37 protein-coding genes and 1 tRNA gene (2 of these 38 cut by a window edge) are annotated in these 57671 nt (G+C 42.6%); 17 read left to right on the top strand and 21 right to left on the bottom strand.

Features of this window, described 5'->3' with window-relative positions; genetic code table 11:
- From topA to DCK90_RS14475, 7 genes are all read left to right on the top strand, one after another.
- Nucleotides 1-1724, top strand: partial view of a type I DNA topoisomerase gene (topA, locus tag DCK90_RS14505; protein ID WP_108246923.1) — the 3' portion only. 757 nt of this gene lie to the left of the window's left edge; the window shows 1724 of its 2481 coding nt (coding positions 758-2481); its start codon lies off the left edge, out of view; the stop codon is at nt 1722-1724.
- A gap of 2 nt (nt 1725-1726) precedes the next feature.
- Nucleotides 1727-2884 carry a formimidoylglutamase gene (locus DCK90_RS14500; protein WP_108246922.1) on the top strand — a complete coding sequence of 386 codons (1158 nt, stop codon included), beginning with the start codon at nt 1727-1729 and terminating at the stop codon, nt 2882-2884.
- Between the two features lie 122 nt (nt 2885-3006).
- Nucleotides 3007-4386: a T9SS ring complex lipoprotein PorK/GldK gene (porK, locus tag DCK90_RS14495; RefSeq protein ID WP_108246921.1), complete on the top strand. Its 1380-nt coding sequence runs from the start codon at nt 3007-3009 to the stop codon at nt 4384-4386.
- An 85-nt stretch (nt 4387-4471) separates the two neighbouring features.
- Entirely contained in the window at nt 4472-5128 is a 657-nt protein-coding gene (gene porL, locus DCK90_RS14490; RefSeq protein WP_108246920.1) for a type IX secretion system motor protein PorL/GldL, read from the top strand.
- 63 nt (nt 5129-5191) lie between these two features.
- Nucleotides 5192-6763, top strand: a complete 1572-nt coding sequence (gene porM, locus DCK90_RS14485) for a type IX secretion system motor protein PorM/GldM (RefSeq protein ID WP_108246919.1) — start codon at nt 5192-5194, stop codon at nt 6761-6763.
- Nucleotides 6764-6789: 26 nt separating this feature from the next.
- Nucleotides 6790-7692 (top strand): type IX secretion system ring subunit PorN/GldN, encoded by a 903-nt coding sequence (porN, locus tag DCK90_RS14480; RefSeq protein ID WP_108246918.1) that lies wholly within the window; start codon nt 6790-6792, stop codon nt 7690-7692.
- Between the two features lie 118 nt (nt 7693-7810).
- Nucleotides 7811-8866 carry an NAD(P)/FAD-dependent oxidoreductase gene (locus tag DCK90_RS14475; protein WP_108246917.1) on the top strand — a complete coding sequence of 352 codons (1056 nt, stop codon included), beginning with the start codon at nt 7811-7813 and terminating at the stop codon, nt 8864-8866.
- 2 nt (nt 8867-8868) lie between these two features.
- Here the strand turns inward: DCK90_RS14475 and DCK90_RS14470 are convergent, their stop codons facing one another.
- A complete protein-coding gene (locus tag DCK90_RS14470; RefSeq protein ID WP_108246916.1) occupies nt 8869-9264 on the bottom strand; it encodes a DUF983 domain-containing protein in 396 nt (131 codons plus the stop codon).
- A 65-nt stretch (nt 9265-9329) separates the two neighbouring features.
- Between DCK90_RS14470 and DCK90_RS14465 the strand changes: the two genes are divergently transcribed.
- The 6 genes from DCK90_RS14465 (at nt 9330) to DCK90_RS14440 (ending at nt 18346) form a co-directional block, all read left to right on the top strand.
- Complete coding sequence (locus tag DCK90_RS14465) at nt 9330-11243, top strand: ABC-F family ATP-binding cassette domain-containing protein (protein ID WP_108246915.1); 1914 nt, start codon at nt 9330-9332, stop codon at nt 11241-11243.
- Between the two features lie 135 nt (nt 11244-11378).
- The gene (locus DCK90_RS14460; protein ID WP_108246914.1) at nt 11379-12266 is read left to right on the top strand and encodes a leucine-rich repeat domain-containing protein; all 888 of its coding nucleotides are present in this window, start codon (nt 11379-11381) and stop codon (nt 12264-12266) included.
- A gap of 147 nt (nt 12267-12413) precedes the next feature.
- On the top strand, nt 12414-13535 hold the full coding sequence (locus DCK90_RS14455; protein WP_108246913.1) for an efflux RND transporter periplasmic adaptor subunit: 1122 nt from the start codon (nt 12414-12416) through the stop codon (nt 13533-13535).
- A 12-nt stretch (nt 13536-13547) separates the two neighbouring features.
- A complete protein-coding gene (locus tag DCK90_RS14450; protein WP_108246912.1) occupies nt 13548-16835 on the top strand; it encodes an efflux RND transporter permease subunit in 3288 nt (1095 codons plus the stop codon).
- Nucleotides 16835-18160 (top strand): TolC family protein, encoded by a 1326-nt coding sequence (locus DCK90_RS14445; RefSeq protein ID WP_108246911.1) that lies wholly within the window; start codon nt 16835-16837, stop codon nt 18158-18160. Before DCK90_RS14450 ends, DCK90_RS14445 begins: the two co-directional genes overlap by 1 nt.
- A 3-nt stretch (nt 18161-18163) precedes the next feature.
- On the top strand, nt 18164-18346 hold the full coding sequence (locus DCK90_RS14440) for a CPXCG motif-containing cysteine-rich protein (protein ID WP_108246910.1): 183 nt from the start codon (nt 18164-18166) through the stop codon (nt 18344-18346).
- Nucleotides 18347-18466: 120 nt separating this feature from the next.
- Here the strand turns inward: DCK90_RS14440 and DCK90_RS14435 are convergent, their stop codons facing one another.
- The 14 genes from DCK90_RS14435 to DCK90_RS14370 all read right to left on the bottom strand — a co-directional run bounded on the left by DCK90_RS14435 (nt 18467) and on the right by DCK90_RS14370 (nt 41094).
- Entirely contained in the window at nt 18467-19612 is a 1146-nt protein-coding gene (locus DCK90_RS14435) for a glycoside hydrolase family 16 protein (RefSeq protein ID WP_234414768.1), read from the bottom strand.
- A gap of 107 nt (nt 19613-19719) precedes the next feature.
- Nucleotides 19720-21855: a hypothetical protein gene (locus DCK90_RS14430; protein WP_108246909.1), complete on the bottom strand. Its 2136-nt coding sequence runs from the start codon at nt 21853-21855 to the stop codon at nt 19720-19722.
- A 37-nt stretch (nt 21856-21892) separates the two neighbouring features.
- Nucleotides 21893-23506 (bottom strand): RagB/SusD family nutrient uptake outer membrane protein, encoded by a 1614-nt coding sequence (locus DCK90_RS14425; RefSeq protein WP_108246908.1) that lies wholly within the window; start codon nt 23504-23506, stop codon nt 21893-21895.
- 10 nt (nt 23507-23516) lie between these two features.
- A complete protein-coding gene (locus tag DCK90_RS14420; protein ID WP_108246907.1) occupies nt 23517-26495 on the bottom strand; it encodes a SusC/RagA family TonB-linked outer membrane protein in 2979 nt (992 codons plus the stop codon).
- 275 nt (nt 26496-26770) lie between these two features.
- Nucleotides 26771-29566 (bottom strand): helix-turn-helix and ligand-binding sensor domain-containing protein, encoded by a 2796-nt coding sequence (locus tag DCK90_RS14415; RefSeq protein ID WP_108246906.1) that lies wholly within the window; start codon nt 29564-29566, stop codon nt 26771-26773.
- Between the two features lie 137 nt (nt 29567-29703).
- Complete coding sequence (locus DCK90_RS14410; RefSeq protein WP_394339720.1) at nt 29704-30561, bottom strand: HAEPLYID family protein; 858 nt, start codon at nt 30559-30561, stop codon at nt 29704-29706.
- Nucleotides 30562-30641: 80 nt separating this feature from the next.
- On the bottom strand, nt 30642-30977 hold the full coding sequence (locus DCK90_RS14405; protein WP_234414767.1) for a hypothetical protein: 336 nt from the start codon (nt 30975-30977) through the stop codon (nt 30642-30644).
- 60 nt (nt 30978-31037) lie between these two features.
- The gene (locus tag DCK90_RS14400; RefSeq protein WP_108246904.1) at nt 31038-32234 is read right to left on the bottom strand and encodes an MFS transporter; all 1197 of its coding nucleotides are present in this window, start codon (nt 32232-32234) and stop codon (nt 31038-31040) included.
- A 346-nt stretch (nt 32235-32580) separates the two neighbouring features.
- Entirely contained in the window at nt 32581-33381 is an 801-nt protein-coding gene (locus tag DCK90_RS14395) for a hypothetical protein (protein ID WP_108246903.1), read from the bottom strand.
- Nucleotides 33382-33403: 22 nt separating this feature from the next.
- On the bottom strand, nt 33404-35119 hold the full coding sequence (locus tag DCK90_RS14390; protein WP_108246902.1) for a SusD/RagB family nutrient-binding outer membrane lipoprotein: 1716 nt from the start codon (nt 35117-35119) through the stop codon (nt 33404-33406).
- A gap of 27 nt (nt 35120-35146) precedes the next feature.
- Nucleotides 35147-38389: a SusC/RagA family TonB-linked outer membrane protein gene (locus DCK90_RS14385; RefSeq protein WP_108246901.1), complete on the bottom strand. Its 3243-nt coding sequence runs from the start codon at nt 38387-38389 to the stop codon at nt 35147-35149.
- 372 nt (nt 38390-38761) lie between these two features.
- Complete coding sequence (locus DCK90_RS14380; protein WP_108246900.1) at nt 38762-39244, bottom strand: helix-turn-helix domain-containing protein; 483 nt, start codon at nt 39242-39244, stop codon at nt 38762-38764.
- A gap of 73 nt (nt 39245-39317) precedes the next feature.
- Nucleotides 39318-40838 carry a helix-turn-helix domain-containing protein gene (locus tag DCK90_RS14375; protein WP_108246899.1) on the bottom strand — a complete coding sequence of 507 codons (1521 nt, stop codon included), beginning with the start codon at nt 40836-40838 and terminating at the stop codon, nt 39318-39320.
- A gap of 183 nt (nt 40839-41021) precedes the next feature.
- Nucleotides 41022-41094 (bottom strand) — tRNA-Met (locus DCK90_RS14370).
- A gap of 114 nt (nt 41095-41208) precedes the next feature.
- Here DCK90_RS14370 and DCK90_RS14365 point away from each other — a divergent pair.
- The gene (locus tag DCK90_RS14365; protein ID WP_108246898.1) at nt 41209-42573 is read left to right on the top strand and encodes an alanine/glycine:cation symporter family protein; all 1365 of its coding nucleotides are present in this window, start codon (nt 41209-41211) and stop codon (nt 42571-42573) included.
- The gene (gene era, locus DCK90_RS14360; RefSeq protein WP_108246971.1) at nt 42563-43444 is read left to right on the top strand and encodes a GTPase Era; all 882 of its coding nucleotides are present in this window, start codon (nt 42563-42565) and stop codon (nt 43442-43444) included. The genes DCK90_RS14365 and era overlap by 11 nt, the downstream gene beginning before the upstream one ends.
- Here era and DCK90_RS14355 read toward each other — a convergent pair.
- Nucleotides 43441-43956: a GTP-binding protein gene (locus DCK90_RS14355; RefSeq protein ID WP_108246897.1), complete on the bottom strand. Its 516-nt coding sequence runs from the start codon at nt 43954-43956 to the stop codon at nt 43441-43443. The genes era and DCK90_RS14355 overlap by 4 nt on opposite strands.
- Nucleotides 43957-44032: 76 nt before the next feature.
- Here DCK90_RS14355 and der point away from each other — a divergent pair, with 76 nt between their 5' ends.
- Nucleotides 44033-45334 carry a ribosome biogenesis GTPase Der gene (gene der / locus DCK90_RS14350; RefSeq protein ID WP_108246896.1) on the top strand — a complete coding sequence of 434 codons (1302 nt, stop codon included), beginning with the start codon at nt 44033-44035 and terminating at the stop codon, nt 45332-45334.
- Here the strand turns inward: der and pbpC are convergent, their stop codons facing one another.
- On the bottom strand, nt 45335-47707 hold the full coding sequence (gene pbpC / locus DCK90_RS14345) for a penicillin-binding protein 1C (protein WP_108246895.1): 2373 nt from the start codon (nt 47705-47707) through the stop codon (nt 45335-45337). It lies immediately after the preceding gene.
- 6 nt (nt 47708-47713) lie between these two features.
- Nucleotides 47714-53272 carry an alpha-2-macroglobulin family protein gene (locus DCK90_RS14340; protein ID WP_108246894.1) on the bottom strand — a complete coding sequence of 1853 codons (5559 nt, stop codon included), beginning with the start codon at nt 53270-53272 and terminating at the stop codon, nt 47714-47716.
- Between the two features lie 229 nt (nt 53273-53501).
- On the opposite strand from DCK90_RS14340, the gene DCK90_RS14335 reads away from it, so the two are divergent.
- Nucleotides 53502-56288, top strand: coding sequence for an outer membrane beta-barrel protein (locus DCK90_RS14335; RefSeq protein WP_199912696.1), 2787 nt, complete (start codon nt 53502-53504; stop codon nt 56286-56288).
- A gap of 13 nt (nt 56289-56301) precedes the next feature.
- Here DCK90_RS14335 and DCK90_RS14330 read toward each other — a convergent pair whose 3' ends face one another.
- The 3 genes in view from DCK90_RS14330 to DCK90_RS14320 are tightly spaced (at most 3 nt apart) and all read right to left on the bottom strand, a layout consistent with a single transcriptional unit that may run on beyond the window.
- The gene (locus DCK90_RS14330; protein ID WP_108246893.1) at nt 56302-57090 is read right to left on the bottom strand and encodes a TPM domain-containing protein; all 789 of its coding nucleotides are present in this window, start codon (nt 57088-57090) and stop codon (nt 56302-56304) included.
- Nucleotides 57071-57508 carry a TPM domain-containing protein gene (locus DCK90_RS14325; protein ID WP_108246892.1) on the bottom strand — a complete coding sequence of 146 codons (438 nt, stop codon included), beginning with the start codon at nt 57506-57508 and terminating at the stop codon, nt 57071-57073. Before DCK90_RS14325 ends, DCK90_RS14330 begins: the two co-directional genes overlap by 20 nt.
- 3 nt (nt 57509-57511) lie before the next feature.
- Nucleotides 57512-57671: the 3' portion of a LemA family protein gene (locus DCK90_RS14320; protein ID WP_108246891.1), read on the bottom strand. The gene runs 440 nt beyond the window's last position; only the last 160 of its 600 coding nucleotides appear in the window; its start codon lies beyond the right edge, outside the window — the gene reads right to left on this strand; its stop codon occupies nt 57512-57514.

Here is a 57671-nt window from a genome sequence, read left to right as displayed (position 1 = left end):
CCTTGCAACAGGAAGCTTCTAGAAAACTGTACTTTTCGGTTAGCCGCACCATGCAGGTGGCACAGCGTTTATATGAAGCAGGTCTTATTACTTATATGAGAACGGATAGTGTCAACCTTTCCAACGAAGCATTGGCTGCGGCAAAAGATGCTATTCTGGATAACTACGGTGAAAAATATAGTCAAACCAGAAACTTTACAGGCAAATCCAAAGGGGCACAAGAGGCTCACGAGGCCATCCGCCCTACCGATATGAAACTGCAATCGCCCCAATTGGAGCGAGATCAGGCCAAATTATATGAATTGATATGGAAACGTACCCTGGCATCCCAAATGAGCGATGCCCAGTTGGAACGTACCAATGTTAAGATAAAAGCCAGTACCCACGGTGAGGAATTCTCTGCGAACGGTGAAGTGGTAAAATTTGATGGTTTCTTAAAGGTTTATCTTGAAGGGACTGATGATGAGGATAGTGAAGAGCAAGAAGGAATGCTGCCGGCCATGAAAGTGGGGGAGCCTCTTCAAAATGTGTTTATTTCGGCAACCGAAAGATTTTCAAGGCCCCCTTACCGCTATTCGGAAGCTTCTTTGGTAAAGAAATTGGAAGAGCTGGGCATCGGAAGACCATCTACCTACGCACCTACCATATCTACCATTCAGAACAGGGGCTATGTGGAAAAAGGTACCGTAGAAGGCTCAGAACGTAAATATGTACAGTTGGTATTGGAAGATGGAAAAGTCTCCGATAGCCAGTTGAGCGAAATGGTCGGCTCCGAAAAGGGAAAGATCGTACCTACCGATATAGGGATGATCGTAAACGACTTTTTGGTGACTCACTTTACACAAATTTTGGATTACAACTTTACCGCTCAGGTAGAAGAGGATTTTGATGAAATCGCTTCAGGAGATGAAGATTGGCAGGAAATGATGAAGAATTTCTATAAAGATTTTCATCCGAATGTATTGGAAGTGGAGGAAAATGCCGAGCGTGCCAGTGGCGAGCGTGTTTTGGGAACAGACCCAAAATCAGGAAGACAAGTCTCCGTGCGATTGGGCCGTTTTGGACCGATGGTTCAGATCGGGACCGTGGATGATGAAGAAAAACCGGAGTTTGCCAGCTTGCTGCCAGATCAGTCCATAGGTACCATTACTTTTGAAGAAGCCATGACCCTTTTTGAGCTTCCACGAAAGTTAGGTGTTTACGAAGGAGAAGAAGTAGAAGCTAATGTAGGTAGATACGGTCCTTATGTTCGATTTGGCAAAAAGTTTATATCACTGGATAAGGGCGAAAGCGCTTTTGATGTTGATATGGACCGTGCCATTGAGCTTATCAAGGAAAAGCAAAAGGCGGATGCGCCCATTGGCACATATGAAGGAAAGGATGTTACCAAGGGAGTGGGTAGGTTTGGACCATTTATCAAGTGGGACGGTATGTTCATCAACGTGAACAAGAAATATGATTTTGATAATCTATCCGACGGAGATATTGCTGAACTAATTGAGGCTAAAAAGAAAAAAGAGGCCGAGAAACTTATTCAAGAGTGGCCAGAGGAAAAGATACGAATAGAAAAAGCCCGTTGGGGAAGACATAATATTATAAAAGGTAGAGTGAAAGTGGAACTTTCCAAGGATGTGGATGCCACAAAAATCACCTTGGAAGAAGCGCAGGCCCTATTGGAAAAAAAATCACCAAAGAAAAAAGCCAAGACAAAAGCTAAGAAATAACTATGGCGTTCGACTTTCTGGTTCCGGTCAAGGACAAGGTATTGGCACATTCCGAATTGTTGCCAGAACAAGCATTGGGCAAGAACGTTCACATGCATACCGAAAAGGATGGGCTACCTGTATTCGCTCAAGCTGATGTCGCCATTTTTGGCGTCTTGGAATCCAGAAACGCTTTCGAGAAAAAGCCCGAAAAATTGGATCTTGACGAGGTCCGTATCCAGCTTTACCGTCTTATGATGGGTAACTGGAACTCCACTATTATAGATATTGGCGACGTAGAGGAAGGAAATACCGTCGAGGATACTTATTTTGTGGTAAAAGAAATTGTTGCAGGTCTGCTCGAGGAAAACATAATCCCGATTGTGTTGGGGCTTACCCAGGATATTACCTTTCCTACCTACCGTGCTTTTGATAAAATAAAGAATATGGTGAATCTCGTCTCCATCGATAGCCGGTTCGACTTTGGTGAGGATGACGAGTTGATTTCATCACATTCCTACATGAGTAAAATCATAACTGATAAGCCCAACAACCTTTTCAATTTTTCCAACATTGGCTACCAGAGCTACTTTAATGCCCAAGAGGAAAAGGATTTGATGGAGCGTCTATTTTTTGATGCTTACCGATTGGGAGAGATAGTTGCCAACATAGAATTAGCGGAACCGGTATTGCGCAGTAGTGATATCGTAAGCCTGGATTTAAGGGCGATTCGGGCAAGCGAAATGGGCGGCTCCAGAAATTTTTCCCCCAACGGATTTACCGGAAGGGAGATATGTGCCATTGCCCGTTACGCCGGGATAAGCGATAAAGTAACCTTGTTCGGTATTTACGAGGGAGAGAATTCATACCAAGCCTTTCAGATGATCGCACAGATCATTTGGTACTTTATAGAAGGGTTGAGTTTTAGAATAAAAGAATACCCAAGCTCTAAGAGCGAAGACTTCACAAAGTTTACCGTGCCTACGGACACCGAGGAATTGGTCTTCTTCAAAAGCCATGTTACAGAAAGATGGTGGGTAGAAGTGCCAACAATTTTAGCTGAACATACTAAAACAAATTCGGTGGCGTTATTACCATGCACCGAAGAGGACTATCTGGATGCTTGCAACCAGAACATTCCCGAAAGGTGGTTCAAAGCCTACAGAAAAGGGCTGAACTAATTAAATTAAATTTTGACCATTAATTGTTTGCTGCACAATAATTCATTCAAAAATCAGTTTTGAAAATAATGAACCTGTGTAGAACAGTTAAAAATCTTGAATCGAATAATTTAACCTAAAGTATGAGAAAGCTATTCTTTTCATCTATAGCACTTGTTTTTTTGCTTACCAGTTGTGGCTCTAAATCAAGATCAAAAGGTGAACTAGTTGGGGTCAGTGGTAAAAAATGGCATCCAGAAAAACCCTATGGCATGGAACTGATTCCCCGCGGCGCCTTTGTTATGGGTAAAGCCGAAGAGGATCAGGCAAAAGTATTGAACGCTCCCACAAGAACGGTTACCGTACGCTCCTTTTATATGGACGATACGGAAATCACCAATAGTGAGTACCGACAGTTCGTGGAGTGGGTCAAGGATTCCATAGTAAGAACAAGATTGGCCATTTTGGCCGACGAGCTGGGAATAAGCCCAGAGGATGAAGGTATCGGGGAGTATGCTTTTAAGGATACGGACACTACCGAACTTTCCGTTTATGATAAGTATATGCTTGATAACTACGCGGGTCTGGGAGCAACAGGCTACGAAGGAAGGGCATTGAACAAAGATGTGGACTTGGTATGGGACACATCCGAATATCCAGATGAGTACTATGCTGAGGTAATGGATTCCATTTACCTTCCTGAAGAGGAGAGCTACAACGGGTTGAGAAGTGTGGATGTAACCAAATTAAAGTACAAGTACAGCTGGATGGATATCGAAGCTGCTGCCAGGGCAAGAACCGGTAACAGAAAAGATTTCATCAAGCATGAAGAATTGGAGATCTATCCTGATACCACGGTATGGATTCGAGATTTTGAATACAGCTACAACGAGCCAATGCACAACGATTACTTTTGGCACGATGCTTACAGTGATTATCCTGTAGTAGGTGTTAACTGGATGCAGGCAAAAGCTTTCTGTAACTGGAGAACCAAGTTCAAGAACGATGACCAAAAAAGTCGTGGCAAGCAATTTGTGAATCAGTTCAGATTGCCTACCGAAGCTGAGTGGGAATACGCTGCAAGAGGAGGAATCGAAGGCGGAACATATCCTTGGGGCGGTCCGTATGTGATCAGTGATACAGGATGTTTTATGGCCAACTTTAAACCACAACGTGGAGATTATGCAGCCGATGCCGCTCTGTATACTGTAGAAGCTAAATCTTTTGAGCCAAACGAGTACAACCTTTACAATATGGCAGGTAATGTTTCCGAATGGACAAACTCAAGTTTTGACCAAGGTGCATACGAATACTTGTCGACCATGAACCCGAATATCGGCTCACAGGACAATCAACGTAAAGTAATCCGCGGAGGTTCTTGGAAAGATGTTGCCTACTTCCTTCAAGTAAGTACCAGGGATTACGAATACCAAGATTCAGCAAGAAGTTACATTGGATTCAGAACCGTTCAAGATTACATGGGAGAAGAAGATTCGACCAACGGTAGCAGAAGCGGACTATAATAAAACAACGAGAGAACATTATATAAACAAGTAAGAGTAGTAACCAAATACTTATTTTTTATATAACTTAATTAAAACTAGAATTATGGCGCAGTCAAAATCAACAAAAAAGCTGTTTAACATGGCCTACGGGCTTGGAGCATCGGTAGTAATTATTGGTGCATTGTTCAAGATCCTTCACTGGGAGTTTGGACCACTTACAGGTGGACTTCTTCTTGCTGTTGGTCTTATTACCGAAGCATTGATCTTTGCTATCTCTGCATTTGAACCAGTAGACGATGAGTACGATTGGTCTTTGGTTTATCCAGAATTAGCTGGTGGTCAGCAATCTGCTTCCAGAAAACAAGAAGCTAAAGATGCTCAAGAAGCTGAAGGTCTTCTTTCCAAGAAATTGGACAACCTACTAAAAGAAGCCAAAATCGATTCTGATCTTTTTGCCAACTTGGGCGAAAGCATCAAGAGTTTTGAAGGTGCCGCTAAGAATATCACTCCTACAACAGATGCTATCCAACACACTAAGAAGTATTCTGAGGAATTGTCTCACGCAGCAGCTCAAATGGAATCTTTGAACAGCTTGTACAAAGTACAATTGGAAAGTGCTAGCAGACAAGCTTCCATCAACGAGGAAGTTGTACAAAATGCAGGTGCTTTGAAAGACCAAATGCAATCATTGGCCACTAACCTTTCTTCTTTGAACGGAGTTTACGGTGGTATGCTTACAGCCATGGGCGGAAGAAACTAATTAGAGTTTGATCAACATAAAACAAACCAAATCAAATTAATTATTAAATCTAATTAGAAAAACATGGCAGGAGGAAAACAAACACCACGTCAGAAGATGATCAACCTCATGTACTTGATCTTCATCGCGATGTTGGCCCTTAATATGAGCAAGGAAGTACTTGCGGCATTCGGACTTATGAACGAAAAGTTGGAAACTTCCAACACGAGTATGGATTCCAATAACGCTAGCTTCTTTGCTAGCTTGGAAACCAAAGCTTCCGAAAATGCTGAAGAGTACGGAGCGCTTTACGAAGATGCTCAAAAAGTAAAAGAGCTTTCCGATAGCTACTACAGCTATTTGGAAGGATTGAAAAAAGAAATGACCGCAGATTTGGAGGACCCAAAAGATTATGTGGTTATGGACAAATCCGACTACTTGGACCAAAAATTCTTTCAAGGTGACAATTTAGGCCCAGAAGGAAAAAAGTTCATGGAATACATCAACAACTACCGTGATGGTGTGATCAATGCATTGCCAGAAGGTAAGTTCGAATCTTTGAAATCTGCAGTAAAAGCTCGTTTTGCTACAGGTGATGAAGATGGTAAAGTTGAGAAAAGAGACGGAACCCGTCAAGATTGGATCAACTATCACTACGAAGGATTCCCATTGGTGGCTTCTTTGACCAAGATGACCCAATTGCAAGCTGACATCAAAACTACTGAGCAAGAGGTGTTGAAAACCCTTTTGGAAGGTGAGTTGACCGAAGCTGTATCCTTGACCAACTTTGCAAGTTCATTGTCTGCTCCTAAAACAGCCTACTACGCAGGTGAAAAGTACGATGGAAAAATCATTGTTAGCAAAACTGACAAGACCTCTACTCCTGTTAAAGCTGAGTTGACTTTGGACGGAAGACCAATGACAGAAGGTAAAGATTACGAATTGGAAGCTGGCGGTATCAAAATGTTGATCAGTGCCGGTACTCCAGGTGATCACACCATCAAAGGAACAATGACCTTTATGCAGGACGGTGAAGAAGTTCCAGTGGAAGTAAACAACACTTTTGCTACGATCTCTATGCCTAATGCAGCGGTTATCTCTGCTGATAAAATGAACGTAGTGTACCGTGGTGTTGCCAACCCAATGACAATCTCTATCCCTGGAATTCCAGATAACAAGGTGTCTGCAAATGCTCCTGGTTTGAGTAGAAGAAGCGGAAGCCAATATGTTATGAACCCAGGTACAGGTAGATCTGTGACGATTACCGCTTCTGGTACATTGCCAGATGGTAAAGGAATCAGCACAAAGTCCGAGTTCCGTATCAAGGATATCCCAAGACCGAGCGGTACCGTTCGAGGTGAGTCTGGTAGCGTTAAGATGCCAAGAAACAACCTGGAAATTTCCACTGTTAGTGCTATGTTGGAAGACTTTGATTTTGACTTGAACCTTGCTGTAAGCCAGTTTAAGTTCAAAGTTCCTGGTCAACCTACTGTAGTTGTAAATGGAAACAAATTGGATGCCAGAGCCAAATCTGCACTTAAGAGAGCAGATAGAGGTGAATCTGTCCAGATATTCGATATCCAAGCTTACATCACAAACAACAAGAGCTACAAGTTGAAAAAAGTATCTCCTGTAGTGGTTGAGCTTACAAACTAAGAAGTATAAAAAGTATACAAGTGATCATGAATTGGAAAAACGCATTATTAATAGGATTGTTGGGCATATTGCCAGTATCAATCATGGCGCAGGCAAACATTTTGAATGCCAAGCTGCCCGAAGATATCGGTAAAAAAACCCAAGCTCAAATAGAGCAAGATGCCGATGAGCCTTTAGCATACGGTTATGTGGACGATAGGGATATCCTTTGGTCCAAGACCGTCTGGGAAATCATCGATCTTGACGAGCGAGTTAACTTTCCATTGTATTATCCGACCGATACCATAGGTATTGGTGCCGATAGAAGGTCTTTATACCACGTTTTGATGAAAAACATCAGAAACGGTAACCTTACCGAGGTATATGCAGACTCTTACTTTACAGAGAAGAGAAAGTTGGAAGACCTTTCGGCAACCTTGCGTAAAGTGGATACCACTGATCTTGGATATGAACAATTGAATGCCGGTGAGCAAATATCCCCTGAGTTTATCAACAGAAGGGATTTGACAGCCGCTGATATTGAGGAGTTCAGAATCAAAGGAATGTGGTATTTCGATAAGCGCCAAGGTGAGCTTAAGTATCGTTTATTGGGAATTGCCCCAGTTGCTCCTGACGTAAACTTCATAGACGATGAATCTATGGGAACGGGGGAGAACAAAGTAGAGTTATTCTGGGTTTGGTATCCAGCGGCACGTAAAATTTTGCACGATGCCAAGGTGTACAACCAGCAAAACTCGGCAAGGCCCATTTCTTTTGATATGCTGTTGAACGCACGTCGATTCAACGGTGTCATCTATAAAGAAGAAAACGTTCACGAAGATCGTGAGATAAACGATTACATTTTTGATAATGCACTGTTCCAGCTCTTGGAAGCCCAAAGAATCAAAGAGGGTATACGAGATAGGGAACAAGATATGTGGGCGTATTAATCGTTCATAGAATATTTCCAATTCAATAAAGCAAAACGCCGCACTCAGTGCGGCGTTTTTTTTGGTTTAAAGTCAAATGAAAATGTCAAGGATTCGCTCAGTTCGCTAATTTTGTGGTATGGTTGATTATATTGTAGTAGGTCTAGGTTTGGCGGGAATCTCTTTTTGTGAAGTTCTGGAAGAAAACGAAAAAACCTTTAAGGTGATTACCGATGAATCCCAACAGGCGTCCCAAGTGGCGGGTGGATTGTACAACCCAGTTATTTTGAAGCGGTTTACCATGGCGTGGAAAGCCAAAATGCAATTGGAAGTAGCAAAACCGTTTTATCAAAATTTAGAAAAAAAATTAGGGATCACTATCGATAATGATCTTCCTGTGCTCCGGAAATTTGCCTCTATTGAAGAGCAGAACCTATGGTTTGAAGCTTCTGACCGTCCAAATCTGGATTATTTTCTATCCACTAAATTGCTCCCCAATAACAATCCCGCCATTGACGCTCCGTATGGTTTCGGAGAAGTAAAATATACAGGTAGAATTGATACTGCCGCTTTGGTGAGGTCGTACAGAAGTTATCTCAAGAATAGAGATTTGCTTTTAGAGGAATCGCTGGATTTTAATGCGATATCAACTACCGATGAAACCGTATCGTACAAGAATGAAACGGCAAAAAATCTCGTGTTCGCTTGTGGTTTTGGCCTCAAGCAAGACCCCTATTTTGGATATCTGCCTTTAAATGGGACCAAAGGGGAATTATTGATGATCCATGCTCCGGAATATAGAGAGAACAACGTTATAAAATCATCCGTTTTCACCATTCCGATGGGTCAAGACAGGTATTTGGTCGGCGCTACCTACAAGTGGAAGGACAAGACCAATATGCCCACGGAGGAGTCCAAAAATGAGCTTTTGGAAAAGTTGAAGACCTTTTTAAAGTGTGATTTTGAGGTTGTGGATCATGTAGCGGGTATTAGACCAACGGTTGTGGATCGTAGACCATTGGTGGGAAGACATCCAGAACACAAAAACCTTTATGTGTTAAACGGATTTGGTTCAAGGGGAGTAATGATCGGGCCGTACGCTTCCAAACAACTTTTCGATTATATAGAAACAAAATCCGAGCTCGACCCAGAAATGAATGTTCAACGATTTACTAAAAAATACTACTCAAATTAGCTTTATGCGGTTTCGTGCTTTTTAGCAGAGGTAGCATCGTACTTTACAAAAAGATTGATCCAGATGTTTCTGGAGAGTCTGATAATAACCGGCATAAAAACCACCAAAGTGCCCACTATGGCAATAAAAGTCGTAGGTAATGAAGCGTCCAGGAACAAGAATGAGATTACAAAGGCGGCTACGGCAAAGGCAATGCCCACACCATAGCTGACATACATGGCTCCATAAAAAAAAGAAGGCTCTATCTTATATCTTAAGCCACAATGCGAACACCTTTCTTTCATGCTAAAAATTTTGGAAAGTACATAGGGATTGGACTTTTCATACATGCTCTCCTCTTGGCATCTTGGACAGTTTCCTGTTAAAATGCTGTACATTTTGGTTCCTTTTTTTAACATTTGCACGGCTTTTGTACAAAAGTACACATTCGCCAATTAATGTTTTGTAATCAAGGTCACATAAAATGCTAAATGTTCATAATCTATCCGTAGCCTTTGGAGGGGAATACCTGTTCGAGGAAATATCTTTTCGTCTCAATGGGGGCGACAGGGTAGGGCTTATCGGAAAGAACGGTGCCGGAAAATCAACAATGCTCAAACTCTTGGCCAAGGAAATGTCTTTGGACGAAGGTGCTATAGCAACCGAGAAAAACGTCAAGATTGGGTTTCTAAAACAGGACATCGATTTTGAGGAAGGTAGAACCGTGTTGGAAGAATCCTACCAGGCATTTTCCGAGATCAAGGAGATGGAGTTGAAGCTGGACGAGATCAATACGGCTTTGGCAGAACGTACAGATTATGAAAGCGATGGTTATCACCAATTAATGGTGGATCTGAACGATGTTACCCATCGATATGAAATTTTGGGAGGGTATAATTACCAAGGCGATACCGAAAAGGTTCTTCTTGGACTAGGTTTTAAGCGAGAAGATTTCAACAAGCTCACCGATACATTTTCCGGTGGGTGGCGGATGCGAATCGAACTTGCCAAACTGTTGCTCCAGAGTAACGATGTGCTCTTGCTCGATGAGCCTACCAACCACTTGGACATCGAGTCCATCATATGGCTGGAACAATTTTTAAGGAACTTTACAGGAGCAGTGGTAATCGTTTCCCACGATAAAATGTTTCTGGATAATGTCACCAACCGTACCATCGAGATTTCTTTGGGAAGGATATATGATTACAGTAAACCCTATTCACAATTTTTGGTGCACCGAAAAGAGATCAAGGAACAACAATTGAGTGCCCAAAAAAATCAGGAAAAACAAATTCAGCAGACCGAAAGGTTGATAGAAAAGTTCAGGGCCAAGTCCAGTAAGGCTTCCATGGCACAATCCTTGATCAAGAAGTTGGATAAAATGGAGCGGATCGAGGTAGATGAAGAGGATAACAGTGTAATGAACCTGCGTTTCCCTGTGTCCATAAATCCTGGGAAGGTGATTGCCGAATTGGATGGTGTTTCAAAAAGGTACGGTTCTAAAAGAGTATTAGAGGATATCGACCTTTTGGTGGAAAGGGGAAGCAAAACAGCTTTCGTTGGCCAAAACGGACAGGGTAAGACCACTTTGGCCAAGATTATGGTCGGTGAGCTCGATTATCAGGGAAACCTAAAAATCGGACATAATGTGCAGCTAGGGTATTTTGCCCAGAACCAAGCCGAGTATCTGGATGGCAGCAAAACCATTTTGGATACTATGATCGATGCGGCCAACGAGAGCAACCGGAGTAAGGTCAGGGATATTTTAGGCTCATTTTTGTTCAGGGGCGATGATGTGGACAAGTATGTAAAAGTATTGTCAGGAGGTGAAAGAAACCGCTTGGCATTGGCAAAGATGTTATTGCAGCCCTTTAACGTGCTAGTGATGGACGAACCTACCAACCACTTGGATATTAAATCCAAAAATGTGCTGAAACAAGCTTTGCAAAGTTTTGAAGGTACACTGATATTGGTGTCCCACGACCGTGATTTTCTTCAGGGATTGACGGATAGAGTTTACGAATTCAAGGAAGGGGGAATCAAGGAATATTTAGGCGATATTGATTTTTACTTGGAACAGCGTAAAATGGATGATTTCCGAAGTGTTGAAAAAGGAGATCAAAAGAAAGAGGAAAAGCCCCAAGAAAAAATAAAGGAAAGTGATTACCACATCCAGAAAAAGCAAAAATCACTGAAGAATCGACTCAGTGGTGTAGAAAAGAAAATATCGCAATTGGAAAAAGAAATTGCAGATATTGACCACAACCTTCTTATGGACTATGATACTACCATTGCCAAACCAAACTTTTTTGACAAGTATGAAGGAAAAAAGAAAGAATTGGAAGGTCTTATGGAAGACTGGGAAACCCTATCCCATGAACTAGAAGCATTGGATTAAGAGAAATTACCGTTTTCTTACAACGTTTTTTTGTGAATTCACAACATATAGCTGTGAGTTTATCGATAAAACTTGTAAGATGTTTCTCATTTCTATTACTTTGTAAGTAAATTTCCTACAACTAAATAAGAAATAATGCTTCGTATTACGATTTTTCTCTTTTGTTTGATGTCCTCAGCTGGTATATCGTTGGCCAATGGACAGGTTTCCCCCAAAGAAAAATCTGCATTGGTAGACCTTTACAACAGTACCAATGGCAAGGAATGGAACTCTTCTTGGGATTTGGATGCCCCTGTCAACACCTGGAAAGGTGTAGAAATCAGTCAGGGACATGTGGTTGGGCTTACCTTATTTATGAACAATTTAAATGGTACGTTGCCCGAAAGTTTGGGCGACCTTAAGCATATTTCCACGTTAAACTTGGCGTTTAACCAGATTACGGGTGTACTTCCCAAAGATTTGGTCAAATTGGAGAAGCTCAAAATGTTGCGTTTAGAGATGAATAGAATCAAAGGTGAAATTCCTGAAGGGATAGGCCATCTTAAACAGTTGGAAATTTTTTCTATGTTCAATAATTTTTTAACGGGAACTATACCTGAAAGCTTTGGAGAGCTTAAAAATTTGAAAGAGCTTAATTTATCCAGCAACAATCTAAAAGGAGATATACCCAAATCTATAGGTAATCTTTCAAACTTGGAGGCTTTGGGTCTTTTTGAGAACAAATTGGAAGGACAGATACCTGCGGAAATTGGGAATTTGGTCCAACTGAAAGAGCTGGTTTTGTCCAACAACCAACTGGGTGGGGAGATTCCAGCCGAATTCGGACAATTGGCGAGTTTAAAGATATTGCAACTTCAAAACAACAGGTTCAATTCCTTTAATGTGTTGCACAACATGGATTCCAAGCAGTTTCTGGTTTTTGATTCTGACGATAAGACTTTGGCTCCAAAGTTCAATGAAATTAAAATAGACCGTACTCGAATGGCAGATACCAAATTCGAGGACGTAAACGAAAACGAGTAGTTAGTATTACTTTAGTTTGTTTGGTTTGGGGATACAGGCGTGTATCCCCATTTTTTTTGTGACAAAATTTTCGATAGATTTTATGAAATATTTAACCATTGTAAAAAATGTAGGGGATAGATTTGCACCGACTAAACCAACTAGCGCATGCGAAAGCTAATAATATCGGCTGTTCTTGGAGGTGTAATTATTTTTGCCTCCCTATATTTTGCTGGCTTAATCGCCGATAGCAAAGACAATAGAAGACCGCCATCACAAAAAATAGTAAAGACAGTTTTTGTGGATACGGTTCAGAATACCACCGTACCGATAAAGGTTCCCGCAAATGGAAATCTTCAGGCCAAAAAGAGAGTCGAACTCTATTCCGAGGTACAAGGTGTTTTTAGGCCGGGAAGTAAATTGTTCCGAACAGGACAGGAATATGCCGCTGGCCAAACACTTATCAGAATAGATGCCAGCGAGTATTATGCCACTGTACAATCCGCCAAAAGTAATCTGTACAATTTGCTTACTTCCATAATGCCAGACCTTAGACTTGATTATCCAGAAATCTATCCCAAATGGCAGCAATATCTTAATGGATTCGATTTGGAGAAGACCACACCGGAACTTCCTCAGTTGGATTCCGAAAAAGAAAAGTTCTTTATAACTGGAAGGGAAATCATCACAACATACTACAATGTCAAGAATTTGGAACAGCGTTTGTCCAAGTATACCATAACAGCTCCATTCACCGGCGTATTGACCGAGGCTTTGGTCACTGAGGGGACTTTGGTTAGGTCGGGACAAAAACTAGGCGAGTTTATTGATACTGGATTATATGAATTGGGAGTATCCGTAAGCAAAACCTACGGAGATTTCTTAAGAGTGGGCCGTAAGGTAGAACTCAGTAATTTAGAAAAGACCCAGACCTACATGGGCGAGGTCACACGGGTAAATAGTAGGGTAGACCAAAATTCCCAGACCATAATGGTGTACATAGAGGTCAAAGGAGATAATTTGAAAGAAGGTCAATATCTTGAGGCCAATCTCGAGGCCAAGGAAGAGCCCAATGCCATTGAGATCAATAGATCACTTTTATTGGAAAACAACCAAATTTTTGTGGTACGTGATTCCATTTTGGATTTAATGGATGTTGACCCGGTATTTTTTACGGACAAGACCGTTGTGCTCAAAAATGTTCCTGACGGTCAAGTGATCGTTGCCAAACCGATGACGGGTGCCTATGCCGGTATGTTGGTGCGCACTTTTGACGAAAGCAAATCTTAAAAAAACCCCGCCATGAGAAATCTCATCTCGTATTTTATTAAATACCACATGGCAGTAAATGTCTTTATTTTGGCATTTTTTGTCTTTGGGGTTGTAGGGATTCTTTCCTTGAAATCATCATTTTTTCCACTCAACGAAGCTCGGAACATTACCATAACTATTGCTTATCCAGGCGCCTCGCCACAAGAAATAGAGGAAGGAATTGTTCTAAAAATAGAGGATAACCTCAAAGGACTCGAAGGAGTAGAACGGGTAACATCTACTTCAAGGGAGAACAGTGGTACCATCAATGTAGAGATTGAAAAGGAACGGAATGTTGATTTTATGCTATTGGAGGTTAAAAATGCGGTGGATCGTGTGCCGACCTTCCCAACGGGAATGGAACCTTTGATTGTGGCCAAGCAAGAACCTGTAAGGCCGACCATCAGTTTTGCCGTAAGCGGAAAAGATATTCCATTGGCAACATTAAAACAAATTGCCCGTCAGATTGAGAACAATCTTAGAGCGATTGACGGTATTTCACAGATACAAATAGATGGCTATCCTGACGAGGAAATAGAGATTGCAGTAGACGAGAACAGTCTTTTGGCGTACAATCTGTCCTTTGCCGATGTCGCCCAAGCCGTTTCCAACGCCAATATCCTTGTAACGGGAGGAAATATCAAAACAGTAACAGAAGAATATCTGATAAGAGCCAATAACCGCTCGTATTATGGGGATGAGCTATCCAATATCGTAGTTCGGGGAGATGTGGAAGGAAGGGCAGTGCGTTTAAAGGATGTCGCCATTATCCGCGATCGGTTCTCCGAAACCCCCAACGCCTCCTATTTCAATGGCGAGCTTGCAGTAAATGTTACGATTACAAGTACAAATACGGAGGATTTGATGGGTTCTGCTGAAAACGTTCGGCAATATATCGGCGATTTCAACGAAAAATATACCAATGTTCGGCTTGATGTAATCGATGACCGTTCAACAACATTGACCCAACGGACCGAACTCTTGACCGAGAACGCCATTGTAGGAATGATTTTGGTATTGGTATTCCTGTCCCTCTTTTTGAATACAAGATTGGCATTCTGGGTGGCCTTTGGTCTTCCCATTGCATTCTTGGGAATGTTTGTTTTTGCCCCCATGTTCAATGTAACCATCAATGTGCTATCCCTTTTCGGGATGATTATTGTAATCGGTATTCTGGTGGATGATGGAATCGTGATCGCAGAGAATATCTATCAGCATTACGAGGATGGAAAATCACCCGTGCAGGCCGCTTTGGATGGGACTATGGAGGTGATACCGCCAATTATTTCGGCCATCATCACTACCATATTGGCATTTTCTATTTTCTTGTTCCTTGATAGTAGAATTGGCGAATTCTTTAGTGAGGTCTCTGTTATAGTGATTCTCACTTTAGTGGTTTCCTTGGTAGAAGCGTTGATTATATTGCCCGCTCACTTGGCACATTCAAAAGCCTTGCACCCACAAAGTGATAAACCCAAAACAGGCATTGCCAAGGTGTTTGCCGAACTACGGGTCATCAACAAAATAGGAGATAGGATAATGAATTATATGCGGGATAAGTGGTATAGCCCGGCACTCCATTTTATGCTGAACTACAAGTTTTTGACCTTTGCACTGTTCTTTATGGCTTTGGCTTTAACACTTGGTTCCATTGGAGGAGGAATTATCCGAACTGCATTTTTTCCAAGAATTGCCAGTGACCAAGTATCTATAAATCTTACAATGCCCAACGGCACCAACGAGAAAGTGACTGATTCCATTATCAGTCTAATACAGGATAAAGCACATATCGTAAACCAAGAATTGACTGATGAATATTTACAGGGCATGGATAAAATGCTTTTTGTGAACATGATTAAAAACCTTGGACCCGGTTCATCCACGGCAACATTGGAAATCAACCTGTTGCCTGGAGAGGAAAGACCGGATGGGATACGTGCCGACATGGTAACCACAAGGCTTCGTGAGCTCGTAGGTCCGGTAATTGGAGTGGAAAGCTTGATTTATGGCTCAGGAGGTAACTTTGGAGGGAACCCTGTATCAGTTTCGCTATTGGGTAACAATATTGAAGAGCTTAAGGCGGCCAAAATGGAGCTTAAGCAAGCTATGGAGGCCAATTCCAACCTAAAGGACGTAACGGACAATGATCCGGCCGGAATCAAAGAGATACGTTTGGAACTCAAGGAAAATGCCTATTTGCTTGGATTGGACCTTCGTACGGTAATGAATCAGGTTCGTGGTGGATTCTTCGGGGCGCAAGCACAGCGTTTCCAGAGAGGGCAGGATGAAATTAGGGTATGGGTGCGTTACGATAGGGAGAACAGGTCGTCAATTTCTGATTTGGACGAGATGCGAATCCTGGCCCCAAGCGGTGACCGGATTCCATTAAAAGAAATAGCTACGTATACCATTGAAAGAGGAGATGTGGCCATCAACCATTTGGAAGGTAGAAGGGAAATTCAGGTATCTTCCGATTTAACGGATCCCGAGACCACTAGTGGAACAGATGCCATGTTGTGGATACGTAACGAGGTATTGCCCGATATTCTGGCAAAATATCCAACCATAAGCCCATCTTATGAAGGCCAGAACAGGGAGGCCAATAAACTTATCGGTTCACTTGGATTTGTAGGTCCAATTGTATTGTTCCTGATTTTTATAACCATAGCCTTCACCTTTAGAAGTATTAGTCAACCTTTATTGTTGATTTTTATGGTACCCTTCAGTTTAACAGCGGTGGCATGGGGACATTGGTTGCACGGTTTCCCGATCAACATTCTTTCCATGTTGGGAATTATCGCACTCATTGGTATCATGGTAAACGATGGATTGGTGCTCATTGGCAAGTTCAACATCAATCTAAGAAATGGAATGAAGTTCGATGATGCCATTTATGAAGCTGGTCGTTCACGTTTTAGGGCCATTTTCTTGACATCGGTTACTACTATTGCCGGTTTGGCACCCTTACTTTTGGAAAAGAGCCGTCAAGCACAGTTCTTAAAACCAATGGCCATTTCCATTGCGTATGGAATCGCTTTTGCCACTATTTTGACGTTGCTCATGCTTCCTTTACTGCTTTCCTTTGGAAACAGTGTCAAAGTTATGGCAAAACGTTTGTGGACCGGTGAAGAAGTTACACCGGAGGAAGTGGAGCGAGCCATTCGCGAACAGCATGAAGAAGAAATGCAGTTAGGTAATCTAAGCCTTAACGGAACTGACAGTAGCAATATGCCACAAAACGGAGAAGAAACCCCAAACGTTGCAGAAGAGACCAGATAATGAAAAGTTTTTTTTATAGACTACCCCTGATATTAATATTTCTTGGCTTATCCGTAAATGCTCAGGATGAAGTGCTTACCAAGCAGGAGGCAATCAACCTAATTTTGGAAAACAATCTGGATATTAAGGTCGCTAGAAATACCAAGTTAATTGATGAGAACAACGCAGATATTCTAAATTCGGGTTACTTGCCTTCGGTTACTGGGAATGCCAGCGGCAGTATAGATAAGCAAAACTCGGAAGGTGTTTTGGCCAACGGAGATACAAGAAGAGCGGAAGGAGCAGAGACGAGAAGATACAGTGCTGCAGTGAACGTAAACTATACGTTGTTCGACGGTCTTGGCAGATATTACAATTACAAAAGTTTTCAGGAAAGGTCGGAACAATCCGAATTGGAGGTCAGACAGACCATCGAAAATACCATTTTACAATTGTTCACCGTGTATTACGAAGCAGCCCGCCTTACCGAGAATACGGCTACCTTGGAACAGGCTCTGGAGATTTCCAAGGATAGGCTCAAAAGGGCGCAGTACCAATTCGAATTTGGGCAGAATACGGGTTTGGATGTGTTGAACGCCGAGGTGGACATTAATACGGATAGCATCAATTTGTTGAATTCCAGACAGCAATTGCGAAATACAATGAGGGATCTGAACCTTATTCTTAACCGTGATCTATCGGCTACGTTTTCTGCCGATACTACCGTGACTTTTGTTCCTGGTCTTCAAATGGAAAATATGTACAATGAGGCCCAAATGAACAACGTTAGGCTTCAAATAGTGGAAAAGGACATAAACATGGGTCTCAATGACATCAGAATAGCCAAAAGTGGCTACTTGCCCACCATTGGACTTACCGGAACGTATGGTTGGAACGAGTCCAACAACAACAGTCCATTGGCCTTTGCTTTGCAAAACACGTCTACAGGGGTAACAGGTACCGTGAACCTTACTTGGAACTTGTTTGATGGAGGAACTACCATAACTGGGATAAAAAATGCCAAAATTGCCTACCAGAATCAAGAGATTGCGAAGAAACAGATTCAGTTGGAGGTAGAAAGGGATATCCGTAACGCATGGGACAGTTATACCAATGCGCTTTATGTTTTACAGGTCCAGGAGAAAAACTTACAGACCAACCAGAACAACTTTAACCGTACCGATGAAAGATATAAACTTGGTCAGGTGACTTCCATAGAATTTCGCCAAGCCCAGCTGAATTTGTTAAATGCTGAGTTGGCCAAGAGCCAAGCCAAATACAATGCAAAATTGGCGGAACTTCAAATGCTTCAAGTTAGTGGTCAACTGCTCAATGTAGAATTTTAAGCCATGTACGAGCATTTTTTTCAATGTCCGTACTGTTGGGAAGAAATTTCCTTTTTGTTGGATAGCTCTGTGCCGCAACAAACCTATGTCGAGGATTGCGAAGTATGTTGTAATCCCATCGAGGCTACGGCAAAGTTTAACAATCAGGAATTGACTTATTTTGAACCGAAGGAAATTGGACAATAAAAAAGCCGAAGTATAAACTCCGGCTTTGGGTTGGTTGGAATAAGTTAATAGCTTTTACTTTTCCAAAATCTTGAAATCGCAATGCTCAGCAATCTAACTCCTTTGCACTGGAATTTGTGTTTACTGATATATTCTTACATAATCAATTTCAAAGATATCTTCGGTAAAATTTGCAGGTACATCCCCACCCAAATTTCCACCTATCGCAATATTTAGGAGCAAATAGTGCTCGTGATTAAATGGTTTGTTACTACCATTCTGAAATTCATATACCAAGTTATCATCCACATAGGTTTTAATACTTTCGCTGTCCCACTCCATGGAGTATAAATGAAACTCTGAATCTGCATTTTCAACGGCTATTTCACCTCCTTCATCGCTGTACACCTCTGTGTTCAAATCTCCCCAATGATAATGTGAAATGGTACTGTTTTTATCCCATCCGGTTTGTTCCATAATGTCGATTTCCCCGCAAAGAGGCCACCCTACATTGCCGTATTGATCTCCAAAATAGTTTCCGGTTTCATTCGAGTTTGCACCTAATGTCCAAATGGCCGGCCATGTACCCGCTGTTTTAGGAAGTTTGGCCCGGACCTCTATGCGTCCGTAAGTAAAGGCGAACTTGGCGTTCAATCTGGCCGAGGTATATTCTTTTGTACTTCCGTTATAGGAGTATTGCTCTTTGATGGCCTTTATTTTTAAGGTTCCATCGTTCACATATGAATTCTCTTCCCTATCGGTATAGTGCTGTAATTCGTCATTATGCCAGCTGCCATTGTTTGGTGGAATAACTTGATAATGCCATTTTTGGTCATCCGGTCTACCTTCGTTTTCAAATTCATCAGAAAAAACCAAAGTAGCATAGGCTTCGTCAGACCTGTAAACATCTACGCTGTAACTTTCGTTAACGAACGCCCCGGACCCGGAGTAGGCCCATACGGTAATATTGTGATTATTTGTTCCATCTTGAAGGAAGGTATGTTCGATATTTCCAGATTCGCTGTCGATTTGGTCCCCTGTTCCAAAACGGAACGCATACCTGACCGCATTATTGGCCGAAGCGGTTATCTGCACCGTTCCTGAACCATCGCCATTAGGATTGTTGTCGTTTGACCCAACAACAGAAATGTCCACGCTGAGGTTAGTAGGAATATCGTTGGAGTCTGAATCCCCCGAACTACAAGAAATTGTCAGTAGGAGGGACAGTATGGAAATATTGAAAATGCTCATTTTAACTATTTGGTGAATGTACAATTTGTTTTTCATAGAAAACCTTAGTTGGATTTTGCTCCTTTCTATTGTATGAAAGGAGCTCATCCGTTTGCTTAATTAACTAACTCAAATCAATTTATGATCTGTTTTTCATTATATGATTAGTGGAAATAGATATTGTCTAAGAAAATGGTTCCATTTCCATCAAATTTCAACTGAATTACATCGGTTAAATCAACTACACCGGAGAACTCTGTCAAAGGAATGTCTACACTTACCCATTCTCCTGCAGTTACTTCGAATGCATATGGAGTTTCTAACGGCCCTGTACTTATCAAAGATAAATTAAGGGCCGATGAATCCGGCGTCCAATAATCTACATGGATCATCGTCATACCAGAAACATCCAGTGAAGATGAGAATTGTGTTCCCTGATAGTTGAGACCTGCATACTTTAAGGTATTGTTCCCATCTATGTCTTCTTGTGTAACCACGGTTGCCTGCCCCCAATTCGGATTAAATTCGGTATCGGCAACATCGGTATAGGTATCACTGAATATAGATAATACATCTGCCTGTGCCAAGGTTGGGGTCGGTGCCCCAGTTACAGGTTCTGTGGGAGGTGGTGAAAAGAAATAAATGTTATCTAAAAAGATGGTTCCATTTCCATCAAATTTCAATTGGATTACGTCTGATAAATCCACTACTCCGGAGAACTCGGTTAAAGGAATGTCTACACTTACCCATTCACCAGTGGTGATTTCAATGGAATATGGTGTTTCAACAGGTCCAGAGCTAACTAATGATAGGTTGAGGTCAGAAGAATCAGGTGTCCAATAATCCAGATGAATCATCGTCATTCCAGAAACATCCAATGCATTTTCGAATTGAGTTCCTTGGTAGTTTAGGCCATCATATTTTAAGGTATTGTTGCCAGCTATATCTTCCTGTGTAACTACAGTAGCTTGCCCCCAATTTGGATTGAAATCGGTACCGGAAATATCGGTATACTCATCACTGAATACCGAAATCACAAAGTTTTCTGGAACCGAAGGTGCCGGAGCACCTGAGAAAGGGGTGTCGGAAACTCCTGCTTCGTTATAAAATAAAACGTTGTCCACATAAACAGTGTTTGCTCCACTAGGGGCACCCACGAATATCAGCTGGGCAATATGTTCTGTTGTTGTTAGTCCGGTAAAATCAGATAGTGGAATATCCAAGGTCACCCATTCTTCTTGTGCGGGTGCTTCAAATGTCAATTCGTGCTCTACATCATCACCTCCCTCGAAAGCACCATCGGCTCCAAAGTCCACTAATTTGATTTTGAACTCCGTTGCATCACCAGTCCAGATATCCGTTCTAAAATGGGTCATCCCAGAAGCATCGATTGGACTTGATGTGGTTTCTATCCCAACAAAGTTAAGTTCGCTATACTTTTTAACTGCATTCCCATCAATTTCGATGTCCTCTAATGTAGCATTGGACCAATCGGTTCTCCAAGTGTCCACAGCAACGTTGGTGTACACATCGCTGAATAATGAAATTACTTCTATTGGGTCGATAGTTGGGTCGGGAGCGGGAATGGTTGGTTCACCCGTTTCAACAGGCTCTTCCACTTCACCACCTTCGCTCATAAAGATGTCGTCAAAATAGTGCGTGGTCTCGGCGCTCTTTTCTCCGTTGAAGTCAAAGAACAGAATCATTCTATCAAATTTATCGGAATCACTTGGTGAGAAAACGAATGATAATTCTTCCCATTCGTTGGCCACTGTTGTAGTAGCTTGCACTTCTTTTGCAATGGAGTTATCGGTCTTGTCTTCAAACTTCATTAATACGATTTGGTCTGCAGCGGGCGAGTACACTTTAATTTTTACGGTCTGCATTTCGTTGAAATCCACTTTGCTGGCCAAATCAAAAAAGAACCCTGCCCATGGTTCAATATCGGCTGTTTGTGTGTATTCTACCACGGTTTCCGAGGTGTTGATGCCGGATGGGTCTGGATTTTCCACGTATTCAAGGGTAAAGGAACCATCTTTTTCCCCAAAGAAAGTTACTTCAGGTCCTCCGCACTCAAAATCCATACCTTCGGACAATTCGGGAACAATGGTAGAAAAGGTACAGTCTTCACCTGGTTCGGGCTCTGGTTCCGGCGTTGGTGGAACATAGGCGGAAGGAGGCGGAATGTCATCCTCCGTTTCGCAAGAAATGATTGTGCCCAAAACTCCAATCACCATTAGGACAACCAATAAGGGTAGTCTGGAACTAGATTTGTTCATGTTATTATTATGCTTTTTCATCTTTCAATGTTATAAGTTAATGCTAGTTTGTGCCGGTTTAGTTATACCCATCATTCTGTGGGTAGTTGGGTCCCAAAAGGTCCATTTGTTGCTGTGGAATGGGCCAATTTTGCATGTACTCCCTAAGAATGTCTTTTGGATTCCCCTCTGGGTAAGACTCGTTCATATTGTCGTTGTTCATATGGTCCAAAAGGTAATCGTACAACAATCCGGTACGTTTTAGTGTGAACCATCGTTGCCCTTCGAAAGCAAGTTCGCGTGCCCGTTCTTCCAATATGGTTTCTAGGTCAATGCTGTTCACTGGACCGGTATTTGCCCTTGTTCTTACGGCGTTGAGGTATTCCAATGCCTTGGCGGAATTGTTCAGCATCATATGTGCTTCGGCACCGATTAAATAAGTCTCTGCCAAACGATAGATCATAATGTTCTTAAAATGATTTCTGTCTGTAGGCTCCACAGTCTCATCAAGGAACTTGATGATTCCTGGGTTTTGCCTTCTGTAGTAGAGCATAAACTCGTTTTGGTCGTCCTCGCTGTTCTCGTACAGGTCTAATGGGTCGCCCAATTCACTTCCGGCAGGTACTGCGGTCTCGTCGTTGTAGAGATATTCGAAAATATAGTAGGTGCCATTTTTTCTGGTATCGTTCGGGTCTTCATTGAGAAGGTCGATGGTGTACTGGTTCAAGGAAATAAACCCAGCACCTGCACCGCCATTTTCAACAGATTGAATCAGACCGGGTGCATCCGCATAGCTGGCAACCATGTTCCAGTTCATGATATGGGGGTCTCCACCTCCAATGGTCTGCCTTTCAAAATTGATGGCAAAAAGGGTTTCGGAATGATTAAGCTCTCCTGCAAATACTTCTGCCGTGGTCTCCGTCAAACTATGGCTGCCACTTGTTATGATGGCATCGGTTTGGGCGGCTGCTTCGGTCCAGTCGTTCTCCCACATGGCCACTTTGGCTCTCAAATGTCTTGCAGCGCCTTGGGCCCAACGTCCAAATTGAGGGGTAGCGTAGTCCAAGTTTGCGATGGCGAAGTCCAAATCGGAATGTAGAAGTGAAAAGATTTCTTCTTCGGAGGATTTGTCCTGGGGTACATCAAACGCATTCTGGGGCGTAGTGGGCTCCGTGGTAATAAAAATGTTGTTGAAAAGTCGGTACAAAGTGAAGTAGGCGTGGGCACGCATACATTTGGCCTCTGCAAGAATTTGGTTTCGTCTACTTTCTTCAATATCCTCCAAATTTTCCGCGCCTTGGATGACGGCATTGGCTCTCTCAACTATTTTATAGTAGTTCACCCAATAGGCATTGATTCCTGATGTGGTACCGTAATCGCCCAAACTGGCTCCCCAAAGCAAACGACTGTAGAGGGAGACCTCTCCGGTGATACCCACGCCCAAATCGCTTTTTGCCTGTGGAATTAGAGGGTATGTTCCATTCAAGCTTAAATCTTGGTAAAGATTTCTGTTGAGGGTGTATAGGCCTACAACGGCATTTTCCAAGCCCTCGGGTGTTGTGTAAAGAAAGTCTACCGAGGTATCGGACAACAGCTCGTCCTCCAATTCTTTTTCGCATGATGCGAATGTGGCAACGACAAGGAATATTGCCATTGCTTTTTTAGATATTAAATGTTGAAATATATTTTTCATGACAATTTTTTTAGAATCCTAATTTTACACCTAGGGTTATGTTTCTGGTCTCAGGGAAAGCCGATCTATTCGGGTCGTCTGCATCCAACGGTGTTTGTTCCGGGCTATACGATTTAAAATCGGTAAGGGTGAACAGGTTGGTTCCGGTTAAGTATACCTTGGCACTTTGCAATCCAATCTTGGAGAAAGTATCCCTGGGGATGTTGTAGCCCAATGTAAGCGTACGTAATCTCACGTAGGATGCATCTCTAACAGCAAAAGGGAACAGGTGCAAGTGCGTATCTGGTTTTGGTCTTGGATATTCTGTCGATGGATATTCCGGAGTGTAATATTTGGTCCTGATACCGTTAATGGCACCCTTCCAAAGCTCACCATTGGCGAGAACAGGATTTAACCTTGTTGCATTTTGTACTATGTAGATATCGGCAAACAGATCAAAGTTCTTGTAGGTAATGGTGTTGGTGATGGAACCGTACCAATCAGGATCTGTATTTGTGAACACGTTGTCGCGATTGTCTATTTGTCCGTTGCCGTCCTGATCTACCACACGAACATCACCTGGTTGGGCCAATGGGTTCCCGGAACCGGCAATGTCATCGCCTTCTTGGTAAATGCCATCATATTTTGGCAGCCAGATATTGTTGATGGAATGACCAACGGATAAACGTCTTCCTGAATTGGCATCGGTTATATCGATGGGATTACCTTGATCATCAAGCTCTCCTGTGAGGGAGATTACCTCGTTTCTGTTTCTGGAGAAAACAAGCCCCAAAGACCAACTAAAATCTTCTTTTCGGATAATATTAGAGGTCAAAGAAGCTTCAATACCTTGGTTTTGTATTTCACCTGCATTGAATCGAGTCACATTAAAACCTGTGGTTCCAGCAATGGATCTATCCAATAAAAGATCGTTGGTGTTGGCTTTGTAGTATTCAAAAGTTCCTTGGAAAAAGTTGTTGAACAATCTAAAATCCACACCAGCGTTCAAAGTTGCTGTTTTCTCCCATTTTAGGTCAGGGTTGGGCAGTCGGGATGATGCGGTGGCACCTGCCACGGTTTCATCGCCAAACACGTAGGGGAGGTCGTCGGCAACCCCTAAAGATTCTAAAGGATCTATTCCTTGGTTACCTGTGGCACCATAACTCACCCTAAACTTCATTTCGTTAATGGCATCGATATCTTGCATAAAGGGTTCCATGTGCATTTTCCATGCTACGGATACAGCTGGGAAGAAGCCCCATTTTTGGTTTGCGGCAAAAACCGAAGCGCCATCCGCACGTGCAGTCGCTTCCAAAAGGTATCTATCCAAGTAACCATACCTAATCCTTCCCAAGAAGGAATATAGCCTACGCTGGGAAACATCTCTTACATTGTTCAGTAATTCGGTAGCGTTACCATTAAATCCGAGGGCATCATTGGTGAATCCGGATTTATCCAATTGCGTATACTCGGTACGGCGTTCATCGAATGCTTGTACAGCGGTAAAGTCCACATTATGACTATCATTGATTTGAGGTGTGTACATCAAGATATTTTCCACAAGCACCTGCTTGAACAAGGTGTTGGACAATACCCCAAGTCCGTCGATACCTTCATCACCGGCAGAGTGCAATGAGGAACGATATACTCCTTGGTTGGTGTTACGGTTTCTTAAGAAAGTTTTCAATGTATAGCTTAGGTTGGGCGCTATGTCATAGATAAGGCTCAAGTTGACATCTGTAAGGTTGATTTTGGTCTCATCCACAGATTCTCTCTGGTCCCACAAGGGGTTTACGGCCGTATTGGATGGGCCCAAATAAAACTTCTGGAGCTCACCGTCCGCAGTGTAAGGCTGGGCAAGTGGCGTTATGGTGGTAAAGTTTATTCCTCCTGTTTCGCGGTCCTGTTTTGCGTTCTGATAGTTGATAATCCCTAGGAAAGTCAATTTATCAGATATTTTTTGTTCTAAGTTTAGTTTGAATGTGCCTCTGTCAAAACCTGAATTTGGAATAATACCTTCTTGTGAAAAATAGTTGACGCTGGAAAAAACCTTGGTCTTTTCGCTACCTGCGGAAAAGCTTAGCGCATGGCTCTGGATAACGGCGTCCTTAAGTACCAAATCTTCCCAATCTACAAAGTTTTGGTTCTCAATGGCCTCAAGTTCAAAAGGTGTGAAGATGTTTTCATCGCTTAAATACTCGCCCGTGAACCTGTTCCTGTTGGCTTCTCTTCTTAGATCTATAAATTGTGAACCATTGTATTGATTAAAGTTTTTGGTCAACGTTTGTACGGTGGTATATCCATGGTAGTCAATAGTAGCTTTACCTGCTTTACCCCTTTTGGTCGTTACCAAGATTACACCATTGGATGCTCTGGATCCATAAATGGCGGTTGAGGATGCATCTTTTAGAATCTCAATGTTGGCAATATCATCGGGTGCCACATCATTAAGGTTGTCAAAAGGGAGACCGTCCACGATAATCAATGGAGAGTTTCCTCCGTCAACGGATACGTTACCCCTAATTACAATATTGGAAGCACCACCAGGTCGTGCATCACCGAGATTTACCTGTACACCAGCGGCTCTACCTCGCAACATCTCGGAAACGTTGGTAGTAGGTACATTGGTGGCCTCTTCTACTTCGACACTGGTAACGGAACCAATAACGTTACTTTTCTTTTGGGTACCATACCCTACAACAATTACTTCGTCGAGGGCTTGTGTGTCTTCGCTCAATGTAATGTTGATTTCAGTTTGTGTGCCAACGGGCACTTCTTGCGATACAAAGCCAATGTAACTGAACACTAAGGTGTCATCATTGGAAACATAGTCAATGGTGAATTCACCATCAAAATCGGTAACAACCCCATTGGTTGTTCCTTTTACAAGTACGTTTACGCCGGGCATGGGTCCCATGTTGTCGGATACTGTACCTGTTACAGTTTTGGTTTGTGAATATCCATAGGCAGTACATAAGAGCACTATCCATGTTAAAAATCCATATCTCATTTTTGAGTAAATTTAGTTTGGACATAAAAGTAAACGGCTTAACGTCTTCTTAACAAAGGAGCTACCTCTATAAAAAACCTACATCGTTAATTTTATGGGGTTAAAATTGATGTTTTGCTATTTAAAGCCCCAGAAATATGATGATTTGAAAAAAATAGACGTATGATTATGCTGCCTGACAAATCGCTGAATTTGATGTGATTTGTGAAAATGTAGAGTTGTTGTAGGGGTAATTTTAAGAAATGTAGTGTTGTGATGTGGGAAAGTAGAGTCGCCTAAAAGTTTAAAATGTAATCTATAAGGTTATCGTGGTGTGGCAGGTCGAATTTTTTACGGAGCCGGTAGCGCTTCATTTCTACACTTTTTACCGATATATTTAGCAATGGTGCAATCTCTTTGGAGGAAAGATTCAGCCTTAAATAGGCACACAATCTTAAGTCGTTATTGGTTAGACTATCGTGTTTACTCTTGATTCGCTTTAAAAAGTCTTTGTCAGCATTGTTGAATGCATCTTCAAAGAACTTCCAATCATCTTCGCTGTTGATGTTCTGGTCTATTTCCCTGATTACGGTTCTAATGTTCCTATCCTTGTTTGGTACTTCCTTCAATTGCGACTTTAAGGATGACAGAAACTTATTTTTTTTGACCAAACTCATTGTGGAAATGGCAAGTTCACGATTCTTGTTGTCAATTTCATTTTGAAGCTTTTCGGTCTGTATTTGAGCAATACGCTCTTTTTCCTCCAGTTCCCTGCGTTCCAGTTCTTTGTGGTTTTGCTTAATAAGGGATTCTTGTTTCCTTCGATAATAGTTCTTGTAAAGCCTATGTACCACTATAAATATGAGTAAAACCGCCATTGTATATGCCAAAAGGGCGAGGTCGGATAGGTACCAAGGGCGAGATATGGTAAAACTGTACGAAGCAGTATTCGAACTCAAGTTATTGCCCACCATGGCCCTTATGGTAAATATGTAATCCCCAAAAGAAAGGTTCTTGAAGGTAACATCGGTGTTTTCTGACCATTCGCTCCACCCTTCGTACAAGTTTTCCATTTTGTACTGATAACGTACCTCGGTGTATTTATCAAACTCTGGTACACTGTATTCGAACCTTATATTATTGTTCGCATGCACGAATGTCCTGTTTGAATCGGTAGGTGCTTTGTTGGACAACTCTTGGTAGCTCCCAAAATAAATGGAATTTATCTGTACTTCTTGTTTTGAAGGTTCAACCTTGGTAAGGTCCAAAGAAACAAATCCATTGGAACTTCCTATCAAATATTTGAAGTCGGATATTTTTGAGATGTTCTCAAATCCAGAGACCCCTAAATTGGCACGGATGTCCTTAGGTATGGAAATATGGGAAGTACTAAGTTTATTGCTAAGGGTACTTTGGGTAACATATTGTATGCCGTAATCTGTGAAAAACCAGAGCCGTTGTTCGGAATCTTCGGGAATTATAATACTGATTTGCCCATTACTTTCATTAAAGATCATTTGGGTCAAAGTGCTGTCCAGTGCAATATCATTTTCTCCATCAATATTGTAGATGGCTGCATTGGTTTTATAGTAAAGTTCATCCTGAAAACTAAAGATGTTCGAACTGTGACCGATACGTTCCACATTGGTTACCTGCTTAACTTCTCTGAAGCTTGGATCGAGCTCGATAAAATACAGTCCTTTTTTTTCATGGTCCACGACTACCTGAAGGGAATCCATTTCAAAAAAACGACTGGAAATGGTAAAGCCATCGATGGCATTCCGGAATTTCCAAAAACCATCTACCTTTTCAAGAATGCTCAATCCGTTGTAATTTCCTTGTAATAAAAGGTTGTTGTGACCCTTAATAGGTTTTACGCCCCATGTCCCGGGATAATCCGAAATAAGTTCGGCCCTGTTTTCCTCGATAATGAAAGTGCCATTATTGTGTCCGCAGAAGATAGTGGAATCCAAAAGCTGAAGATTCCATACTTGTCCTTGCGTGCCATCAATCAACCTAAAAGGATCTTGAGAGGCGGTCCTTCGGTAAAACAAGCCCTGATTGGTACCCAAATATAAGTGTCCTTCGTGGTTCAATGCGGCGTATACCAGCCCAAGGTTGCCCAATTTGTCGACATATTCATTAAAGGGGGAGTATAGGTTTACGGTCGCAATACCGTTATCCAGACCAAGCCATAAGTTGTTTTCAGCATCTTCAAAAAGGGATAGAACCGTATTGTTGTTCAATCCTTTTTCCTGATCGATGTTCCGTATGATGGTCTCACCATCTGGAGAGAGGTGATAAAAACCGTTAGATATACTACCGAGTACAAAAGAACTATCGTTTAGTCGAATGCTGCTATATAGTTTGATGTTCAAATCATCCATGGCGGTTTCCAACGGCGTAACAGTCTCCGAATCGTATCTGTAGAACCGGGAACTTTCGGTAAGGATCAATAGGTCATTCCCAACACCGTACAGCCCAACTATGGGCTCTTTGGTAAATACAGGGTCATTGCTTACCAATTGTGCCTCTCCATTTTGGATGGTGAACAAACCTTCTTTGGCAATTTGAAAATAAACATTGTTGTTTACGACGCCCATGTTTGCCTTGTCCGATTTTGCTTCGATCACCTTAAAGCTGCTTTCAAGGTTGTCATAGATATAGATTCTGTCCAGTGATTGGAAGAGGACCCACTGGTCCAGGACAACAATATCCCAAAATTCCTCGTCCTCCGAAATGGGGGTTTCCATTTTTTGGGATAATGAGGTATATGCAAGTTCGCCATTTGCTTTTTTGGTCCAAAAACCAAATTCACGGTAGGATCCCGTGTAAATTTTGTCTCCAACGGCCATTACCGAGCGAATTACAGGAGATGTAGGTAATTTATATTGGTGCCATTTACTGCCATCAAACTCCAAAAGACTGGTGTGGTTAGCCACATATATGTTCTTTGAAGGGGATTGTGTGATTCCCCAATTCTGAAATTCCCCATTATATTCCTTTGGGGTATAATTTTTAATGGGGGGAAGCTCCTGACCAACGAGTGCTGAAGAAAATATGAATAATAAAAAAACGATTAGGAGTCTCAAACGGAACTGATTTAATTAAGCATCAAAACATTTAAAGATAAAGGTAAGTACTATAATTAAAACTCGCTTTTTTATCTGTTTGGATAAAATCAAGGGGCTTATCATAAAAGCCCCTTGATTTCTGTATGCATTGTGAACTACTTATGTTTTGGTTCCCAAATAAGTCGCAAAAATGAACTGAAACGCTCATTCTCCCTGCTAATGGGAACTCCCGCGATAATGCCTATCATTAAATTATCAGCGATTCCAAGTCGCATTTGAGGGCGCATGGTCATATCAAAATCACTGCTCTCCCAGGTTTTGTTGAACTCTACCCCAATAAAGTTCCGTGTACCGGGAATCATGTAGTGGAAACTAGTGTTAACATCGTAGGATGTATGTACTTCCCCGCTTTCGTATTCGTGACCTATCATAGGACCGGTATACACCAAGGAGTGGAAATTGTTGCCCCAACGTTTGGCAACCACCAAGAAAGGGTTGTATACATTTCCAGAGATCAAGGGCTTGCCAAAATTTCTGAAGTCCGATAGTTCAAACTCATTAATGTAACCTATGGCCATTGAGGTGGCCATTCGTTCGTTTACAAAGAACGACCATTGAGTCGCAATTTTGATACTGTTCAATCTATTGGAAGGTGTTTGGACCCCGCCATTGTCCGCCAAAGGAGAATAAAACGTAAAGGGTAGCTCCACTTCAAGACCCAACCTATCCATTGGGGCCCATTCGTACTCGATAAGAGCTTCGTAGGAATCAAAAGTGAGCTCGTCTGTCAGCCCCAATCCAAGGTTCCACTCCCGTTCCCCTTTTCGTGCACCGAGGTCACGTATTAGGTCAATATATAAGGGTTCTGCGTGGAGCACCTTGGCAGGTTGTTTTTTTTCCTCGATTTGATTTATGTAAAGACTGTCTTTCTCGGTATTGCTAATTTGGGAATAAGATATAGTGGATGATACCAATAGAACTATCGGCATCATTTTTTTTATGATGTTTTTCATGTATTTTGATTTGTTTTATGTGAATGTTGAATTGCCCGGACCTTATGGTGAAAAGGGACGGGTTTGGCTAAGAAAACAAATCATACTTCGGGAGGAGGGGTGTCCTTCTGGATGTATAGATGGGTCAAGAGAGAGTTCTTATCTGGAAACTTTTTCTTTTTACCCATCAAAATATAGTATCGGGAATAATTATGGTTGGGTTGATGTACGGTTAGCTTGATTTTAAAACTGGAGCCACTATTATGGTCTTCTTTATCAGGGTCGTCGTATTCTTTAAATACATCCCCGTAGCCCAGGACCTTTTCAACCAAAATCTCGATAATACTCTCTTGGTCGTTATTGGATAGGTCTTCGGGAACATGGTCGGGATACCGGTCCGGCGAATCCACACTAATGTTCAATAGGTATAGACCCATCAAACTCCAGAATATCTTTAAGAAAGTGCTATTTCGTAAAAGACAAATCACGTTGTAAAACTAAGACTCTTTTTTGCTTTTGGATAATTTATCCATGTAAAGAATCACAATTCCTATAACACCGCCGATACAGGCCAAAACTCCGCCAACAACACTGGCGTAGTTGAATCCCAGTCCAAAAACCATGGGCAGACCACCAAAATAAGCGCCCGAGGCATTTCCCATATTAAAAGCACTTTGGTTCATGGAAGACCCTAGTTTCTCCGCGCCCTTGGCAGCTCTTATGATGGCTATTTGGATGGGTGCTGAGATAGAAAAGGTAATAACGCCGACAATAAAGCTAAGTACGTATATGGCAATGTCGTTACTTGCGAAAATAGAGTTCAACAGAAGTATCATTGTCATGCTAAACATGCTTATGACCACGGATTTTACGGGATTGAAAGTTTCCACCATTCTCGCCCCTAAAAAATTTCCAAAAAACATCCCGAATCCTGCCACGATCATAACGTATCCAACGTTTGCTTCGGGAAGCTTGGTTACGTTGATAACCAAAGGGGCAATGTAGCTGTACCAGGCAAAAAAGCCGCCGGTACCCACAGTGGTAAGGGCAATCAAGGCCCATAATTTTTTGTTTTTTAGGCCGGGTGAAGGGTTTTTAGAGTCGGAATTATCAGCTTCATCCAATCCTTTTTTTGGCATCCAAAAATAAAGGCTGCAAAAAGTGGCAATACCAGCAATCCCTACCAACATAAAAGAATAACTCCAATGCAGTTCCTGTCCAATATATGTGCCTAGCGGTACTCCAATAATATTGGCGACGGTCAAACCTGAAAACATTACGGCCATGGCCTGAGCAGCTTTGCCCGGTTTGGCCAAATAACCCGATACCACAGCACCAATGCCAAAAAACGCTCCGTGCGGCATACCGGAAAGAAAACGGAAAAGCATCATTGTCCAATAATTGCCCGAAAAGGCCGACAATGTGTTGAAAATGGTAAACCAAACCATTAAGAAGAGCAAGGTTTTCTTTGGATTGAGGTTGTTGGTGATTCTTGCCATTACGGGCGCACCTATAACTACCCCAAGGGCATAGATGGCTATGAAATGTCCCGCTTTAGGAATGGAAATATCAAGAGAACCGGCAATATTGGGAAGAATGCCCATGATTACAAATTCTGTAAGGCCTATGCCGAAACCACCGATGGCGAGAGATAAAAGGGCTTTTTTATTGGTTGATTGCGAAGTCTTGTCCAAGCTTATTTTATTAAGAGGACAAAGGTAATTGGAATCACTTAATTCCTAAGCAAGGATATTGGCTTAATTCTATATTCAATTACCTTACGGAAATAAACAGCCTTGAAGTTTGGACTAATTCAAATACATTCAAAAAATGAAACAAATACTTTTGAAAGGATATTTTGGGTTCAAGGCTGTTATTTGCTGTTGATTAATCTGTTGCCAAATTAGGGCAACACCTGTTTTTTCTCGGAAACCCTCAACCACAAGTACTCTTTCCCGATGTATTAGCACCTTTTTTGCCAAAAATAAAAGACCCGCTCCAAATGAAGCGAGTCTCTTTCTTGAACAAGTTTGTAAAAAATCAATTGATACACGGAGATGGATTGGGTCCAAATGGCCCCAAAACCTCGCCCTCGGGTGTTTCAACGGTGTACACGTGTTCTTCTTCAAAAGCACCACTGGTGTAGGAGACTACCAAACTGCTGGTTCCTTCGGGCACATTTACATTAAAAGTCGCTGCATCACTAGCGGTAAACGTATAGTCAGTCGTGACCCCATCAATCTCAAAAGTGACGAAGGCACCATCCCAACCATCACCGTAAAGATCTTGCATTTCTATTACCCATGTTCCTGGTACCGTAGTCCCTGAAATGGGAGAGCACTTAACAAGAACAATAAAGTTAAATGCTTGTAATTGTTCTGGCTGTCCAGTAAGGGTCGCACTATAGTTGGCCACTGTGGTTACTGTTCCATCTGTTCCTGTGGATTCTCCCAAAAATCTGATGAAGTCGCCTCCAGAGATATCATCCACTGTGATACCCAGTGCACTGGCAATGTCGGTATAAGGAATGGAAAGGTTGCTCGGGAACTCTGTTATTGTTGCCAACGGTACAGTATCGGAAGATACCCCGCCAGATTCCAAAGTCACACTCAAATCCCATGATGCTACATTGTCACTGGGGTCGTCAACGGTACCGGAGAAAGTGGAATTGGCCAAGTCACCTTTGGCAACAATGGTTTCGTCCAGTTTTATCCTCACATAAGGTGCGGCCGAATCTTCCAGCTCAAACACGTTGAGTGGATTTTTGTCCTCGTCTTCACAGGCCGCTATTCCCAAAATCAGTAGTGATAGACCGATTATATATTTAAAGTTACTTTTCATAAGTATTGTTTTTAGAATTAAATCAATCAACGAATCCATCGGGGTTGGTGTCCCAGAACACGGGAGTACTTGGTGCACTTTTCTGTGTAATGTTCGTATTGCTGTCCGCAGCGGTCTGTGAATACCACATAGATCTTAGGAAAGGCCCTGGGTCGTTGGTGGTAAAGGCAGGCGTCAAGTTATCGGGTTGACCTGTTCTTCTATATGTGTTGTATGCTTCAATTCCGTTGCACCATAAAGCAATAAAGTATTGCTCCACAATAATTCGAAGTTTGTCCGTATCATTACCGGCATCATATGCTGCCAATATTTCTGCAACATGATTGTCGACGGCTGTTGAGGTCGGGACAAATCCTGTACCCTCTGCCAAAGAAGCCCCAAAGTCCATAACGGTGCCAATGGATTGCCGTATGCCTGTTTCTAAATAATCACGAGCGCTTCCTGTAGTATTCAGTGTCAATGATGCTTCTGCTAACATGAAATAGGTATAGGAAGACATCAAAATAGGGGATATTCCTGCGCCTACAAGCCCTTCGTTCACTGCTCCGGAACCGGATACATTTCTAAAAGAGTTGTCATCGAACGGTCCACCAACTGGATAAGTTCCGTGCAGCGTTCTAAAGGCATCATCTGGAGGAATACCGTCATCGTCCAAATGGTTTCTGCCCCAATATCCGCTCAAACCATTGGTAGCGGGAACCAAACAGTAGGGTTCGGAAGGGTCCCACCATGAAGGAAGTGATATTTCGGTAACACATTCCTTGGTAACTACATCTGCACCAGAAAAGTCTTCTTGTTGTCGGTAAAAATAGTAGCGAATCCGTGGATCAGGTTCTCCATATTGGTTGGCCATCAAATTCATATAATAATTACAGGTGTAAAAGTCCGAACTTGGCCCCGCACCGTCGTAGTTGGCATCAAAATAGGGATGTCTGCTATCCGGAGAGGCATTATTGGTTCCCCATTGAAAGAAAAAATCATCGGTTGGGTCCAAAATCAGTTGGTTGCCCGCAATCAATTCATTGATGCGCGAAGTGGACACGGATGCCCCAAAACCTTCGGCAGATGCCAAACGAGTTTGAAGATATAACTTCAAGCGCATGGTGTTTGCCACTTTCTTCCATTGGTCTTCATTGGCATTGTAAAATAGATCATCCGATGGGAGGGAGGTTTCGTCCTTGTTCAAATTGGCAATAGCATCCACCAAAAGTTGGTCCGCCGCTTGGTAAATGGTAGCTCCCGAGTCAACAGTTGGATTTAAAATTCCCTCGCCGCCCATTGCGGCTTCAGAGTAAGGTACATCTCCAAAGAAATCAACCATGGACATCATAATGTACGCTTCCAATATCTGGCCAATGGCGATATGTGTGAACTGACCGGCTTCTTCTGCCAAAGGATTCATGGTCCTAATATCTATCAAGGCACGGGCATACACATTGTCCCAAACCCTATCAAAATCAGATGGGTCGTAATTCTCCCGATAGGTGGGACCAAAACCATGTTGAATTCTCACTGGTTCCATTCCAAATTGACTTAGGCCATTTTCGGCACGGCCTTCTTCACCGGAATGAATCTGGGCGGTCATTAGTTGTATTTGATTCAAAAAGAAATCAACGCTCGCCTGCGACGGATTTAATGCATTGGGGCTCTCCACTACATCCAAAGTAGTGCTCTCGCAGCCCAGCATAACTGTCAGTGCAGCGATGATGAGACTTAGTATATTTGATATTTTTTTCATAATGTTTCTGATTCTTGTTAGCTGCGATTAAAATGATGCTCTTACGGTAAGACCATACCTTCTGGTGGATGGCCCAGTGAAGAAATCAATTCCTTGTCCGTTACCAACTCCTGTACTCGATGAGTTGGTGTCGTATCTGACGTCATCGGGGAAGTTCACTGCCTTGTACCAAAGATTGGAACCGGACAGTGTTAGTGATAGACTGCCAAAAGGGGTTTTTTCCAACATTTTCTTAGGAATGGAGTATCCTAATGAAGCTTCCTGTAACCTGATGGTAGTGCCATCAAACACGTTTACTTCGTTGATATCCCCCCCAAAAAAGGTGTTGAAACCAAACTCGGTTGCTGTAATGGCCACATTGTTCGGACTTCCATCGGCAAAAACGCCCGGGAGTATGTAGTTGGATTCCCTGTCAATAGGATTGTCGGGATCAACAACTCCACGACCTATCAGTCCTGCCGTTGTTACCGAATACACATCTCCACCATGGCGATATTGCAAGTTGGCCGAAAGAGTGAAGTTTTTAAAGCTAATGGTCGGAATCATGGCAGTGGTCCAGTCTGGGTTTGGGTCGCCAATTTCGGTGATGTTGTTGTCTACCAGGTATCTACCATTTGGCCCTACCACTTTGTTGCCGTTGTCATCTCTTTGGATGGTGCTGCCGAGCAATACCCCAAATGGTCTGCCTTCCACAGCGTAGTTGGCAGCCTCACCGGCCACAGCGAAGGTCAATAGGATGTTGTTGGTTCCCTCTGCCAAGTCGGTTACTGTGGTTTCGCTGGCTGTAAAGTTCCCTGCAAGGTTAAAACCGATGCCTGCTTCGCTTTCCCTGAGTATGGTAAGGTCGTAATCGGCTTCTATACCTTTGGTTTCAACCTCCCCAATATTTACAAAGGTGGAGCGGAAACCTGTGGAACTGTCCAATGTGCGGTTGGTAATCAGGTCTGTAGTCGATTTTTGATACAAGCTGACATTAAAGTTGAGCCTATTGAAAAGACGTGTATCCAAACCTATTTCCAGTTCCTGTACTCTTTCCGGGGATAAATCGCGATTACCCAGTACATCTGAAACAGTATTTCCGGAAACTACGTTGCCATTGAGGTCTACAAATGTTCTAGAATTCAAGGTGAGTACATCCCTAGTGTTAAATGGAGTTGGGAAACCTGCGGATGAACCGTAACCTACCCTAAGTTTTGCATAGTTGAGTACATTCCCCTGCAATGCAGGAAAGGCTGTGGTAGGAATAAAGGATAAACTGGCTCCCGGGTAAAACAGGGAATTGTTTTCTCTTTCCAATGTGGACGACCAGTCGTTTCTCCCCACTACGTTTAAATACAATAAATCTTTATAGGACAGGGTTGCATCCAAATAAATACCAACAAGATTTTCCTCGAAGTTTTGATTCAGATCGGTACCAGAAAAGGAGTTTATGGAGGATGGAGTCGTAAAATTATAATGTTCAAGCACTCCAAAAACCAATTGTCCTTGACTCTCTATACCGTCCTGTGCATAGGTGTCCCTACGACTATTGGCACCCAACGTGGCGGTAAGGTTCAAATCTTCGGAAAGATTTTTCTCTGCACTAAGAATCAAATCGTGGTTCCAAATCGAGTTTCGAACGGAGGTAGTCCTTAAAATTCCCAACGTAGGGCCATCCACGCCGCCTCTGTTCTGTCCGTAGGAATTTAATTCTGTATATGTATCCAGTCCCACTCGGTAAGTCAGGTTCATCCAATCGTTCAAGGCATAGCCCATGGAAACGTTTCCAGTAAATCGGTCGGTTTCCTGTGCAGTTTTGGAATTGGCAACGGTCCAGTATGGATTTTGGATATCGTTACCTGACCTATAGTACAAGCTTCGGCCATCCGCTGCTTGGAATGGAAGATTGGTCAAATCGATGTTTCTTGGCGTGTAAAGTACGTCACCAAATATGGCTGAGCCATTAAAAGCGGCACCACTACCTGTACTCACGGCATTTGGAGGTGACTTGTAGCCTGTTCTGGCAAAATTGAAGACCCCGGACACGGTAAAGTTGTTGGATAGTACCGCATTTCCACCTAAACTGAAGTTGTTACGTAGCAACTTGTTGCCAGGGGTGACCCCGATATCTTCCGTACGGCCGTAATTCGCATTGAAATTTACTTTTTCGGAACCACCACGAACATTTACGGAGGTGCTGTATACATATCCCGTCCTGAAGAATTCTTCAACTCCATTATAAGGTTGGTACGGATATTCAACACTCAGTAAATCTTCATAACCGGCAATTAAGGTTGGGTCGGCGATATAGTTGAACGGGTGTTGTGTCAATGCCACTCCGTTTGGACCAGTTCTTATGTATTGGGCTGCCGTGGCAATACCATCATCGTCAGTACGGTCAAAACGAGGGCCCCAGTTACTGAAGAAGAATCCAAATCCTTGATGGAATCCACTACCATAGTTGTCCTGGAACTTTGGAAGCACGGCGTTGGACATAAACACGGATTGTGTGATGGAAACTTCCGTTTTGGACGGAGCATCTCCGGAGGCAGAACCTTTTGTTGTGATCAGTATCACACCATTTCTACCTCGGTTACCGTAGAGTACAGTGGCACTCAACCCTTTCAATACACTTACACTTTCGATGTTGTTCGGGTCAAGGTCCAGGAATCGGCTGGACTCTGTATTTCCATCCAAAAAGTTCGTCTGGGTGTTGGTACCAGAATCAAAAGGAATCCCATCGACAATAAATAAGGGTTGATTGGACTGTGTTGCCGAAGAATAGCCCCTAATGATTATGTTGGTTCCGGAACCGGACATACCGTTGTTCGAGGTAATGTTTACCCCGGCAACTTTGCCGTTTAGTACTCTGGCAACATCCGCTTCCGGTCTTGATTCTACCTTGTCGGATTCCACCGTGGTTACCGAATAGCCTAAGGAACGCTTTTCCCGGACTATACCCTGTGCGGTGACTACCACTTCTTCCAGTTGGGATGCGTCTTCCTCCATTTGAACGTTCAAAACGCTTGCTGCACCTACGCTTCTTTCAAGTGTTCGTTGTCCTAAATAGGAGAATACAAGGACATCTCCTTCGTTGGCTTCGATAACGTAGTTGCCATCAAAATCGGACTGGGTTCCTTTAACGGTGCCTTTCACAACAATGTTGACACCGGGCAAGGGTACCCCGTCTTGGTCGGTGACCGTACCGGTAACCGTTTTTTCTTGAGCGTGGACAAATGCAATGGATAGACACATGGCCAATAGCGCTCCAAACAGTTTCTTTACTTTCATACGAATAAAGTTTTGTTAGTAATTTGAATTGAGTTAGTGCAACTGAGAAAGGTGGACGGCGCTAGGAAATTGATAGCTAATTCAAATAATACTTCTGGGAAGTGAACAAAACTCAATGGATTTTGTCTTTTTAAGAAGTAGAGCCTCTCACCGCCCTACCTTTACAATTGCATAACAAATCAACTTATTAGCGAGTTCGAAGAGGTACTTTTTAAACGGCTAGAACCTTAAAAAAATGGATGCCCTTGGGGAAGGACTGTTTTTAACACTTATCGCAATGTTTTATAACAATTTGATAATGAATCATTAAAAAACCCCTTGGTGTTCCAAGAGGTTTTGTGGGAATAGCTCTAAACGATTTAGAGTCCGCTGCTATGCCATTTGCATTTCGTGTTGCCTATCGAAATTAGTGCTTACCGCAGCTCGGTAATCGTTGGGGCTATACCCGGTAATTTTCTTAAAGGCGCTGTAAAAGCTGTTTTTACTGTTAAAACCAACTTCGTACATAATCGCCTTTACACTGAGGGAGGGGTCTTCTACCAGAAGATCTTTAGCTTCTTCTATTCTATATTCGTTCAAGAATGAATAGAAATTCTTGGAGAAGAAGGTGTTGATGACCTGTGAAACCTTGTACCTGTTTTCCTCAATATGATCAGATAGATCATCAAGACAGAGGGTGTTGTTCCTGTAAATTTTGTTCTGATCAAAGGCATCCTTGATTTTCCTTCGAATCAAAACAGCTTCCTCCTCAGTTAATCCGGACTTTTTGTACTTTTCATGACTGTCCGTTGGGGCCAAAGTCCGTTCAGGGCCCACAACGTACTTTACAACGAATTGTTTGAGTAGTCGTTTCATTGATTGATGATTTTTGATTGATGACTACTAGTTAGCTAGAAAACCAATGTTTTTAGGTGTTCCCGATAAGAGTTTACCCTTGCTTTAGGGCATTGAGGTATTCGCTGGGAGTAAGTTGGGTGTCTTTCTTAAAAGCTTTATTGAAAGAGACTTTGTTGTTGTAGCCGACCTCGTAGGCAACATCAATAATGTTCAGTTCATTTTCTTGAGCCAGCAGTTCCTTTGCTTCTTGGATACGATGGGAGTTTACAAACTCACGAAAGCTCATATTAAAGTGCTCATTGATGAGTTGCGAGGCATTGTGGCGTGTCGTGTCCAATTTTTCGGCGACCATGTCCAGATTGATATCGCTTTTCCTGTACAATTTTTCATTGTGGAAGAGGTCGCTCAACTGATGTTTCAGTTCTTGCGACAAACTATCTGTTAGCCCGGACTTTACATATTTCGGGAAAAGAGGGTTAGTATAGGCATATCGTCCACTGAATACATCGGGCTGAACATTGGCGGCATATCCCACATATAAAACCATGGTGCTTAAAAGAACTATGGGCGCATGGTACAGGATTCCGCTGTTGTTCCCGGTTATAATGTAAGCACCATATATAAGGTAGACTACAACATAGCTAACATGTATTATATAAATGTTCTTTTGCCAAGTCCTCGTCTTCTTGCTCAGTTCGGATGTATTCTTGCTCAAGATCAAGTGAACAAAAAAAGCATATATCCCGAGGGATAAGGATTTGAGTGCAACCATTAGCACTAGTTTGGTTGAATCCCCAGGATTTAAACCTTCTTCCAGTCTTTGCAGCATTTGGTTGATTTTTTCTGTTCCGGAAAACCCATAAACTGTAAATATGAGATAGATTGTCAGGATTACTGTTGGCAGAAAGTGCCACAAATCCGATTTATGTAAATCCGATGATTTTGATACTCTTTTAAAATATAGGAAGAGCAATGGGCCATATAAAAAGGAACACCAGGTCGACATCAAATAGGTGTGGGGGAATACGAACACATAATTGGTCTGGTTGATGCATATATTCAGAATAAATAGGGAATGAATAAATACAAAAGTGGCAATAAGATTTCTAGCCTGTTTATCAATTTTTTTGTTGATGACCAGCATGAACGTTACGTAGAACCCAATAAGTGACACAAAAAAGTAAAATACGGACCACGTATTTATTTTTGGCAAAACAGTACCTGACAATTTTTGAAACTCCTGATTGTCTCGAATTCCATCAAAATCCTCATGCAATAAAAAAGTGGGCTGAAAATCGATTTTGAAATAATCGTAGATATGTCCTATTGACTCTTCTGGTTTCTTCAATGCAGCCTGACTAAGCGCCAACTTTTTTAAAATGTGTATTTTATCTTCCTCATTGCTAACGTTAAGATTCTTTTGATACAAGGGGACAGCCTCTTCAAATCGGTGAATATTGAAATAATAATCTGCCCAATCCAATGAGTCTTTAAAGGTTTCTGCCGTGGGTACGGGAAAACCACCATAACCGCTGTTTACCGTAAGGCCATGGGCATACGTGAGGTTTAGCCATAGAAGTAGTAAGACAATATAGTTGGCAGATTGTCTCATTTTGATTGATGATGAATTAGTATTAACAATTTATGAAAATACCGTGTTAAAAACGTTAACAAACTATTAAAGTAGGTAAGCCCCGATAAAAGTTTACCCTTGGAATACCTATAAGGTCGTAGGTTTTGAAAAGTATGCATAAAAAAAGCCGAGAAAATATTTCTCGGCTTTTTTTGTTTCTAGTAGCGGGGACTGGACTCGAACCAGCGACCTTCGGGTTATGAGCCCGACGAGCTACCTACTGCTCTACCCCGCGATGTGGACGGCAAATATACAACCCTTTTTTTATCATTTCCAAACTTAAACCTAATATTCCTTTTTACTTAACGTCTATCCCGCTCAAAATCCATAAATTGGCCGTTTTTACCTTATGGACGCAATCAACGATTTTATATCCTCACTTTTGCCCTACACCGAGTGGCCCATGTTCATTCTTCTTATTGGTGGCGGGCTCTTTCTTGCTTTTTACTCCAAATTTGCACCCTTCCGTCATTTTGGTCACGCCATTGCCGTGGTCTCGGGAAAGTACGATGACAAGAATGCAAAAGGAGATGTAAGTTCGTTTCAAGCATTATCGGCGGCAGTAGCGGCAACTGTTGGATTGGGAAACATATCCGGTGTGGCCATTGCCATTCATGATGGAGGTCCAGGCGTAGTGTTCTGGATTTGGATGACCGCACTCTTGGGCATGGGCATCAAATTCTATTCAGGGAGCTTGGCCATCATGTACCGTGGAACAGATTCCGATGGTCACATGCAAGGAGGGCCTATGTTTTATATCACACAAGGAATGGGGAATTGGGCAAAGCCCATGGCCATCTTTTTTAGTATTTGTGGGCTGTTTGGGTTTTTGGGGGTATTTACCGCCAATCAATTTACCGAAGCATTTATGGGCGTTGTGCAACCACATGAAACTCTTTTTGCTACAAGCGAATACAATTGGAAGTTGGGAATAGGCTTTTTTCTGGCCATCATCACATCAATTGTAATTTTTGGGGGATTGACCAAAATCGCCAAAGTAGCATCTGCCATTGTGCCTTTTATGGTGGGAATTTATCTGTTGGCGGTCATTTTTGTGATGGCTAGCCATGCAGGCGAAGTTTGGCCAGCTCTAAAAATGATTCTGGTCGAAGCTTGGAACTTCGATACCGCCGTTACGGGAGGATTCTGGGGCCTCGTAATCGTGGGGGTCCGTAGGGCCATGTTCTCCAACGAAGCCGGTCTCGGTAGTGCACCTATGTACCACGGGCAATCCCGTAACGATGAACCGGCAAAAGAAGGACTCGTTGCCATGTTGGGTCCATTTATCGATACCATTTTAGTGTGTACCTTTACAGCGGTGGTGATTATTTTGAGTGGTGCCTATCTTGAGGATGGGAGTGGAATTACCATGACAATGTCCGCCTTTGAAACCACCTTGTACGGAATAGGAGATGTGCTCTTGATGGTAATCGTGGCAGCTTTTGCATTATCGACCCTGTTCACATATTCGTATTATGGTGTGAAAAGCTTGTCGTTTTTAACGAATGCCAAAATCGGAAAGTGGTACAATGTATTTTTTATAGTGATGATTGTTTTCGCCGCAGTGGCATCCTTGAAATTGGTAAAAAACCTGATTGACCTATCATATGCATTGATGGTCATCCCAAATATGATCGCTGTGTTGTACCTTTCACCAAAGGTGAACGCAGCATCCAAACAATATTTTGAAAAAAGAAAGAACGGTGGCGCATAAAGCAGGATTTGTAAATATTATCGGAAACCCCAATGTGGGCAAGTCCACGTTGATGAATGCCTTTGTGGGCGAAAAATTGTCCATTATCACCTCCAAGGCGCAGACCACCCGTCATCGTATTTTGGGCATTGTCAATGGGGATGATTTCCAAGTGATTTTGTCCGATACCCCTGGTATTATCAAACCGGCCTATGAGCTGCAAACCTCCATGATGGATTTTGTGAAATCCGCTTTCGAGGATGCGGATGTGTTGCTCTACATGGTGGAAATAGGGGAGAAAGCGCTCAAAGACGAAAATTTCTTCAAGAAACTACAGAATAGCAAGATTCCAGTATTGCTCCTTCTCAATAAAATTGATAAATCCGATCAACAAATATTGGAAGAGCAGATGCAGTATTGGCAGGAACAATTGCCCAGCGCAGAAATTCATCCCATATCCGCTTTGGAAAACTTTAATGTTACCGAAGTATTCAATCGTATTTTGGAATTGTTGCCCGAGGCTCCGCCGTATTATCCAAAGGACCAAATGACGGACAAACCAGAGCGTTTTTTTGTGAACGAGACCATCCGCGAAAAAATCTTGCTTCACTATAAAAAGGAAATCCCTTATTCCGTTGAGGTGGAGACCGAGGAGTTTTTGGAAGATGAGGACATCATCCGCATCCGTTCGGTAATTATGGTGGAACGCGATACCCAGAAAGGAATCATTATCGGGCACAAGGGCAGTGCCATTAAAAAAGTAGGGGTAGAAGCTAGAAAAGACCTCGAAAAGTTCTTTGCCAAACAAGTGCACATCGAACTATATGTAAAAGTGAACAAGAACTGGCGAAGCAACTCCCAGCAGCTTAGGAGATTTGGGTACAATGGCTAGGCATCACTATTGATTTGTTCAAAAGGCGCGATGGTATTCCGGACAAATTGTTTCAACTGTTCCATTTGGTCTTTTCCTTTCGATTTTCCCAAACGGCCAAAAGCGTAAAGTGCGAACCAAATCATCACTAAAGAGAACATGCCCACCAACCAGAAGGTAACATCCTTGCCTAAAGAGTAATTGGAATAGGCAAAAATTCCCATGATGATAAAAATGGTGCCCACACCAAAATGGAGGAACATAAAAAAGGTCCAAAGCGTGGGATTGGGGCCAAAGACGCCACGAATATTGCTCACGCCTTCTTCAAAAGAAGATAGTTCCAAATGAAGTTGGGGTGTCCAAAAGGTAGTTTCCGCCTTTCTGAACTTGACAAAAATATGTTCATCCAGTCTTTTGATCAATAAGGAATCAGCCGAAGCCGAATCAAAAATGGACTCCAATTGTTCTAAATTTGCTCTTAGGGACACGCGAAAACGGGGCCGTAAAACTATCTCGTTGGTCAAGTCGCTCATAATCATTTGAAAATGATGAAAAAAGGTATCATTTTTTCTTCATAATAAATGGTACTTTTGCCAAAAATTAAACCTGATGGGAGCTATCGTAGCCATTGTAGGAAGACCCAATGTTGGGAAGTCCACTTTTTTCAACCGACTTATTCAACGCCGTGAGGCGATTGTGGATGCCGTAAGTGGTGTAACACGTGACCGTCATTACGGTAAAAGTGACTGGAACGGCAAAGAGTTTTCCGTTATCGATACAGGTGGTTACGTCTTGGGTAGCGACGATGTTTTCGAAAAGGAAATCGATAAACAAGTAGAGTTGGCCATTGATGAGGCCGATGCCATCATTTTTATGGTGGACGTGGAGTCGGGTGTAACCGGAATGGATGAAGATGTGGCCAAGCTCCTTCGCAGGGTGGACAAACCCACATTTTTGGCCGTAAATAAGGTGGACAATACGCAACGTATGGCCGATGCCGTAGAGTTCTATTCTTTGGGATTGGGTGAATATTATACCCTTTCTAGTATCAACGGTAGTGGTACCGGAGAATTATTGGATGCACTTGTTGAGGTATTGCCCGATGAAAAGGAAGAAGAAAGCGAACTCCCTCGCTTTGCGGTAGTGGGAAGACCCAATGCAGGGAAATCTTCTTTTATCAATGCGTTGATAGGTGAGGATAGATACATTGTCACCGACATTGCCGGTACTACCCGCGATAGTATCGATACCAAATACAATCGTTTTGGATTTGAGTTTAATTTGGTGGACACTGCCGGTATCCGAAGAAAATCCAAAGTAAAGGAAGACCTGGAGTTTTATTCCGTTATGCGTTCCGTAAGGGCCATCGAATACTGTGATGTATGTATTTTGATGATGGATGCCACAAGGGGTTTTGATGGACAGGTACAGAACATTTTTTGGCTCGCCCAGCGTAACAACAAAGGTATCGTCATCTTGGTAAACAAATGGGACCTGGTTGAAAAAGAGACCAATAGCGTAAAGGAATATACAAAGGCCATTCACGAAATAGTATCACCTTTTGAAGATGTTCCGATTCTGTTTATTTCCGTGTTGAACAAACAACGTATCTACAAGGCCATTGAAACTGCGGTGGATGTTTATAAAAACCGTTCCAAAAAAATTCCAACACGTAAGTTGAACGATATCATGCTTCCCATTATTGAAAAAACGCCACCTCCGGCAACCAAGGGGAAGTACGTTAAAATCAAATTCTGCACGCAATTGCCCACACCATATCCGCAATTTGCCTTTTTCTGCAACTTGCCACAATATGTAAAGGATCCCTACAAACGATTTTTGGAGAACAAGATCAGGGAGAATTTTGATTTTACCGGTGTGCCTATGACCATTTTTATGAGGAAGAAATAATTATTCTCCCGAAGCGGAACGCACTTTCACCACTTGTTGAATTCGATTGCCCTGATTGTCCACGGCCGTGAGCATATACTCACCGTCTTCAATGGGTAAAATCAGTTCATGGAAATTTTCCGTCTTGCCGATGAATAACTCATCCAAATACCAATAAATAATGGCGTTGGATTGTTGATGGGCCAGTTTTAGAATGATTTCCATACTTTTTTCGCCCAAATCCTTCGGGAGCAGCACGGCTTCGTTTTTTTTGGGGTAGATAAATTCCATCAAATTGTTTTCCAAAGATGAACAGCCTTCCAAATAAGGGGGCAAAGGCTTATAATTTGGATTGGAAGATGCATAATAGTATTCTAAAATAGGAGGGAGCACCAACCAATTTTTGGCGACCATATCTTCCAAAGGATAGCACTCGGAGTTTACCCTATACTGTTCCGAAGCATCCAGAAACACTTGCTGATGGTATGGGCACGGACCACTTCGCGTTCCATGTGCGGGTACCCATTGTTTCTTGACTTCATCACAATATACCGAAGCGCGAAATCCACTTTGGGCACAAACCTCCAGCTCCACAAGGTCATCAAAAGGTTCTTGGAACCAACCGCTTTGTGGTAGTGCATCCAATACATCAAAAAGCAAGGGTGCGGCAGCAGTGATGCCCGTAAGCCCCGGTCTTCCCTCACCATCGGCATTGCCTGCCCAAACCCCAATGGCATATTTTGGCGTAACCCCAACGGCCCAGGCATCCTTAAACCCGAAACTGGTTCCGGTTTTCCATGCAATGGGTTGGGAGGAATCAAAAAACTGCCAATTTTCGTCACCTTCGGGTCGGTTGACCTCATACATCGACTGAAATGTGCTGTATATGGCTCCCGCGCCAAAAACCAAAGGGTCAAATTGTTCGTTACCGAAGTTCTTCCCTTCGTTTTGTAAATACGTAGCTTGTGCAAATTCGTTGTTTCTGTAAGTGCTGGAATGGGTCAAAAAATAATTTAGACTGGAAGCCATGGAGGCATAGGTAGAGGTCACTTCCCAAAGGGAGCTTTCGGCACCGCCTAAAATCAAGGATAGGCCGTAATAGGATGAAGGTTTGTCCAAAGATTCCATCTTCATTTTGTGGAGCTTGTTGTAAAACTTTTGAAGTCCATATTCACGTAACAAACGGACGGCGGGCACGTTAAGCGAACGCGATAAGGCTTTGCTTGCAGGAACCACACCAACATGTTTGAGGTCAAAATTTTGAGGATGGTACCCGTTGATTACCGTTGGAACATCTTCTACTAAGCTATGGGGCAGCAATTGACCTTCGTCCAAGAGTGAAGCAAATAAAAAAGGCTTTAACGTGCTGCCCGTGCTTCTTTTTTTGGTGATGATGTCCACGTAATTGGCATGTTTCTCATCCGAAGGGGAATTGCCCACATATCCAAGTACTTTTCGGGTTTCCACATCGAGCACCAGAATGGCCAGATTATGGATTTCATTGCTTTGCAATTGCCGATAATGTCGTTCTGCCAAGAGATTTAATCGTTGTTGCAAGGGTCGTTGAATAGAAGTGGTCACACGCTGACCCGGATGTTCGTTTCGGATGCGCTCGGTAAGATGCGGTGCCACATCGGGCAATGGAAAAGGTTTTTGTGGCAATGGTTCGGCTATGGCCAATTCGTAGGTAGTCTCATCAATGATTTCTTTCTCCCATAATTTTTTCAATAATCGGTTTCGTTTATCCAGAAAGGCCTGTTCGTTTCTACCGGGGAAAATCAGGGCAGGGGCATTGGGCAAAACGGCCAAGGCGGCGGATTGTCCCCAACTTAGTTCGTGAGCGGGAATGCCAAAATAGCGCCAAGCTGCGGTTTCCAAACCCACAACATTGCCTCCGTAGGGGGTGTGGGAGGCGTATAGCTTTAAAATTTCTTCCTTGGAGTAGCGCAACTCTAAACGAGTGGCCATAAACACTTCAATGAGCTTTTCCCAGTAGGTCCGGCTTTGATTTTTTCTGCTCAAGCGAATTACTTGTTGCGTGATGGTACTGCCTCCCCTTCTAGTTTCTTTGGTGAGATTATGCCCGATAGCTTTTATGATTGAAATTGGGTTAAACCCGGGATGCTGGTAAAAATACTCGTCCTCAAAAAGTAGAATACTCTGCTCGAAGCGTTCGGGAACCGAATCAATTTGGGGAAATCGCCATTGACCATCATCTGCAATACGTGCTCCGATGAGGGATCCTTCGGAACTGTCCACAACCGTTGATGTTGGGTTTTCGAACAGATTTTTGGGCAGGCAAAACAACCATAAAATCAAAATGATGAAAAATACACCTAACTTGATTTTATGGTTGATTAGGATTCTTTTTACTGGCGATAAAAATTCACTCATTCAACATTACTGAACTATTTTGACCCATTGTCCTTTGTTTCGGGCTTGGTAGTTGTTGTCGTACATCGCTTCAGCTTGGGCACCGGGCAAATAATAATCGCCCAAGAACGATGCATTCAATTTGATGGTAAAGACTTTTGATTTTTTAGCGTCCAAATCAAAATATAGATGCGTTCGGTCGTCCCGTGTATCCACATAATCCGCTTTGGATGCATTTTCATTGTCTTCGCTTACAAAAGAGGTGTCCACAATTTCCCATCCGCTGGGTACGATATGGGTCAGGGCCACATTGTCAATATAATCATCGGAACTGTTGAAAATGGTCACTTTTGCCTCAAACTCTGTTCCCTGTCGTAGCTCGCCCACATTGACGGAATTGCCGAGCGGCTCCACATAGTTGACCGATAATCTCAAGTTTTGCTGTTGTGCCAATTCCTCTCCCACAGGTAATTTTCCAGTTTGGGTAAGGGTAGCGTAAATGATGTTTCCTTGATTATTTTTCACCTCGATATCTTCTTTAAAAGAAGTGACAGAAAGTTCCCGTTGTGCTATGGCCCTATCAGTTTTGACATTAATACCTTTTCCATTATTGGTGAAAGTAAGGTCGATGGACCTACCTCCGTTCTTCATCACCATTTTGGACATGGCCAAGAGTGCAAATGCAGTTTCTTGGGTACTGTACCATTGCTGTGATGATAAATTTTTGGCCAAGGAAACGGCCAGTTCCCTTTGTTGCGAGTCGCCCAATATGACCATGGTTTCCAATGCCATGGCACGGTTTCGGAATACGGAACCATAGGTTCTGTAGTTGTAATTGTTAGGAGTAAAGTTGATGTTCGCCTTCTTCGCTATGGCTTCTGCAACCTCTTTTTTACCGACCAAGGCATAAGCGGCAGCTAATCTCCATTTGGCCTCGTTGCTGAGGTTTGTGGTTTCCCGTAAACGGTTCATTGCGGCCAGCTCGGGTTGTTGGGCCAAGGCCAAAGTGTACAAACGGTAGGCTTGTGATACATCGTCATTGTAATAGGTGCTCTGGTTGCTCCATTGGCGTGCGGCATTCTTTTGGTATTTCAGCCAGTTGCTCAAGAATGTCAAAGGAAGTTGGTATCCTTCTTTTTTGGCTTCCAACATAAAATGTCCTGCGTAGGAGGTTCCCCAATCATCGGCATTGCCGTAACCCGGCCAGTAGCTCAGTCCGCCATTGGGAACTTGGAAATCCCCAAGTCGGCCAATAGCGGCTTTGATGTTTTTCTCGATTTCCTTCTTTTTATCAAAAGTGATATCCAATACATCTGCCAAGAATAATTGAGGGAAGACCGCAGAAGTGGTTTGTTCCACGCATCCGTGAGGGTAGCGTAGTAGGTAATCCATCCGTTTGGAGAAATCCATTGGTGGAAAGGTCGAGAATTCTATGAATGCTTCATTAGTGCCCGATGTGCCAAAAGTTTCCATTGAGATGGTCTGTGACCCATTGGGGTCGAGTGTGTACAATTCACTTTTGGTAGTTACCGGATTTGGATTTTCCACATCAATTTCAGTCTCGTTGGATGCGCTTTCCCCGGCGCCCGTAGCCGTAACCTTTATGGTTTGAAATGATGATGTTGGATTAACTTTAAAATCAAAATTGACAATTTGCTCCCCAACAGCATTGAAAGTAATGTTTTTGGAAGTGCCGTTGATGGGCTCCAATGCTTTTCCCGCATCAATATTGATTTTCACGTTTTTTACTTTAGGCTCCATGGCAAAAACCGTTACGGGTATGGTCACGGTCTCTCCGGGTGATAATTTTCGAGGAATGGAGGTCAATACCATCAAAGGTTTGCGTACTGGGGTTGTTTTCTCGGCATTGCCGTAAGCACTGTTCGGGTTGCCAGCAACTACCATAGTCCGGACAGAACCCACATAGTTTGGCATATCGATGGTGTGTGATGCTTTTTCACCTGCCTTCAAGGTAAACGGACCCAAATAGGTAACGACGGGTTTAAAGCGTTGTGCCTTTCGGTTTTTGGCGCCAGCTCCAATGCCACCACCACCAATGGCATAGATGTTGTCCACGCTCACGGAGTAGGCTCCCATCACATCGTCGAAAATGTCGAAGGTCTTAACGCCCAAGGCTTGTCTGGCATAGAAAGCACTATGGATGTCGGGAGTGGTAAAGCGTGTCAAGTCTAAAAGGCCATCATCTACCACAGCCAACGAATAGGTCATTGGTTTCTTGTTGGCTTCGGATACCGTGACCTTATATGATGTTTCTGGTTGCAGTACATCGGGCATACTGATTTTTGGCTCCAAGAATGTGGCCGGATTTTCCACCATGAGCGGAACGACACCGTACAAACGAATTGGTAAGTCATTTTTAACCTGACTATGCGGTTGCAACAAGGAAATGTTCACGTAGGCATTCGGTGCCATTTCCGTGGTAATCGGAATGGTGGCCTGAGTTTCTTTGGCAGAAGTTTCTATCCATTGTTGGGAGAGTACTTCGGTACCGTTTTCGATGCTGACCAAAGCACGACTGCCTTTGTCCGATGGGAACGTTACTGTTGCTTCTTCCCCAAGGGTATATTTTTCCTTGTCGGTAGAGAAAATCAAAATTTTTGAGCTTTCGGCATCCGCGGATCCCGGTCTGCGCCACCAATTGCGATAAAAATAGGCGGTACGCCCTGTTGCATGACCCGAAACTTCGTCCATCACACGGATGAGGTAACGTCCACCTTGCTCATCGGGAATATTGATATTGAAATTGGCCTTTCCATCGCTTCCCGTGGTCACTTCCATTTCTTTGAACGGTCGATGCACGGTGGCATTTTCGTAGCGTGACAGGTTATCGTAACCGCGGTTCCACCACCAGCGCCATTCAATTTTGAACACTTGTACTTTTAATTTTCGATTGCCCGATGGATTTCCTTGCGCATCGACGGTAACCACATCAAATGTATTTTTGTCATCCGTTAAGAAAGAATCATATTGTTTTGCTTCTGGTGAGCGGAGTCCCACAAAGTTGGAAAAAGGTGCCAAATTTTTGGAGAACACATCTATGGAAAAGTCCCCGCCTCCTTCAAAGACTTTTGTTGTAAAAGTTGCCTGTAACATACCCGGTGCATTGCCGTTCACATCTATTTTTTTGTTGATGTTGAGTACACCATTGGCATCCAAATTTGATGAGATCCACTGCAATTCAGTCTGATTAAAAGTTCGAACAGGATCTTGGAAAACATAATCTTTATATTTTGGAAAGGCCGTGGACGTCTCGCTCAAGGTGGCATTGATGTCTATTTTAAGATTGCGTGCAGGAGCACCGTGCAGCCATTTTACTTCGGCTTTTCCCCTGTTGATGGAATTGGCCTCCAGTACTTCATCATCAAAAGCAAAATCCACTTTTAATCGATTGGGTTTTACGGTTGCCACTTTCAGGGTTTTACTGAACTGTGCCCCTCCCACAATCACTTTGGCAGACCAGTTTCCGGTAGGGGCGGTAGCTTCTGTTGGAATGGGGAAGTAGTAAAAATTCTTTTCTTTTTTGGCGTATAAGCCATCAGCAACAGGAATACTTCCTTCTTTTAAAACATGGCGTTGCACCAGTTTACCGCGTGCATCACTGACTTCCAAAGCTACGGGATGCCCTTTGGGCAGGGGATTTGCATTATCATCCAATACAAATGTCAAATGGATGATGTCGCCCGGTCTGTGCACGCCTCTTTCGGTATATAAATAGCCTTGCAGCCCTTTTTGTAGCTCTTCTCCGGACACATCAAACTTACTGAGGGACAATGCATTTCCATCGGCAAGTTTGGCATAGGCAAAATTATTGTTGTGTTCGGCCACGGCAAAGGCAATGCCCTTATCGCTGTCGTAAACTGAAAGTCCTTGAGCATCGGTCGTAACCTCGCCGATGTATTGTTGTTGGTAATTGTAGAGCTTTATTTTTGCGCCAGCTACGGGTTGGGTGGTGAGCAGATTGGTCACTGCAAAATGATGGGAGCGATTGCTTCCTTTTTTAACGATAAGCCCTAAATCGCTGCCCAACAAGTTGGTAGCTGCTATTCTTTCGTAGTTGTAGTATGCAGAGTGGCAAGGATTGTCCCGCTCTTCCCAATTGTAATCATAATTTCTATAGTTGTAGATTTCGTTGTTCCAATAGCGCTCTTCTTCTGATGCTTCATCGGAGCTTTGCTCCAAAGCATATTCGGTGGTGGATTCCTCGGTTTCGGCACTATTCCCACAATCATAAGTGGTGTGTTCTTTTTTGAAACTAAACTCCACTCGATATAGCGAACCTGGATTTATTTTTATCAACTCCGACAAATCGAGACCGTGGGCCTGCCAATAGCTGGAATTTTGGTTGCCGTCTTTTGTGAGCGGAATCACTTTGTAGGCTACCCTGCGCCCAACGGGTCTAAAATCGGGACTATAGCTTTCAGTAAGGTCATAATTTTGAAGATACTGAAGCATATTGTCTTGATATACTTGAATTACGCGAACTTCGACGGCAGCAAGGTTGACGGTTTCAAAATAAATCGGCGTCGAAGAAGCATTGGGGAGAATAGTTCCTTTGGAAATCAATCGCACTGCAGGTTTGAGCTGCTCAAAAGAGACCAGTTCAGAAAAATCATTTTTCAAGGTAAAGCCATATTCACTTTTGATACCTTGAAAGGCATTGACACGCACTTCACCTAAAATGCGATTGGAAGGGTAGACGTTCAAAACGTTTCCGTTGATTTCGTAGCGGAGGCTTTCCGCATTTTCAATGGTCACCAAACCATTTAGGTTTTGGTCTTGTTTTAAGGGTTCGGAGAAGTTTAGGGTAAGCACCGCATTGGGTGATGAAGTAGTTCTGGCGTCAATAATCACAAATTTGTTCTTACCGGGAATCGTATAATTTTCCGAGCCCTTATTATCAATGTTGAATGCATCGCCTGTCCAATTGATGATAAGTTCACTATCGTCCGTTTTTCTAGAAATGCTATCAATCTTAAAACTATAATATTGTGCGTTGTCCGAAGTGTTATCCCATTTTACAGGAACGGTTTTATCACCCTGTTTTATAGAAAGTACTGTTTTTATTTTTGACGCATCCAAAACATCCGAAGCATCCAAGGTGCCCGTGAGATATTGCCAATCTTTGCTGTAGGATTGTAAATCCCCTAGATTGATTCTGAAATTAGGGGCAATGGTCTTAAAACTAAATGTGTAGGTTTTAAACTCACTTTTTATATCCTCGAAGAGTTTGTTGAGCTTCAGGCTAACGGTGTATTCCGTATTTGGTTGTAAATATTCTGTGGGTTGAAAGGTGATTTCCCTTCCATTTTCAATAATGAGTTTGCCATCAATTTTAGGCGAAATCTCCACATATTCTTTGGGAAGTTCTTGTGTCAGTTCAAACTGATCCAATTGCTGGGCCAACGCAATGGAGATAGGGGTAGAGATGCTTTGATTTCCGTTGGTGTGATAACTGATATAATCCTTGAATTTGAAAAGATTATCTGTTTCGGAGCTACTCTTTTTTTTACAAGATGCAGCTAGAATAAGTAGGGCAAAAAGAATGGTTTTGTAGGATTGAGACATGATAAGATCAGTGTTTTTTATTCAAAAGTTAATCTGAAAGCAAGATACTTAAAATTGAAAAGCAGCAGGGCATAAGTTTACGGATGGTGCTTTTGAGTTCACGTATGAAGGCAAAGTCTAAATTTTATGGGAATTTTCTCAAAGTTTCGTTAAAAGTGCCCTCACTTAATTTACCAAACCGATATTTAGCAGTCTAAACACACAAGTAACCAAACAAGACACTTTCAAATTGACAAAAAACTACATTCACTACGTTCTAATTTTAGTATGCTTTTCATTCTCCTCCGTTCACGCCCAAGACTTTTTGGTAAAAGGTAAAATCGTGGATGCCGCTACGGGCTCTCCAATTGAGGCTGCCACTATTTATGCGGAAACATTAAGGGATAGTACTTTAATTACCTACACAATAACCAATTCAGAAGGAATCTTTGCCTTAGAGGGAAAAACGGCTTATAAAAAAGCGAGATTGGCATTTTCCAGCAATGGTTTTGCTCCTCAAACCCGAGAAGTGACATTGGAGCCTTTGATGGAGATCGGGACGATCAAAATGGAGGAGCGGGTACAGGAATTGGACGGTATTGATTTGGTGGGTGAGCGCGTACCGATTACAGTGAAGAAGGATACACTTGAATTTAATGCAGATTCGTTTAAAACCAGACCGGATGCCACCGTAGAGGATGTGCTGAAAAAGCTACCGGGTGTGGAAGTGGCCAGCGATGGGACCATTACGGTGAATGGAAAAGAGGTGAACCAAGTGCTTGTAAACGGTCAGGTGTTTTTTAGTACCGACCCCAAAGTGGCTACAAAATCTTTATCCAAGGATGTAATCAGTAAAATACAGATTACGGATACCAAGACCAAGGAACAGGAATTTATCGGTGAGTCTGGCAACGGAGAGACCAAAACAATCAACCTTACTTTAAAAGAGGATAAGAACAAAGGCTATATGGGCAGGTTGTCCGGTGGTTATGGCACGGATGATAGGTATCAGGCAAACGGCCTTCTCAATTATTTTAACGATACGGAACGCATAAGTGTTCTGGGCAGTAGCAATAACATAAACAATCCCGGTTTTTCGTTTGATGAAATCTATGAAATGGTAGGTAATTCAAGAGGAGGGGGTGTCAATTTTAATAGAAATGGTTCCTTTTCCATAGGAAACATGTCCTTCGGTTTTGGCGAAGGCATTGTTACTTCTTCTACCATAGGGGGGAGTTATGCCAATCAGGATAAAGGGAAATATAAAGTAGACGGAAACTATTTTTATGCCTATAGCGATTCATACAATGATGAGCGGACATCTAGGGAGAATATATTACCCGATGGAAGTTTTTTTACCGATACAGAGAGCAGTTTTGTGGGCGGGACCATATCTAACCAAGCTGCGGCCAATTTGGAGTTTGATGTGGACAAGACCACAAGGATAACCATACAACCTAATTTTAGTGTAAACAACACCAATTCGTCGAATCTAGAGAATACCGTTTCTACTGATGAAGATGGTAATTTGATCAACGATAATTCATCTTTACAGGTTACCGATGGTTTCCAGAGAAATTTTGGCAATAGGTTGGAGATTATGAAACGTTTGGATTCCTTGGGCAAATATGTCCGTGTCTATTTTAACAATGATAATCGGGTGAGCGATTCCGAAACCTTGCTCAATTCAGAAAGAAATATTTATGGGGACGACCCGAGCCAAGTACTTTTGGACCAAAGAACTTTGGTGGATAACTCCAATGATAATTATGAGTTGGGAGGTTCCTACAGACAGCCGCTTAACAAAGAACTGTATTTGGATTTTAGATATAGTTATGAGAAAAACGAGCAGCAGAACCAAAGAACGGTCTCAGATTTTGATGAGCTCACAGGTCAATATGTTTACAACATGGACCTAAGTTCCGATTTTGATTTTAATGTCAACAAACACGTACCGGAGGTCGGAATAGGTTCCAATGGTAAAAAGTTGAGGTTTAACCTTAGGGCACGTTTGGAGAGCAATAGGTTGCAAAACGAGGACTTTATACAGGGAACATCGTTCTCCAAGGACTATAGCAACTTGCTTTTAAGTTCTTACGCCAATTACGATTTGGGAAATAACAAACGGATGAGTTTTAACTATCGTTCCCAATTGCAGGTACCATCCATAAATCAAATGCAACCTGTGCCCAATGTGAGCAATCCGTTGAACATTATTCAAGGTAACCCCAACTTGGACCCGCAAATTAATCATAACTTTTATTTGAATTTCAATAACTACAATTGGAGAGAGAGAACCGGAATTTTCTTTTGGGCCAATTTGGGAATAGATGAGGATAGGATAGTATCGAGCACCACAACGGATGAAGACTTCATCAGGACGACGACTTACCAAAATGTAAAAGGCAATTATAATGGTGCAATGGGAATCAATTACTCAAAACAGATTAAAAAGGATAGCCTCTATACTTTAAAATTTACCCTAAGGCCCAATGCGAGCATTAACAAGCAAGTAGGATTCACTAATGGGGCACAGTTGGAATCGAATTCTTTTGCGATAAGGCCCAGTGCGGGACTATTGTTCAACTATAAGGAAATGTTGGAAGTTGAACCCGAGTACACTTTGGCCGTAAATGCGACGCGATATAATTTGGACAATGTGGAAGACGTTGATTTTACGACCCACAATCTATCTTTTAAACTTACTTCTTATTGGCCGGAAAACTTGGTCTGGGGGAATGATATTACCTATAGTTACAATGGTAACCTTGGAGCTGGGTTTGATAAGGATGCGATTTTCTGGAACATGAGCCTGGGCGTACAAATGTTCAAAAAGAAGGCGACTTTAAAGGTGCTGGCCTATGATTTGCTCAATCAAAATATAAATACCAGAAGAACAACGGGACAGGATTTTATACAGGATTTTCAGGGCACGGCACTTAGAAGATATTTCATGGGCAGTTTGACCATAAAATTCGACTCATTTGGTGGCAGTGGGGCACCACAACAAAAAGGTGGAAGGTTTAGGAGGTTGTAAAATGGAAGTTGGGCTACCATCCTCCAGAGGCACCACCTCCGCCAAATCCGCCTCCTCCGAAGCCTCCACCAAAACCACCGCCGCTAAAACCTCCTCCGCTGCCAAATCCGCCGGAAGAGCCGGAACTACGGCCCATGTTGCTCAAGATGATCATATCCCAGATACTGGGGCCTCTACCTCCACGGCCATCATTGCCACCTCCGCCTTTATTCTTTCGGCTCCAAAGAATAATAACGATCACAAAAAATATGATTACAGGGAAAAGTGCATCAATTGGGAATTTTTTGACCCTACCAAAAGTGCGGTCCTCGGTAAACTCTCCCGTCAATACTTTAAAAATGGCGTCGGAACCTTTATCAAGGCCGCTGTAATAATCCCCTTTTTTAAATTCGGGGATGATCACTGTTTCGATAATGCGTCTGGAGAGTAAATCGGTAAGGCTGCCTTCTACACCATAACCGGTATTAATGGCAATTCTACGGTCGTCCCGAGCTAAAAGAATGAGTACTCCGTTGTCTTTGTCAGCCTGTCCAATGCCCCATTTTTGCCCCCATTGCGCACCTAAATAAGTTATGTCCTCTCCTTGGGTGGAGCTAATTATGGCCACTACAATTTGAGTGGAGGTACTATCGGAATATCGGATTAATTTTTGCTCAAGGGTATTACTTTGTGAAGGAGACAATAGGCCCACATAATCGTATACACTTGTTTCTTTCTGTGGTTTTTCAGGTATGGTAAATTGCCCCCAAGCCAGGGAAACCCATAAAAACAACAGTAAAAAACTAGCCTTTGGATATTGCATCGTTCAGTTCATTGGTGTCGTCGTGGTTCCATGGAAAATGTGACTGCAGTTCTTTCCCGGCCATAAGAATACCTTCGACGATTCCTTGTTTAAAATCTCTTTTTTTAAAATGGGAAGCGATTACATCCTTAGTGCTGTCCCAAAATCCTTTGGGAACGGCCCTGTCAATTCCCTCACCACCATAAATGACAAACTTTCTATCGTCAACGGCTACGTATAGCAAAACTCCGTTACCCTCTTTTGTGTTGTCCATCTTAAGGAAGTGGAACAGCTGTTGGGCCCTGCTAAAGTGGTCTATTTTTGAAGTGGACTCGATATGGACACGAATTTCACCCGAAGTATTTTTTTCGGCTTCAACAATGGCATTTACAATGTCCCTTTCTTCTTCAGCAGTTAAAAACTCTTCTACGTGCGACATGGTTTAGTCAAATTCGAAGTTTACATCGGGAGCGTTTTCAGAACCGGCATCAGATTTAAACAATGGCATGGAATCGAAATTTCCGATACTGGCAACAATATTGGTTGGAATTTGTTGGATTTTGATGTTGTACTCACCGGCCAGGTCGTTAAAACGGTTTCGT

It is taken from the genome of Muricauda brasiliensis (assembly GCF_003057865.1).
Classification (GTDB): domain Bacteria; phylum Bacteroidota; class Bacteroidia; order Flavobacteriales; family Flavobacteriaceae; genus Flagellimonas; species Flagellimonas chongwuensis.
Note: the sequence above shows the minus strand (reverse complement) of the source record. Positions and strands in the feature narration are given on the sequence as shown.

What these genes read in the sequence shown, in the direction of transcription:
- DCK90_RS14500 (WP_108246922.1), top strand. Translation starts at nt 1,727, where the DNA reads ATGGCGTTCGACTTTCTGGTTCCGGTCAAGGACAAGGTATTGGCACAT.
- porK (WP_108246921.1), top strand. Translation starts at nt 3,007, where the DNA reads ATGAGAAAGCTATTCTTTTCATCTATAGCACTTGTTTTTTTGCTTACC.
- porL (WP_108246920.1), top strand. Translation starts at nt 4,472, where the DNA reads ATGGCGCAGTCAAAATCAACAAAAAAGCTGTTTAACATGGCCTACGGG.
- porM (WP_108246919.1), top strand. Translation starts at nt 5,192, where the DNA reads ATGGCAGGAGGAAAACAAACACCACGTCAGAAGATGATCAACCTCATG.
- porN (WP_108246918.1), top strand. Translation starts at nt 6,790, where the DNA reads ATGAATTGGAAAAACGCATTATTAATAGGATTGTTGGGCATATTGCCA.
- DCK90_RS14475 (WP_108246917.1), top strand. Translation starts at nt 7,811, where the DNA reads ATGGTTGATTATATTGTAGTAGGTCTAGGTTTGGCGGGAATCTCTTTT.
- DCK90_RS14470 (WP_108246916.1), bottom strand. Translation starts at nt 9,264, where the DNA reads ATGTTAAAAAAAGGAACCAAAATGTACAGCATTTTAACAGGAAACTGT.
- DCK90_RS14465 (WP_108246915.1), top strand. Translation starts at nt 9,330, where the DNA reads ATGCTAAATGTTCATAATCTATCCGTAGCCTTTGGAGGGGAATACCTG.
- DCK90_RS14460 (WP_108246914.1), top strand. Translation starts at nt 11,379, where the DNA reads ATGCTTCGTATTACGATTTTTCTCTTTTGTTTGATGTCCTCAGCTGGT.
- DCK90_RS14455 (WP_108246913.1), top strand. Translation starts at nt 12,414, where the DNA reads ATGCGAAAGCTAATAATATCGGCTGTTCTTGGAGGTGTAATTATTTTT.
- DCK90_RS14450 (WP_108246912.1), top strand. Translation starts at nt 13,548, where the DNA reads ATGAGAAATCTCATCTCGTATTTTATTAAATACCACATGGCAGTAAAT.
- DCK90_RS14445 (WP_108246911.1), top strand. Translation starts at nt 16,835, where the DNA reads ATGAAAAGTTTTTTTTATAGACTACCCCTGATATTAATATTTCTTGGC.
- DCK90_RS14440 (WP_108246910.1), top strand. Translation starts at nt 18,164, where the DNA reads ATGTACGAGCATTTTTTTCAATGTCCGTACTGTTGGGAAGAAATTTCC.
- DCK90_RS14435 (WP_234414768.1), bottom strand. Translation starts at nt 19,612, where the DNA reads ATGAAAAACAAATTGTACATTCACCAAATAGTTAAAATGAGCATTTTC.
- DCK90_RS14430 (WP_108246909.1), bottom strand. Translation starts at nt 21,855, where the DNA reads ATGAAAAAGCATAATAATAACATGAACAAATCTAGTTCCAGACTACCC.
- DCK90_RS14425 (WP_108246908.1), bottom strand. Translation starts at nt 23,506, where the DNA reads ATGAAAAATATATTTCAACATTTAATATCTAAAAAAGCAATGGCAATA.
- DCK90_RS14420 (WP_108246907.1), bottom strand. Translation starts at nt 26,495, where the DNA reads ATGAGATATGGATTTTTAACATGGATAGTGCTCTTATGTACTGCCTAT.
- DCK90_RS14410 (WP_394339720.1), bottom strand. Translation starts at nt 30,561, where the DNA reads ATGAAAAACATCATAAAAAAAATGATGCCGATAGTTCTATTGGTATCA.
- DCK90_RS14405 (WP_234414767.1), bottom strand. Translation starts at nt 30,977, where the DNA reads ATGGGTCTATACCTATTGAACATTAGTGTGGATTCGCCGGACCGGTAT.
- DCK90_RS14395 (WP_108246903.1), bottom strand. Translation starts at nt 33,381, where the DNA reads ATGAAAAGTAACTTTAAATATATAATCGGTCTATCACTACTGATTTTG.
- DCK90_RS14390 (WP_108246902.1), bottom strand. Translation starts at nt 35,119, where the DNA reads ATGAAAAAAATATCAAATATACTAAGTCTCATCATCGCTGCACTGACA.
- DCK90_RS14385 (WP_108246901.1), bottom strand. Translation starts at nt 38,389, where the DNA reads ATGAAAGTAAAGAAACTGTTTGGAGCGCTATTGGCCATGTGTCTATCC.
- DCK90_RS14380 (WP_108246900.1), bottom strand. Translation starts at nt 39,244, where the DNA reads ATGAAACGACTACTCAAACAATTCGTTGTAAAGTACGTTGTGGGCCCT.
- DCK90_RS14375 (WP_108246899.1), bottom strand. Translation starts at nt 40,838, where the DNA reads ATGAGACAATCTGCCAACTATATTGTCTTACTACTTCTATGGCTAAAC.
- DCK90_RS14365 (WP_108246898.1), top strand. Translation starts at nt 41,209, where the DNA reads ATGGACGCAATCAACGATTTTATATCCTCACTTTTGCCCTACACCGAG.
- DCK90_RS14355 (WP_108246897.1), bottom strand. Translation starts at nt 43,956, where the DNA reads ATGAGCGACTTGACCAACGAGATAGTTTTACGGCCCCGTTTTCGCGTG.
- der (WP_108246896.1), top strand. Translation starts at nt 44,033, where the DNA reads ATGGGAGCTATCGTAGCCATTGTAGGAAGACCCAATGTTGGGAAGTCC.
- pbpC (WP_108246895.1), bottom strand. Translation starts at nt 47,707, where the DNA reads ATGAGTGAATTTTTATCGCCAGTAAAAAGAATCCTAATCAACCATAAA.
- DCK90_RS14340 (WP_108246894.1), bottom strand. Translation starts at nt 53,272, where the DNA reads ATGTCTCAATCCTACAAAACCATTCTTTTTGCCCTACTTATTCTAGCT.
- DCK90_RS14330 (WP_108246893.1), bottom strand. Translation starts at nt 57,090, where the DNA reads ATGCAATATCCAAAGGCTAGTTTTTTACTGTTGTTTTTATGGGTTTCC.
- DCK90_RS14325 (WP_108246892.1), bottom strand. Translation starts at nt 57,508, where the DNA reads ATGTCGCACGTAGAAGAGTTTTTAACTGCTGAAGAAGAAAGGGACATT.